This window comes from Brevundimonas abyssalis TAR-001 (assembly GCF_000466985.1).
GTDB classification, from domain to species: Bacteria; Pseudomonadota; Alphaproteobacteria; order Caulobacterales; family Caulobacteraceae; genus Brevundimonas; species Brevundimonas abyssalis.
Genome location: NZ_BATC01000016.1, coordinates 1 through 47,268, shown reverse-complemented (window position 1 = coordinate 47,268; position 47,268 = coordinate 1). Strand labels below are relative to the sequence as shown.

37 protein-coding genes, 1 tRNA gene and 6 pseudogenes are annotated in these 47,268 nt (G+C 67.9%); 22 read left to right on the top strand and 22 right to left on the bottom strand.

Annotated features, from left to right (window positions below):
- The first annotated feature begins 171 nt into the window (after positions 1–171).
- Positions 172–366, top strand: coding sequence for a Trm112 family protein (locus tag MBEBAB_RS06365; protein WP_021697122.1), 195 nt, complete (start codon positions 172–174; stop codon positions 364–366).
- Positions 367–430: 64 nt separating this feature from the next.
- Here MBEBAB_RS06365 and MBEBAB_RS06360 read toward each other — a convergent pair whose 3' ends face one another.
- Positions 431–1,690, bottom strand: coding sequence for a UbiH/UbiF/VisC/COQ6 family ubiquinone biosynthesis hydroxylase (locus tag MBEBAB_RS06360; protein ID WP_021697121.1), 1,260 nt, complete (start codon positions 1,688–1,690; stop codon positions 431–433).
- 128 nt (positions 1,691–1,818) lie between these two features.
- On the opposite strand from MBEBAB_RS06360, the pseudogene MBEBAB_RS06355 reads away from it, so the two are divergent.
- The 4 genes and pseudogenes from MBEBAB_RS06355 to MBEBAB_RS15060 all read left to right on the top strand — a co-directional run bounded on the left by MBEBAB_RS06355 (position 1,819) and on the right by MBEBAB_RS15060 (position 8,586).
- A pseudogene (locus MBEBAB_RS06355) lies at positions 1,819–4,154 on the top strand (FtsK/SpoIIIE family DNA translocase).
- A gap of 639 nt (positions 4,155–4,793) precedes the next feature.
- Positions 4,794–5,438, top strand: coding sequence for a LolA family protein (locus MBEBAB_RS06350; protein ID WP_021697119.1), 645 nt, complete (start codon positions 4,794–4,796; stop codon positions 5,436–5,438).
- Between the two features lie 250 nt (positions 5,439–5,688).
- Positions 5,689–6,485, top strand: a pseudogene (locus MBEBAB_RS06345) (exodeoxyribonuclease III).
- 85 nt (positions 6,486–6,570) lie between these two features.
- Entirely contained in the window at positions 6,571–8,586 is a 2,016-nt protein-coding gene (locus MBEBAB_RS15060; RefSeq protein WP_021697117.1) for a hybrid sensor histidine kinase/response regulator, read from the top strand.
- A gap of 71 nt (positions 8,587–8,657) precedes the next feature.
- On the opposite strand, the gene MBEBAB_RS06335 is transcribed toward MBEBAB_RS15060, so the two are convergent.
- Positions 8,658–8,734, bottom strand: a tRNA-Arg gene (locus MBEBAB_RS06335).
- A 25-nt stretch (positions 8,735–8,759) separates the two neighbouring features.
- Between MBEBAB_RS06335 and MBEBAB_RS06330 the strand changes: the two genes are divergently transcribed.
- Complete coding sequence (locus MBEBAB_RS06330; RefSeq protein WP_081703440.1) at positions 8,760–9,662, top strand: sulfotransferase; 903 nt, start codon at positions 8,760–8,762, stop codon at positions 9,660–9,662.
- Here MBEBAB_RS06330 and MBEBAB_RS06325 read toward each other — a convergent pair.
- The gene (locus tag MBEBAB_RS06325; protein ID WP_021697115.1) at positions 9,639–10,070 is read right to left on the bottom strand and encodes a DUF983 domain-containing protein; all 432 of its coding nucleotides are present in this window, start codon (positions 10,068–10,070) and stop codon (positions 9,639–9,641) included. The genes MBEBAB_RS06330 and MBEBAB_RS06325 overlap by 24 nt on opposite strands.
- 254 nt (positions 10,071–10,324) lie before the next feature.
- Between MBEBAB_RS06325 and MBEBAB_RS06320 the strand changes: the two are divergent.
- Together MBEBAB_RS06320 and MBEBAB_RS06315 are read left to right on the top strand one after the other, a co-directional pair.
- A pseudogene (locus MBEBAB_RS06320) lies at positions 10,325–12,813 on the top strand (helicase-related protein).
- The gene (locus tag MBEBAB_RS06315; RefSeq protein ID WP_045318962.1) at positions 12,810–13,094 is read left to right on the top strand and encodes a S4 domain-containing protein; all 285 of its coding nucleotides are present in this window, start codon (positions 12,810–12,812) and stop codon (positions 13,092–13,094) included. Before MBEBAB_RS06320 ends, MBEBAB_RS06315 begins: the two are co-directional and overlap by 4 nt.
- Here MBEBAB_RS06315 and MBEBAB_RS06310 read toward each other — a convergent pair.
- On the bottom strand, positions 13,078–13,704 hold the full coding sequence (locus MBEBAB_RS06310) for a YceI family protein (RefSeq protein WP_021697112.1): 627 nt from the start codon (positions 13,702–13,704) through the stop codon (positions 13,078–13,080). The two genes, MBEBAB_RS06315 and MBEBAB_RS06310, sit on opposite strands and share 17 nt — an antisense overlap.
- A gap of 167 nt (positions 13,705–13,871) precedes the next feature.
- Between MBEBAB_RS06310 and fdxA the strand changes: the two genes are divergently transcribed.
- The 3 genes from fdxA (at position 13,872) to MBEBAB_RS06295 (ending at position 16,859) form a co-directional block, all read left to right on the top strand.
- Positions 13,872–14,213 carry a ferredoxin FdxA gene (fdxA, locus tag MBEBAB_RS06305; RefSeq protein ID WP_045318964.1) on the top strand — a complete coding sequence of 114 codons (342 nt, stop codon included), beginning with the start codon at positions 13,872–13,874 and terminating at the stop codon, positions 14,211–14,213.
- Between the two features lie 312 nt (positions 14,214–14,525).
- Complete coding sequence (locus MBEBAB_RS06300; protein ID WP_021697110.1) at positions 14,526–15,062, top strand: CarD family transcriptional regulator; 537 nt, start codon at positions 14,526–14,528, stop codon at positions 15,060–15,062.
- Between the two features lie 99 nt (positions 15,063–15,161).
- Positions 15,162–16,859, top strand: a complete 1,698-nt coding sequence (locus tag MBEBAB_RS06295) for a capsular polysaccharide export protein, LipB/KpsS family (RefSeq protein WP_045318961.1) — start codon at positions 15,162–15,164, stop codon at positions 16,857–16,859.
- 19 nt (positions 16,860–16,878) lie between these two features.
- On the opposite strand, the gene MBEBAB_RS06290 is transcribed toward MBEBAB_RS06295, so the two are convergent.
- Complete coding sequence (locus MBEBAB_RS06290; RefSeq protein WP_021697108.1) at positions 16,879–17,343, bottom strand: DUF3617 domain-containing protein; 465 nt, start codon at positions 17,341–17,343, stop codon at positions 16,879–16,881.
- A gap of 228 nt (positions 17,344–17,571) precedes the next feature.
- Here MBEBAB_RS06290 and rpmB point away from each other — a divergent pair, with 228 nt between their 5' ends.
- The 3 genes from rpmB (at position 17,572) to MBEBAB_RS06275 (ending at position 18,990) form a co-directional block, all read left to right on the top strand.
- Positions 17,572–17,868: a 50S ribosomal protein L28 gene (gene rpmB / locus MBEBAB_RS06285; protein ID WP_045318960.1), complete on the top strand. Its 297-nt coding sequence runs from the start codon at positions 17,572–17,574 to the stop codon at positions 17,866–17,868.
- 119 nt (positions 17,869–17,987) lie between these two features.
- The gene (locus MBEBAB_RS06280; protein WP_045318963.1) at positions 17,988–18,476 is read left to right on the top strand and encodes a peroxiredoxin; all 489 of its coding nucleotides are present in this window, start codon (positions 17,988–17,990) and stop codon (positions 18,474–18,476) included.
- A gap of 100 nt (positions 18,477–18,576) precedes the next feature.
- Complete coding sequence (locus MBEBAB_RS06275) at positions 18,577–18,990, top strand: very short patch repair endonuclease (RefSeq protein WP_045318959.1); 414 nt, start codon at positions 18,577–18,579, stop codon at positions 18,988–18,990.
- On the opposite strand, the gene MBEBAB_RS06270 is transcribed toward MBEBAB_RS06275, so the two are convergent.
- A complete protein-coding gene (locus MBEBAB_RS06270; RefSeq protein WP_021697104.1) occupies positions 18,987–20,942 on the bottom strand; it encodes an ATP-binding protein in 1,956 nt (651 codons plus the stop codon). The genes MBEBAB_RS06275 and MBEBAB_RS06270 overlap by 4 nt on opposite strands.
- Positions 20,943–21,045: 103 nt before the next feature.
- Entirely contained in the window at positions 21,046–24,153 is a 3,108-nt protein-coding gene (gene putA, locus MBEBAB_RS06265; RefSeq protein WP_021697103.1) for a bifunctional proline dehydrogenase/L-glutamate gamma-semialdehyde dehydrogenase PutA, read from the bottom strand.
- A gap of 113 nt (positions 24,154–24,266) precedes the next feature.
- Between putA and MBEBAB_RS06260 the strand changes: the two genes are divergently transcribed.
- On the top strand, positions 24,267–24,728 hold the full coding sequence (locus MBEBAB_RS06260) for an Lrp/AsnC ligand binding domain-containing protein (protein ID WP_021697102.1): 462 nt from the start codon (positions 24,267–24,269) through the stop codon (positions 24,726–24,728).
- Between the two features lie 92 nt (positions 24,729–24,820).
- Positions 24,821–25,902 (top strand): annotated as a pseudogene (locus MBEBAB_RS06255) (glycosyltransferase family 4 protein).
- 82 nt (positions 25,903–25,984) lie between these two features.
- Here the strand turns inward: MBEBAB_RS06255 and MBEBAB_RS06250 are convergent.
- From MBEBAB_RS06250 to MBEBAB_RS06210, 10 genes are all read right to left on the bottom strand, one after another.
- Entirely contained in the window at positions 25,985–27,040 is a 1,056-nt protein-coding gene (locus tag MBEBAB_RS06250; protein ID WP_021697100.1) for a substrate-binding domain-containing protein, read from the bottom strand.
- Positions 27,041–27,122: 82 nt separating this feature from the next.
- Complete coding sequence (gene phnE / locus MBEBAB_RS06245; protein WP_045318958.1) at positions 27,123–27,950, bottom strand: phosphonate ABC transporter, permease protein PhnE; 828 nt, start codon at positions 27,948–27,950, stop codon at positions 27,123–27,125.
- Positions 27,947–28,351 carry a PhnD/SsuA/transferrin family substrate-binding protein gene (locus MBEBAB_RS18320; protein ID WP_306302002.1) on the bottom strand — a complete coding sequence of 135 codons (405 nt, stop codon included), beginning with the start codon at positions 28,349–28,351 and terminating at the stop codon, positions 27,947–27,949. The genes phnE and MBEBAB_RS18320 overlap by 4 nt, the downstream gene beginning before the upstream one ends.
- Positions 28,306–28,947, bottom strand: a complete 642-nt coding sequence (gene phnD, locus MBEBAB_RS18315; protein WP_306302001.1) for a phosphate/phosphite/phosphonate ABC transporter substrate-binding protein — start codon at positions 28,945–28,947, stop codon at positions 28,306–28,308. Before phnD ends, MBEBAB_RS18320 begins: the two co-directional genes overlap by 46 nt.
- Complete coding sequence (gene phnC, locus MBEBAB_RS06235; RefSeq protein WP_021697097.1) at positions 28,944–29,741, bottom strand: phosphonate ABC transporter ATP-binding protein; 798 nt, start codon at positions 29,739–29,741, stop codon at positions 28,944–28,946. Before phnC ends, phnD begins: the two co-directional genes overlap by 4 nt.
- A gap of 138 nt (positions 29,742–29,879) precedes the next feature.
- On the bottom strand, positions 29,880–30,644 hold the full coding sequence (locus MBEBAB_RS06230; protein ID WP_021697096.1) for a proteasome-type protease: 765 nt from the start codon (positions 30,642–30,644) through the stop codon (positions 29,880–29,882).
- A gap of 64 nt (positions 30,645–30,708) precedes the next feature.
- Complete coding sequence (locus MBEBAB_RS06225; protein ID WP_021697095.1) at positions 30,709–31,572, bottom strand: transglutaminase family protein; 864 nt, start codon at positions 31,570–31,572, stop codon at positions 30,709–30,711.
- Between the two features lie 2 nt (positions 31,573–31,574).
- Entirely contained in the window at positions 31,575–32,513 is a 939-nt protein-coding gene (locus tag MBEBAB_RS06220) for an alpha-E domain-containing protein (RefSeq protein ID WP_021697094.1), read from the bottom strand.
- A complete protein-coding gene (locus MBEBAB_RS06215; protein ID WP_021697093.1) occupies positions 32,513–33,931 on the bottom strand; it encodes a circularly permuted type 2 ATP-grasp protein in 1,419 nt (472 codons plus the stop codon). Before MBEBAB_RS06215 ends, MBEBAB_RS06220 begins: the two co-directional genes overlap by 1 nt.
- Positions 33,932–34,019: 88 nt before the next feature.
- A complete protein-coding gene (locus MBEBAB_RS06210; RefSeq protein WP_021697092.1) occupies positions 34,020–35,246 on the bottom strand; it encodes a DUF2254 domain-containing protein in 1,227 nt (408 codons plus the stop codon).
- Between the two features lie 195 nt (positions 35,247–35,441).
- Here MBEBAB_RS06210 and MBEBAB_RS06205 point away from each other — a divergent pair, with 195 nt between their 5' ends.
- Positions 35,442–36,707: a type III PLP-dependent enzyme gene (locus tag MBEBAB_RS06205; protein ID WP_045318957.1), complete on the top strand. Its 1,266-nt coding sequence runs from the start codon at positions 35,442–35,444 to the stop codon at positions 36,705–36,707.
- 99 nt (positions 36,708–36,806) lie between these two features.
- Positions 36,807–37,855: pseudogene (locus MBEBAB_RS06200) on the top strand (1,9-bis(guanidino)-5-aza-nonane synthase).
- Positions 37,856–37,910: 55 nt separating this feature from the next.
- Here MBEBAB_RS06200 and MBEBAB_RS16845 read toward each other — a convergent pair.
- Together MBEBAB_RS16845 and MBEBAB_RS06195 are read right to left on the bottom strand one after the other, a co-directional pair.
- A complete protein-coding gene (locus MBEBAB_RS16845; protein WP_200865111.1) occupies positions 37,911–38,606 on the bottom strand; it encodes an LVIVD repeat-containing protein in 696 nt (231 codons plus the stop codon).
- Positions 38,603–40,351 carry a DUF305 domain-containing protein gene (locus MBEBAB_RS06195; RefSeq protein ID WP_200865110.1) on the bottom strand — a complete coding sequence of 583 codons (1,749 nt, stop codon included), beginning with the start codon at positions 40,349–40,351 and terminating at the stop codon, positions 38,603–38,605. Before MBEBAB_RS06195 ends, MBEBAB_RS16845 begins: the two co-directional genes overlap by 4 nt.
- 137 nt (positions 40,352–40,488) lie before the next feature.
- On the opposite strand from MBEBAB_RS06195, the gene MBEBAB_RS06190 reads away from it, so the two are divergent.
- The 4 genes from MBEBAB_RS06190 (at position 40,489) to MBEBAB_RS06175 (ending at position 43,207) form a co-directional block, all read left to right on the top strand.
- A complete protein-coding gene (locus MBEBAB_RS06190) occupies positions 40,489–40,809 on the top strand; it encodes a hypothetical protein (protein ID WP_021697088.1) in 321 nt (106 codons plus the stop codon).
- A gap of 69 nt (positions 40,810–40,878) precedes the next feature.
- The gene (locus MBEBAB_RS06185) at positions 40,879–41,406 is read left to right on the top strand and encodes a hypothetical protein (RefSeq protein ID WP_021697087.1); all 528 of its coding nucleotides are present in this window, start codon (positions 40,879–40,881) and stop codon (positions 41,404–41,406) included.
- A gap of 149 nt (positions 41,407–41,555) precedes the next feature.
- Positions 41,556–42,224: a phosphatase PAP2 family protein gene (locus tag MBEBAB_RS06180; RefSeq protein ID WP_242397109.1), complete on the top strand. Its 669-nt coding sequence runs from the start codon at positions 41,556–41,558 to the stop codon at positions 42,222–42,224.
- A 167-nt stretch (positions 42,225–42,391) separates the two neighbouring features.
- Entirely contained in the window at positions 42,392–43,207 is an 816-nt protein-coding gene (locus MBEBAB_RS06175; RefSeq protein WP_242397108.1) for a right-handed parallel beta-helix repeat-containing protein, read from the top strand.
- Here the strand turns inward: MBEBAB_RS06175 and aguB are convergent.
- From aguB to MBEBAB_RS06160, 3 genes and pseudogenes are all read right to left on the bottom strand, one after another.
- Positions 43,204–44,070, bottom strand: coding sequence for an N-carbamoylputrescine amidase (aguB, locus tag MBEBAB_RS06170; RefSeq protein ID WP_021697084.1), 867 nt, complete (start codon positions 44,068–44,070; stop codon positions 43,204–43,206). The two genes, MBEBAB_RS06175 and aguB, sit on opposite strands and share 4 nt — an antisense overlap.
- Positions 44,070–45,064: pseudogene (locus MBEBAB_RS06165) on the bottom strand (agmatine deiminase family protein). Before MBEBAB_RS06165 ends, aguB begins: the two are co-directional and overlap by 1 nt.
- A 133-nt stretch (positions 45,065–45,197) precedes the next feature.
- A partial coding sequence (locus MBEBAB_RS06160; protein ID WP_045318954.1) for a TonB-dependent receptor occupies positions 45,198–47,268 on the bottom strand: 2,071 nt, incomplete at its 5' end.

Here is a 47,268-nt window from a genome sequence, read left to right as displayed (position 1 = left end):
CGAGGCCCTGACCCTGTACGACCGTCTCGGCACCCTCACCGCCCTTCTGCGCATCGACGCCGCCGAACCCGGTGACGACGAACCCACCACCATGCAATAACCGCCGTCAGCCGAGGGCCCCCACGCCCTCAAGCAGCGAGGCGCCGCGCGCCGAGCGTTAGGGCACAAAGAATGTCAGAGCATTTCAACACCCCGACCACCGTCGACCCCCGCTTGCTGGAGGTGCTGGTGTGTCCCGTCACGCGCGGGCGCCTGACCTGGGACCGCGCCGCCAGTGAACTGATCAGCAAGGGCGCCAAACTGGCCTTCCCTGTCCGCGATGGCGTCCCGATCATGCTGGTCGAGGAAGCCCGCGCGCTGGACTAATCCAATCCGCTCATCCCGGCGAAAGCCGGGACCCCGCGCTTTGGGTGTTGCAGCGGGTCAGTTTTTACACCGCCTCGCCCCGCAGCAGTCGGGGCAGATCCCCGGCCCCGCCGCCGGCCTCGGTCATGAAGGCCCGGCGCAGGGGCGCGATGCGGTTGACCGCCGCCATGCCCACGCCGCGCACGACGCGGGTCAGCGGATCGTCGTTGGAAAACAGCCGCACGAAGCCGTCGAACCCGGCCGCCAGGGCCGCATTGTCGAACCGGCGCCAGCGGGCGTAGCGCTCCAGCACCCCCAGCGACCCGATGTCCTCGCCCAGCCGGGCCGCCTCGACCATCACCTCGACCAGGGCGGCCACGTCCTTCAGCCCCATGTTCAGCCCCTGCCCCGCCACCGGGTGCACCCCGTGGGCCGCATCGCCGATCAGGGCCACGCGCGGCGCGACGATCCGCTCGGCCAGCGACAGCGACAGGGGATAGACGAAGCGCGGCCCCTCCACCGTGACCTCGCCCAGGAATTCGCCGAAGCGCCGGTTCAGATGGCTCAGGAACGCCTCGTCCGAGGCGTCGCGCAGGGCCTCGCCCCGTCGCGTCGTCTCGGTCCACACCAGACTGGCGCGGCTGTCGGTCAGGGGCAGGATGGCGAACGGACCCGAGGGCAGGAAATATTCGTGGGCCACATTGCCATGGTCGCGCTCCATGCGGACGGTGGCCACCACCCCGCTCTGGCCATAGGTCCAGCCGGTGGTCCCGATCCCGGCCGCCTCGCGCACCACCGACCTGCGCCCCTCGGCGCCGACGATCAGGGGCGCGCTCAGGGTCCGGCCGTCCTTCAGCACCGCGTGGGCGGCGAATTCCTCCAGCCGCACCGCCTCCACGGCGGCGGGCGCCAGCACCGGCACCCCGGCCGCCCGCACCGCCCCGGCCAGGGCCGTGCGGATGTGGCGGTTCTCGATCATGTAGCCCAGCGGCTCCCCGCCCGTGCGCTCGCCGATCTCGTCGGCGTCAAAGCGCAGAAAGGCGGGCAGCGCCCGGTGCGAGGCCGCGCCGGGTCGTGTTCCGTCGGTCACCAGGATGCGGTCCATGCGGCAGGCGTGCGGCTCCAGCGCAGCGCCCACCCCCAGCGCCTTCAGCATCCGGAAGCTGGACCAGGCCACGGCCGTCGAGCGCCCGTCGAAGGTGGGCGCCAGCTGCTCGTCGAAGGGAAACGGGTCCACCAGCACCGGCTTCAGCCCGGCCTTCGCGGCGGCCAGGGCGAAGGTCGCCCCCGCCATGCCGGCGCCGGCCACGATGACGTCGAGATCGGTAAGGTCGTCCTGGCTCATGCAGCCCTTGTCGCCGCCCCCCGCGGCCGCGTCCAGAGGCGGCGCCGTCGCAGGGGCTGGTAAACGCGGGCTTAACCCTGAAGGCCGATGATCGGCGCAGTTGTCTTCAGTCCCACCGGAGCCCGCCCATGTCCGCGGCCCTCGCCATCGGAACCCGCGTTTATGACGGCGCCCGCATCCTGTGGGGCGCGCCCATCGCCGTGCGTTTCCGGGGCGGCTTCCTGGCCATCGTGGCGACCCTGCTGCTGGCCTCGCTGGTGTCGTGGAATCCGGCCGATCCCAGCCTGAACGCGGCGGCCTCTGCCGCCCCCACCAACTGGATGGGCGCCAACGGGGCGGTGTTCGCGGACCTGCTCTATCAGTCGCTGGGCATCGCCGCCTGGCCCGCCGTCCTGCTGATGCTGGCCTTCGGCCTGTCTGCGGCCCTGGGCGAGGTGGTGCAGACGCGCCTGCGCCCGACCCCGCTCAAGGCCCTGGCCGCCGTGCTCGGCGTGCTGCTGCTGGCCGGCGCCCTGTCGGCCCTGATCATTCCCGCCATCTGGCCGCTGGCGGCAGGCCTCGGCGGCCTGTGGGGCGACGCCCTGCTGTGGGCGCCGTCCAGCCTGTTCGGCTTCGCGGGCATCCCCTTCGCCGCCCCCTTCGCGGGCGTCCTGCTGGCCATCGCGGCCGTGACGCTTCTGGCCTGGACCCTGGGTCTGCGCTGGCGCGACCTGACCGAGGTCCGCGTCGCTCGCCCCGCGCCGAAGGGGGTCCGCAAGGCCCGCGCGGCGCCCAAGGCAGCCGCCAATGTGCGCCCGCGCGCGGTCGCGCCCGAGCCCGAGATCGACGACGACCCCGCCGAGCCCTCGCCCCCGTGGGAAGAACCCAGGCCCGCCCCGCCCGCGCCCAAGGTGGCGGGCGTCAAGGCGCCGCGTCCCTCGGGCCGAGAGCAGAACGAGATGCAGGGCGCCTTCGAATTCGCCCGCACCGAGGGTTTCGAGCTGCCGCCGCTGGGCTTCCTGTCCAAACCCAAGACCCGCGTCGCCGCCGTGGACGAGGAGTCCCTGAAACAGAACGCCCAGATGCTGGAGAGCGTGCTGGCCGAGTTCGGGGTCAAGGGCGTCATCGACCAGATCCGCCCCGGCCCGGTGGTCACCCTCTATGAACTGGCGCCCGCGCCGGGCGTGAAGCACGCCCGCGTGGTGGGCCTGTCCGACGACATCGCCCGCTCCATGTCCGCCCGCGCCTGCCGCGTCAGCGTGGTTCAGGGCCGCAACGCCATCGGCATCGAACTGCCCAACGCCAAGCGCGAGACCGTCTATCTGCGCGACCTGCTGGCCTCTGCCGAATACGCCAAGCCGGGGCATCTGCTGCCGCTGGCGCTGGGCGAGACCATCGGCGGCGAGCCCTATGTGGCCGACCTGGCGCGCATGCCCCACCTGCTGATCGCGGGCACCACCGGCTCGGGCAAGTCGGTGGGGGTCAACGCCATGATCCTGTCGATCCTGTACCGCCTGTCGCCCGAACAGTGCCGCTTCATCATGATCGACCCCAAGATGCTGGAGCTCAGCGTCTATGACGGCATCCCGCACCTGCTGACCCCGGTGGTCACCGATCCCAAGAAGGCGGTCGTGGCCCTGAAGTGGACCGTGCGCGAGATGGAGGACCGCTATCGCCGCATGTCCAAGCTCGGCGTTCGCAACATCGCCAGCTACAACGAACGGGCCCGCGAGGCCCTGGCCAAGGGCGAGCATTTCGAACGCACGGTCCAGACCGGCTTCGACGATCAGGGCCGCCCCGTCTATGAATCCGAGAAGATCCGTCCCGAACACATGCCCTATCTGGTGGTGGTCATGGACGAGATGGCCGACCTGATGCTGGTGGCGGGCAAGGACGTGGAGGGCGCGGTCCAGCGCCTGGCCCAGATGGCCCGCGCCGCCGGCATCCATCTGATCATGGCCACCCAGCGCCCGTCGGTGGATGTGATCACCGGCACCATCAAGGCCAATTTCCCCACCCGCATCAGCTTCCAGGTCACCTCCAAGATCGACAGCCGCACCATCCTCGGCGAGCAAGGCGGCGAACAGCTGCTGGGCCAGGGCGACATGCTCTACATGGCCGGCGGCGGCCGCATCACCCGCCTGCACGGCCCCTTCGTGACCGATCAGGAAGTGGAGCAGGTGGCCCAGCACCTGCGCGAACAGGCCGAGCCTGAATATCTGGACCTGATCACCGAGGGCGGCGACGAGGACGAGGGCTCGGGCGATTTCGGCGGAAACGGCGGCTCCGGCGACGACCTCTACGACCGCGCCGTGGCTGTGGTCACCCGCGACCGCAAGGCCTCGACCAGCTACGTGCAGCGCCGCCTGCAGATCGGCTACAACCGCGCCGCCACCCTGATCGAGCGCATGGAGCAGGAAGCGTCGTCAGCCCCGCCAACCACGCCGGCAAGCGCGACGTCCTGGCCGGCCCGCCGCCATCCTAGGGCGCTAACGCTCGCGTCGCGGACGCTCGCTGCTTGAGCGCGTCTTTGGGCGCTACCGTTCGACTCGCGGGGCCTCGCTGCTTGAGCGCATTATTGGGCGCTAACGTTCGGCCCGCGGGGCCTCGCTGCTTGAGCGCATTATTGGGCGCTACCGTTCGACTCGCGGGGCCTCGCTGCTTGAGCGCATTATTGGGCGCTACCGCTCGCGTCGCGGACGCTTGCTGCTTGAGCGCGCGTGCCACGCGTCTCCTCCCCATTCATGGGGAGGGGGACCGCGCCCGACAGGGCATGGTGGAGGGGGCGGCCGGGTGTTTGCCGCGATGGCGAAGAAATATTTCGTCCCCCACCTTCCAGCGTCCCTTACAATGGCCGCTCCAGCCACCGACCCCGGAGCCGATTTCGGACTATTCGGACAATTCGCACCCTGTTTTTTGAGCCCGGAGTCCGAAATCCGCCGCGCGGCGCGGCGGGAACGCCCCGCCGTCTCATGCGCTGTTATCCGCCGGATGAACCGATCCTGACCGTTTCGCTGAACGACGCTTCATCGGAGCGCCGGAATATGGTCAGGCTGGCGTCACACCCTTGCCGCGCCGCCGCGTCACAAGGATCATCTCAACAATCCCGAACGGGAGTCTGACTATGAATCTTTCACGCCGCGCCTTCGCCACCGGCTCGCTCACCCTGGGCGCCGCCGTCATGGCCGGACTGCCCGCCTTCGCACAGAGCACCCTGACCGCCGCCGACCGCGAGACGGTCGGGCGCGTGTCGTCCTGGTTCCAGGGCGTGCGCGCCGCGCGGGGCAATTTCGTCGAGACCGGCCCCGGCGGCCGTCGCGCCGAGGGCCGCTATTTCATCCAGCGCCCCGGCAAGATGCGCTTCGAGTACAGTAATCCTGAGGGCCTGCTGGTGGTGGCCGACGGCAACAATCTGATGCGCTACGACCCGCGCCTCGAGGTGTTCCGCCAGGCCCCCCTGTCCGCCACCCCCCTGTCGGTGTTTCTGGGCCGCGACGTCCGCATCGAGGAGGGCGTGCGCATCGACCGCGTCACCCGCATGGACTCCGGGGCCTTCGCCGTGGTCGCCCGCGACGCCCGCCGTCCCAACGAGGGTCAGGTGATCCTGGCCTTCGCCGGCAGCCCTGTCCGCCTGATGGAATGGACGGTGATCGATCCCCAGGGCCAGCGCACCCGCACCCAGCTGTCGTCCTTCGAGGCCGTCAACAGCCTGCCCAACAACCTGTTCACCCTGCGCGACCCCACCCGTCGCCGCCCGGGCCGCAACTAGAACCTGGCCGGCTGAGGCGGTCCGTGCTTTCCGGGTCACGCCGAAGCGGGTTCGCTTTACGGTTGACTTTTTTCCTGAGGAGTGGTTTTTGAGACACAGGACGGCGGCGGCTGTCCTGACCGTCCCGGACACCATCCCCTCCCGGTGGCGGCGTGAGAGAGACAAAACTGATTTGCGCCCGGTCTGAAAAGGCCGGGCGTATTTTTGAGCCCTCATGGACGCAGGCCCGCCCCATGCTCTAGGTGAGCCCATGTCCCTTCGCATCGTCACCTGGAACGTCAACTCCGTCCGCCTGCGCGCCGAACAGGTCGCCCGCTTCGTGGCCGAACAGGCCCCGGATGTGCTGTGCCTGCAGGAGATCAAATGCCTCCCGGACCAGTTTCCGGAGGCCGCCTTCAGGGACATGGGCCTGCCGCACCTGAAGGTCGCGGGCCAGAAGGGCTGGCACGGGGTGGCCATCGCCTCCCGCCACCCGATCGCCGAAGCCCCCGACCTGGCCGCCTGCCGCGAAGGCCACGCCCGCTGCGTCTCCGGCGTCATCCAGGGCGTGGAGATCCAGAACTTCTACATCCCGGCCGGCGGCGACATCCCGGACCGGGTCCTGAACCCCAAATTCGATCACAAGCTGGACTTCTACGCCCGTCTGACCCGCCAGTTCGCCGCCCGCGATCCCAGGGCGCCCCTGCTGGTGGCCGGGGACCTGAACATCGCCCCGGGCGAGAACGACGTGTGGAACCACCGCTACATGTCGAAGATCGTCAGCCACACCCCGATCGAGGTGGAGGCCATGCGCGCCTTGCAGGCGTCCCTGGCTTCGCCGACGTGGTCCGCGACGCCCATCCCGAAGACCAGAAGCTGGCCAGCTGGTGGAGCTACCGCGCCGCTGACTTCCGCCAGTCCAACCGCGGCCTGCGGCTGGATCACCTGTGGACCTCGCCCGGCCTGACCCCCGCTGTCGTACCCGGCTCGGCCCGCATCCACGAGGACGTCCGCGCCTGGGAGCGGCCCAGCGACCATGCCCCCGTGGCGCTCGACCTGGCGGTCTGACCCCGACGTCCCGGACATTAACGCGGCCGCAACCGTCGGTGGCGTTTAATCTATCTGAACAAGATCAGCTGGTCCGAGGGGGGCTATGCCGGGGCATGGAGACGCACACGGGCTGACAGCCGCCCTGAGCCGGGGCGCGGGCCTGTGGCATCTGCGCATCCCCCTGAAGATGGTCGTGGTCTTCTCCGTCGTCCTGGCCGCCATCGTCGTGATGGGCGGGGTGCTGTTCGCACACATGCAGACGGTCAAGCGGTCCGAGGCCGCCGTCGCCGTCGCCCTTGAAACCCTGAGCACATCCGCCGCCGCGCGCTTCGACCTGGCTCGGCAGGAAAACTCGCTGCGCGGCTACATGCTGACGGGCGAGTCCTACTATCTGCGCCGTATCGAGACCCTGCACCGCCCCAGCTACATGGAGCACGCCGCCGAACTGGCTCGCCTGGCGGCCGATGATCCCGTCATGGCGGAACGGGTCGCGATGATGAATGCGGCCCATGCCCGCTGGGAAGTCGAGGCCTTCGCCCCCGCCGTGGCCCTGGCCGCCGACCCCGCCCGCCGGGCCGAGGCCGCCGCCATGGTGGGCGAGGCCGGGCTGGCAGATCGCCTGATCACGCCGGCCGAAGACGCCCTGGACGCCATTCGCGACGACGCCCGACTCGCCCTGACAGAACACAGCGGCGCCAGCGGCCAGGCGCTTCTGGTCATGGAGCTCGCGCTGGTCATCGGCATCATCATCGCAACGCTGATCGCGGCGCTGATGGGCGCCGTTCTGGTGCGGGACATGGGCTCGCCCGTCTCGGCCCTGACGGGACTCATGCGGCGCCTCGCCAAGGGAGAGACCGACTTTGTCGCGCCCGGCGTGGGCCGCCGCGACGAGATCGGCGACATGGCCCGGGCGGTCGACACCTTCCGCCGCGCCGCCGTGATCAAGGCGCGCCTCGAAGCCGAAGCCGAGGAGCATTGCCGCCACACCGAAGCCCTGATGATCGAGGCCCAGGCCGCCAACCGCGCCAAGTCCGAGTTCCTGGCCACCATGACCCATGAACTGCGCACGCCCCTGAACGGCGTGCTGGGCATGGCCCAGATCATGGCCCACGACGAGCTGTCGCCCGCCCAGCGCCAGAGGCTCGGCACCATCAACGAATCCGGCGCCGCCCTGCTGCGCATCATCAACGACATCCTGGACATCTCCCGAATCGAGGCCGGACGGCTGTCGCTGGAGCCCGCGCCGTTCAACATGAAGACCCTGGCCGACGACCTTGCGGCGCTCTATGCGCCCCTCGCAGCGGACAAGGGGCTGGCTTTCGCCATGACGGTGGCGCCCGGGGCCGAGGGCTGGTTCATGGGCGACGCCGTGCGTCTTCGTCAGGTCATGGGGAACCTGTTCTCCAACGCCCTGAAGTTCACCGAGACCGGACGGATCGAAGGCCGCATCGACCGCGCGGACGACGTCCTGCGCCTCAGCGTCACCGACACCGGCCCCGGCATCGCCCCCCAGGATCGCGCCCGCCTGTTCGACCGCTTCGTTCAGGGCGACGGCTCCAGCACCCGCCGCCACGGCGGCGCCGGGCTGGGCCTGGCCATCTGCCGCGATCTGGCCGCCCTCATGGGCGGGACCGTGACGGTGGAAAGCACGCCTGGCGAGGGCTCCACCTTCGCCCTCGAGATCGCCTTGCCTGCCAGCGAGCCCGCGCCCCGCGAGGAGGCCGGCAATCCGGCGCCGGACCGGCCGGTGCGGGTCCTGATCGCCGAGGACAACCCCGCCAATCGCCTTGTCCTGACGACCCTGCTCAGCCAGTTCGCCATCCAGAGCGAGGCGGTGGAGGATGGCGAGGCGGCGGTCGAGGCCTGGGCGTCAGGCGACTGGGACGCCATCCTCATGGATATTCACATGCCCAGGATGGACGGCATGGAAGCCACGGCGGGTATCCGCGAACGGGAACAGGCTGAAGATCGGCCGCGCACCCCCATCATCGCCGTGACCGCCAGCACCCTGGCCCACGAAACCGACGGCTATCTGGCCGCCGGCATGGACGGCTGGGTGCCCAAGCCGGTCGACGCCAGGCGGATGCTGGAGACCCTGAAGAACGCCCTCGGGGTCTGACGCCTGTTCCGCACAAGGCTCAGGGCGCGTATCGACATGAACGGCCTTCATGTGGTCTGAGAGAAAGACCATGGCGACCCCGGGAGGACTCCAACCTCCGACCTCGGCTTTAGGAAAGCCTTGCTCTATGCAGCTGAGCTACGGGGCCTTAGAGGGCGTTCCTAGCGACAACCATGGCGGCTGAAAAGCGAACGGAGTTTGAAAGCGTGAAAAGCGTGCAGAAGGATGGGTCTCGCATTACGGACGCAAGCGTTCAGAAACCCGCCGCTCTGGCCAAGCCTCTGATTGTGTTCGGCATGGGTCGTTCCGGCACCCGCATGTGCGCGAACATCCTGAACAACTCGAGGGATGTTGAACTGCAGGGCGAGATCGGCGGCGCCGTCGGCTCCAAGATGATGGCGTGGCTGGTGAGTGTCGCGACGCAGAAGCAGGCGCCGGAGCCGAACCGGATGTATGGCCTGGCGCGATCGGCCTTTCGAGACAGCACGCCATCGAGACCCATGGTTCGTCCTCGGGCGCGGTGGTTCGGCCACAAGACGCCGCGACATGAGAGACACTTCGCCCGGTACGAGGCGATCTTCAACGACCCGGCGCTCGAGCCGCATTACGTGTACTGCCTGCGGAACCCGTTCCACGTCTGGCGATCCTATCGGATCATGCCCTGGAACAAGTTCAAGACCGTAGGCGCGTTCCTGGAGGCGTGGATCAGGTCAGTCAAAACCTACGAACGCATGATCAAGGAAGCCCCCGGCCGGGTTCATCTCTTCAACCTGGATGAGATGGTCCGGGCTCCTGACTTGCTGGGCTGGGTCGAACCCAACCTGCTCGCTCCCCTGGGCCTGAGCCCTGAAGGTTTCCGGCGCGACATCGACAAGCTGGAGAACTCCAATTCCGCCTCCAACAAGCTGGGCGTGAAGCCGTCGCCGCCGCCCATTTCGGAGATGGTGGAAATCGCCACCGACCGCGAGGCGGCGCGGATCGTGCGGACCTATTTCCCGTGGATGGAGGAAGAGTTGGCGCGTTACGAGGCCCAGGCCCCGCTGCACAAGCGCCTATTCCGCTTTCGGGCCGCCTGACCGTCCCAGAAACGAGAATCGGGCTTCGGACGCCTTGCGGACGAACTGCTCATTGATCAGCCAGGCCTTCACCGGCCTGAGCGTGGCCAGACAGCCGACCACGAACAACGGCAGGGTGAAGACCACGTGCAGCCACATGGGCGGCCGGAAAGCGATCTCCATCCACAGGAACAGCAGGGTGACCGCGATGCCGACGCCCGACATGACGAAGAAGGCGGGGCCGTCGGCCGGGTCGGCGAAGCCGTAGTCCAGACCGCAGTTGGAGCAAGACGGCCGCAGGTTCAGATAGCCCTGGAACAGCGCCCCCTCGCCGCAACGCGGACAGCGGCAGGCGATGCCCGTCCTGAGCGGCGACAGCGCGGGCCATTCGTCAAGAACAGCTTCTGAAGACGGAGGTGTTTGGGCCATGTGATTAATATAGGCCTCTGCCCGGCTTCTGACAGGACCCTGGGCCGCGCCACAACGCCGCGCCGCCCCAGAACTCTCTAGTGGTTAAACCCCATTAAGATACAATATCTTGTAGGGAACAAATCCTGAATCGGGGGAAGTCGGTGATTCGGTCCTGATTCGTTTCGCCCCTGTTCCCTGAATCCCCGCGCGCCGTTTACCTGCGCGCCGCCGCGCTTGAGTCCTGGCCCGGACGTCGCCACCTTGGAGCCGTCATGAACGACCGCCCCACCGGCCTGGCCCCGTCCCGCGTCACCGCGGTGCTGGGCCCCACCAACACCGGCAAGACCCATCTGGCGGTCGAGCGGATGCTTGGCCACGCCTCGGGGATGATCGGCCTGCCGCTGCGGTTGCTGGCGCGCGAGATCTACGACCGCATCGTCGCGCGCATGGGGGCCCGGTCGGTGGCGCTGGTCACCGGCGAGGAGAAGATCATCCCGCCCCGGCCTCACTGGTGGGTGTGCACGGTCGAGGCCATGCCGCTGGAGAAGACGGTCGAGTTCCTGGCCGTGGACGAGATCCAGCTGTGCGCCGATCCCGAGCGCGGCCACCTGTTCACCCAGCGACTTCTGCATGCGCGCGGCCAGCTGGAGACCATGTTCCTGGGCGCGGGGACCATGGCGCCGCTGGTGCGGCGGCTGGTCCCGGACGCGGAGATCGTGTCGCGCGACCGGCTGTCGACCCTGAGCTATGCCGGGTCCAAAAAGCTGACCCGCCTGCCGCCGCGCTCGGCCATCGTCGCCTTCTCGGCGGATCAGGTCTACGCCATCGCCGAGCTGATCCGCCGTCAGAGGGGCGGGGCGGCGGTGGTCATGGGCGCCCTGAGCCCCCGCACCCGCAACGCCCAGGTCGAACTGTTCCAGTCGGGCGAGGTGGACTTTCTGGTGGCCACCGACGCCATCGGCATGGGCCTGAACATGGACGTGGACCATGTGGCCTTCGCGGGCCTGAGGAAATTCGACGGGCGGCGCACCCGCTGGCTGCACGCCCACGAGATCGGCCAGATCGCCGGGCGCGCGGGGCGGCACCTGCGCGACGGCACCTTCGGAGTCACGGGCGAGTGCGACGAGATCGACGAGGACATCGTCGAACAGGTGGTGGAGCACCATTTCGACCCCGTGCTGGCTGCGGAGTGGCGCAACGCCCGGCTGGACTTCGACACCCTGCCGGACCTGTTGCGCTCGCTGACGGTGGCGCCCGGGCGCGACGGCCTGACCCTGTCCGGCGAGTCGCTGGACGAGACCGTGCTGCGCCGGCTGATGCAGGACGAAGCGATCACCCGGGTGGCGGGATCGCGCGGGGCGGTGATGCGCCTGTGGGAGGCGTGCCAGCTGCCCGACTTCCAGAAGACCACCCTGGACGAGCACGCGCGGCTGTCACTGACGGTGTTCAAGGCGCTGACTGGAAAGGGCGGACGCCTGACGGAGGACTGGTTCGCCGCGCGCTTCGACCAAGCGGACCGGGACGACGGCCAGATCGACCAACTGTCGGCGCGTCTGGCGGCGGTGCGGACCCTGACCTACATCGCCAATCGTCCCGACTGGCTGCACAATCCCAAGCACTGGCGCGAGCGGGCGCGGGTGCTCGAGGAACGGCTGTCCGATGTGCTGCACGAGCGGCTGACCGCCCGCTTCGTGGACCGGCGGACCACCGCCCTGATGCGGGCGCTGAACGTGCGCGAGGACATGGCCACCGAGATCGAGGGGGACGGACAGGTCGTGGTCGAGGGCCAGGCCGTGGGCCGTCTGACCGGGGTGGCCTTTGCGCCGGAGCGGGGCGCCACCGGCCTTGAGGACCGCGCCCTGCGCGCTGCGGCGCGGCACGCGGTCGGCCCTGAGATCGCGCGGCGGCTGGGGCGGCTGGCCGCGGACGAGGACACGGTCTTTTCGGTTTTGCCCGACGGGGCGGTGCTGTGGCGCGGTGAGATCGCGGCGCGCATCACGGGCGGAGATCCGTTCAATCCGCGCGTGAGCCTGCTCGGCGACCTCGGCCCCGCGCCCGCCCGCGAGCGCGGGGTGCGGCGCATCGAGGCCTGGCTGGCGGCCGAGGCGGGTCGGGCCCTGCGGCCGTTGAAGCGGCTACGCGACCTGACGGCCAGCGGCAGCCTGAAAGGCCTGCCGCAGGGACTGGCCTTCCGCCTGATCGAGGCCGGAGGCTGATCGACAGGCACATGGTGCAGGCCGATCTGGCGGCCTTGAGCCAGGTGGAGCGGCGGACCCTGAAGGCCATGGCCGTGCGCGTGGGCGCCCATTCGGTGTGGATGCCGGCCCTGTTGAAGCCACGCGCCCAAGGCTTGATGCAGGCCCATGTGGCGGACCAGCCGTTCCGCCCCATACCGGGCGCGCTCGTCGCCGCCCCGGATCCCCTGCCCGGGCCCCGCGCGCTGTCAGCATTCGGCCTGCGCGCCGTCGGGCCGTGGCTGGTCCCGGTGGAGGCGCTGGAGCGCATGGCGGAGCTGGCGAGGGCCGAAAAAGCTGACAGGGGGCGGCCCGTCCTGTCCGACGCAGCCCTGACCGAACTGGGCTGGAGCGCGGATCAGGGCCGCGCGATCCTGAACGCCCTGAGGCGCGCGCCGGACCGCAAGCCCGCGAAGACCGGGCCGGTCAAGGATTCGCCCTTTGCGGCCCTCGCGGTTCTGAACGCACCCGCGCTGGCGCCCGTCCGGCGGCGGCGGCGTCGCAAGGGCGCGGGCCGCCCTGAATGAGCGACGAGGCCTGCCGGTTGGACGTGTGGCTGCACCGGGCGCGGTTCATGCGGACCCGGGCGCTTGCGGCGGCTTTTGTGGAGGCGGGCCGGGTGCGCGTCACCCGTGGGGGCGTTCAGCAGCGCGTGGACCGGCCCGGCCGCACGGTGCGGATCGGCGACGAACTGGTTTTCGCCATCGGCGGCCGCGTGACTGCGGTGCGCATCACCGCCCTGGGCGTGCGGCGCGGACCGCCCGAGGAGGCCCGCGCCCTGTACTCCACCCCTAGTCCCGAAGGATGAACTCGCCTTCGATGTGCAGCTCGACCTCGTCGCCCAGCAGGGGCAGGCCGTAGGCGATGCCGAATTCCGAACGCTGAATGGTGGCCTCGCCGTCGAAGCCGACGGTGTAGCGCTGGTTCACGGGGTTCACGCCCGCCTGGTTGAACTCAACCTCCATGACCACCGGGCGTGTGACGCCGCGAAGGGTCAGGTCGCCGGTGACGGTGGCCTCGTCCGCATCGTCGTCATCCACCACGATGGAGGTGGCGACGAAGGTCGCCGTCGGATGGTTTTCAACGTCGAAGAAGTCAGCCGTGCGCAGGTGGCCGTCCAGGGCGTCGTCATTGGAGGCCACATCGGCCAGCGGGATGGTGGCGCTGAGGGCGCTGTTGACCGGATTGGCGGGGTCCAGGGTCAGTTCGCCCGAGACGTTCACGAACTGGCCCACATAGGTGGAGAAGCCCAGGTGGCTGACCGACCAGGTGATCTTGCCGTGGCTCGCGTCCAGATCATAGACGCCGGCGCGCACCTGGGCCGGGTCGGTGACGAACGGATCCTGGGCGGTGACGGCGCCCGCAGTCGCGGCGGCGGCGAGGATGGCGGCGAAGGCGGCGGGTCTGAATGACGGCATGGAACGGGTCCTCCTTGTGAGCATGCGGCGCGCCGGATTGGCAATCGCCAGAGTTACAGATAGGGGCTCTCTCGCTCCGCGCCAGAGGAACTGCGGTTGACTTGATCGCGCGCGAGGGCCATTTCCGCGACCCGTTCCTGAAACCGCGCCCGGACCCGCGACCCTCGATGACCTACATCGTCACCGACGCCTGTGTGAGATGCAAGTTCATGGACTGCGTGGAGGTCTGTCCGGTGGACTGCTTCTACGAGGGTGAGAACTTCCTGGTCATCAGCCCGGACGAGTGCATCGACTGCGGCGTGTGCGAGCCGGAGTGCCCGGTGGACGCCATCAAGCCCGACACCGAGGACGAGCCGGACGGCAAGTGGCTGCAGATCAATGCCGAGTACGCCAAGGTCTGGCCCAACATCACCGTCAAGGGCGAACCCCCGGCCGACAAGGAACAGTTCGAGCGCGAGACGGGCAAGTTCGAGAAGTATTTCTCCACGGCCCCCGGCAAGGGTTCCTGAGCGGGCTTTTTGCGCCTCAATTCCGCCACGGTCGCCTCCGGCGGCGAATGCCCGACCGCGCAACGCGGACATTTTGAAATTGTGCGGTTTTGTGATAGATTATCGCTCATTGGGTCGGGCGGTCGCCGCTTTACAGCGCGCCGCCCGCGTTCGTTAAAGAATCCCGCCCTGGAAGGCGGGATCGGCCAGAGGTTGGGTGTCCCGTTCTCGTTTCTAGTTTTTGCATGCTGATTGTCGGCGACCCCGCATCGCCGTCGATGACCTTGCATGCCCTGAACGAGCGCCCCGTCTTCGCCGCTGAAAGGATTTGATATGACGAGCAAGAGCGGTCTTGAATTCAAGGTGGGCGACAGCGTGGTCTATCCGGCGCACGGCGTCGGCAAGGTGGCGGCCGTGGAGACCCAGGAGGTCGCAGGCATGTCGCTGGAGGTCTATGTGGTGACCTTCGACCACGAGAAGATGACCCTGCGCGTCCCCACCGCCAAGGCCAAGACCGCCGGCCTGCGTTCGCTGGCCGCCGAGGACGTGGTGACCAAGGCGCTGACGACCCTCAAGGGCCGCGCCCGCGTCAAGCGCACCATGTGGTCGCGCCGGGCCCAGGAATACGAAGCCAAGATCAACTCGGGCGATCTGATCTCCATCGCCGAGGTGGTTCGCGACCTGCACCGCGCCGACAGCCAGCCGGAACAGTCCTATTCGGAGCGTCAGCTCTATGAATCGGCGCTGGACCGCATGGCCCGCGAGGTGGCGGCCGCCAACCGCATCGAGAAGGATGAAGCCGTGGCCCTGCTGGCCAAGTCGCTGAGCGCCAAGAAGGCCATCACGCCGCCCGCAGCCGAAGCAGCCTGATCCGTCGCTTCCTGATTGATTTCAGAACGCCCGGCCGTAAAGGTCGGCGTTCCTGTTTGTGGCCGCCGGGTCCACTTTGGATGGCCAGGCCGGGTGTCGATGGATCGGCCTGCAGGGGAGACGGGGGACGCGGTGAAGGTCTTTGTCGACATTCCGAATTATTTCTGGAAGTCGGATGATCCGGACCGGGCCGACGTGCGGACGACCTATGTCAGCCTGTTCGCCGCCCTGTCGCGTCTGGGCTGCGAGATCGTCGCGCGGCCGTTCCGGCCCTATTCGGACACCCTGCACCGGCCGGACCCCGCCGAGGGTCTGCATTACGCCTACCATGCCCGGGAACCCGGGCCGGGCGCCTATTGCATCAAGGGCGCGGCCCTGCCGGACCTCTGGTACCTGGACCCACGGGGCTATAGCGGCTGGTGCGCCCTGGCCCAGGATCCGGCGCTGCAGGCCCGGAGCGCGCAATACGATCTGGCGGCGGCGGACGCGGTGATCGCCAGCTACCAGCACCGCTTTCGAACCGAGAATCTGTCTCGTTACGCCCAGCCCGGTCGTCGCGCGGCGACGTCCGGGGAACGGTTCGCGGTCTTCTACCCCTTGCAGGTCAATAATGACGAAGTGCTCAAACTGAGCCGTTTCGCCCAGTTCGAGGTGCTGGAGGCCCTGGTGCAGACGGCTGAACGGCTGCGACGGCCCGTCGTGGTGAAGCGACATCCGTTGTGTGGATCAGACCATATCGTCCAGGCGCTGGAAGCGGCCGCCCGCTCGGAGTTCGTAACGGTGTCGGACGCCTCCATTCACGATCTGATCGCATCAAGCGCGGCGGTCCTGGCGGCCAACTCGGGCGTCGGCGTTCAGGCGCTGGTGCACGGCAAGCCGGTTTTCACCCTGGCGGCGAGCGAGTATGCGCACATGACCACGCCGCTCTCGACGCTGGATGAGCTCGACGCGGCGTTCGATGTGTCAGCAGGCCCCCCGCCAGAACGCATCCGTCGCCAGCTGGGCTTCCTGCTCAACGAATACTGGGTGAATACCAGCGACGAAGAGGCCGTGTTCCATCGCGTGCGTAGCCACGTGGAAGCATGGCGGGCGGATCAGGGGCTGGAGATTGCGGGCCGCCAGGACGAGGATCGAAAACGCTCCGGCCTGCTGGCCATGGAGAGACGCGCCCACGACATGGTCGATCACATGCTGCGGCTGCATGACATGGCGACCGAGGCAGACCGAAGCGAGATCGAGATCTTGCTGCTGCGATCCTATCGGCTGGATGTGCGGCCCGACCTGATCATCCGGCGGATGTCGGATCGGTCGTTCCTGACGCGCTGTCTGTCGCACCGCTTAAAGGCCAGAGATGAAGTCGGCGCCGGAGTGGTTACCGGCCGCCTGGCCGAACTGCCTGACGCAGGACCCAACGACCTGTTCGCCCATGCCCGCCAGCTGTATCGGCTGGGCCGTAACGAGGACGGCCTGAAGGTCCTGCGCCGGATGTCCGAAATGGATGGCGTTCCGGCGGCCGCGCTGACGTTTCTTGGGCGCAAGCTGCTGACCCAGGAACGGGCCTCAGGTGCGGAGGCCGCGTTGGCTGTCGCCGAGCGGGCGATCGCTGTCCAGCCTGACCTGGGCCAGGCACACTGGCTGAAGGCGCGCGCCCTGTTCCTGCTGGAGCGGCTGGATCAGGCCCACGACGCAGCCGTGGCGGCCGTGAACCTGATCCCGACGGACGAGACGTTCATACAACTGCTGCGGCGGATCGAGGCGGCCAGATCGGCGGCAGGGGCCGCCGAAGGTCAGTCCTGACCTCCAGCGGCCTGCACGCTCAGAAGTACTCGGCGTCCGCAGGGCACTGGGCCGAGATGCGGCGCGCAGTGATGCTGGCGGGGATGTAGGGCGTGCCGCGGGCCAACTGAGCGCCGCCGTTAAAGCGGAAGCTCTCGCTGGCGTACGGGCCGTTCAGGCGCACATTGACGGTCCGACCGCGTCTGTCCTGACAAGTGCCCTCGAAACGGGAGTTGCCTCCGCCGACTTCGCGCACCGGATATGTGCACTGCCAGCGGCGCGTGGACAGCCCGTTGAAGAAGCGGTGGATCTCGCTGGGGCGAACGCATTTCTGTTCAGTGTCACGGACGCCCATGACGCTGGTGGTGTATTCCCAGTAGCCGGGCTGGGGCTGATCGGGCGCGGGAGTCTGGGCGTGCGGGCCCGTCGCGACCGACAGGGCGGCCACGGCGGCGAGGCCGGAGCCGAGCGTCAGGACGCGTCGCTTGGGAGTCATGGTCTTCATGGTCGCTCTTTCATGCGGCGATGTTGACAGTCGATCCTACAGATGGCGCTTGAACGGGGGCTGAACAATGGCTGTTCCCTCACTGGGCGAAAGAGTCCGAAGGCCTTGACGCAAAGGGGCCTGTGCGCCTATACGGCCCCCTCTCGCGCGGGAGCCCCTGCCCCCGCGCGCAACTGTTTCATGCGCCGCGCGGCCGTTTGGTCCGCCCGCCTGCCAAGGATTTTGACGATGTCGCGTCGTTGCGAACTCACCGGGATCGGCCCGATGGTCGGCCACAGCGTCAGCCACTCCAATGTCAAGACCAAGCGCCGGTTCCTGCCGTCGCTGAAGACGGTCAAGCTGGCTTCGGAATCGCTGGGCCAGACCTTCTCCCTGCGCATCTCCAACGCTGCGCTGCGCACCCTGGACTACAAGGGCGGCCTGGACGTGTTCATCGTCAAGGCCCGTGACGAGCAGCTGTCGGTCAAGGCCCAACGCATCAAGCGTCAGGTCCGCGCCAAGCTGGCGGAACAAGCCGCCGCCTGATCGGGCGACGAACGAGCATTCTGAAGGGCCGGCGGAAACGCCGGCCCTTTTGCTTTGCGGCGCTTGGAATGGCCATCGCGGGTCTCTATCTGTCGCAGACAACCCCGAAGGAGCCATCCATGACCATCAAGCCCGGCGACCGCCTGCCCGACGCCACCCTCGCCACCATGACGCCCGAGGGGCCCAAACCTCTGTCCACCGGCGAACTGTTCGGCAAGGGAACCACGGCCCTTTTCGCGGTGCCCGGCGCCTTCACCCCCACCTGCTCGGCCCGCCACCTGCCGGGCTTCAAGGACAAGCACGACGAACTGAAGGCCAAGGGCGTGGACCGGATCGTGGGCGTGTCGGTCAACGACCCCTTCGTCATGGGCGCCTGGGCCGAGCAGCAGGGCCTGACCGGCGAAGACGTCCTGCTGGTGGCCGACGGCAACGGCGACTTCACCAAGAAGCTGGGCCTGGAGCTGGACGCCACGGGCTTCGGCATGGGCCACCGGTCGCAGCGCTACTCCATGCTGATCAAGGACGGCGTAGTGACCGAGCTGAACGTGGAGCAGGGCGGCGAGTTCAAGGTGTCCTCAGCCGAGCATCTCCTGACGCAGCTTTCTTAAGCGCCCTATCGCTCGCCGCACGGAGGCTCGCTGCTTGAAGGGCATGGCTGGCCCTCTGGTGGGATCCAGAGACCGCAGGAAGGCCCCGGCGTCGCAGTTCATGACCACAGACGTCTTCACGCCCGAAAAACGCAGCGCCGTGATGCGGCTGATAAAGGGGCGCGACACCGGTCCGGAGATGACCGTGCGGCGGGCGCTGAAGGCGCTGGGCGTCGGGTATCGTCTTGGGGGTGCGGACCTGCCGGGGCGGCCGGACGTGGTGATGAAGGGACGACGGGCCGTGATCTTCGTCCATGGCTGCTTCTGGCATGGCCATGACTGCGCGCGAGGCGCCCGGGAGCCCAAGGCCAACGGCGACTACTGGCGCGCCAAAATCGGGCGCAACCGGGAGCGCGACCGGGCGTCAGAACAGGCGCTGATCGCCGATGGCTGGCGGGTGCTCACGGTGTGGGAATGCGACCTGAAGAACCCAGACGCGCTGAATGCGCACCTGCGGTCCTTCCTCGGCCTTTAGGCGGCCTCGGTTTCGCGCGTCGCCGCTTCGGCCAGGACGTGGTTGAGGGCGCCCAGCAGAGCCGCCGGGGTGAGGGGCTTCGACACGAAATAGTCCATGCCAGCCGCCATGCAGGCGTCGATGTCGTCCTGGGCCGTGTCGGCGGTCACGGCGATCACCGGCGTGGCGCGGTTCGGGCCGTCGCCCGCGCGCAGCCGCCGCGTGGTCTCTCGGCCATCCAGTTCGGGCATGCGGACGTCCATGAAGATCACGTCGTAGGTCTGGACCTCCGCGGCGGTCAGGGCGGCCAGGCCGTCCACCGCCGTAGCGATCTCGACGCCCAGCGGCGTCAGGATCAGCTGGACGGCGCGGCGATTGATCTCGTGGTCATCCACCACCAGCACACGCAGGGGCCGCTCTGCGGACTCCTCCGCCGCCGTTTCAGGTTCGTCGTCAATGCACGGGGCTTCGTCGGCGGCGGTCGTCCCAGCCGTGACTGGAGGCTCCACGGTCTGCGGGGTGGTGACGGGGAGGGGCTCGGGTCTGGACGGCGTGGGCGCGGGCTCAAGGGATCGCGCGCTCGACAATGGACGGCTGTGGGCGCTGCGGTCGCGGGATTCGGGGGCCTCCACGGGCGGCGCGTCCGGCGCTGGGGCCCTCGGCAGGGTGAGGGCCAGGGTGAACGTCGCCCCCTCCCCCTTGGTGCTGCGCGCGGTCAGCCAGCCGCCCATCAACTGGGCCAGCTCCCGGCTGATGCTCAGGCCCAGGCCCGTGCCGCCATGGCGGGCGCTGACGCCGCTTTCAGTCTGGTCGAAGGGCGTGAACAGGCGTGACAGCTGTTGGGCGTTCATGCCGGGCCCGGTGTCGATCACCTCGATGATCAGGGCCGTCGCGTCCGGGTCCTGGTCCCAGGCGCGGATGCGGATGGTCACCGCGCCGTCCTGGGTGAATTTGAGGGCGTTGGAGATCAGGTTGTTCAGCACCTGACGGATGCGGGTGGCGTCACCCACGACCCAGGCCGGCGCATGGGCCGCCCCCTCCAGACGCAGGCGCAGGCCCTGGTCCACGGCCTCGCGCTGCCACAGGCGCAGGGTGCGGGCCAGCACCTGGCGCAGGTTGAAGGTCTCAGTCTCCACCTCCATGCGCCCCGCCTCGAGCTTGGCGTGGTCCAGCAGATGATCCAGCAGGGTCTTCATCATCCGGCCCGCTTCTCCGATCAGGGCCGCGTTCTCCCGGGAGGCGGCGTCCTGGGCGCGGACCTCCAGTTCATGGGCGCCCGTCAGGATAGCCGACAGGGGTGTTCTGAGATCGTGGCTGACGGTGGCGACGAAGGCGGACTTGCCCGCGACAGCGCTCTCCGCCTCACGACGGCGGCGGTCCGAATCGCGTTGGGCCTGCCGTTCGGATTCGGCCAGGCGCGCGTTGCTGGCGTAGGCGGCCAAGGTAAAGGCGAGGATGGTCACGCAAATGACAGCCGCCGCCGTGGCTGCGGCCCGTCCGGCGCCTTCGGCCATCATCAGCAGGGGGGTGGCCGCCAGATACAAGACCAGCGGGGTCAGATTCAGGCCCAGCATGAAGGTCGACCGGCCCGACACCACCAGGGCGTTCATCATGCCGCCGGTCAGGATCAGAACCGCGCAGATGCCGCCCGCCAGACCCCCCAGTTGCCACAGCGGCAAAGCGAAAAAGCCATAGACCGCCGTGCTGGCGGCGATGGCGATTCCCGCGATCAGTTTGCGCCACGGCGGCAGGGTTTCCGCCTTGCCCGAGGAAATGGGCGAACAGGCCAGAGCGTCCACCAGTTGGACCAGGAAATAGGTCGCGATCCACGCCAGGGCTATCTGGGGGCCAATCACAGGCGAGAAGACCAGCACGCCGACGACGCCCACCCCCATGCGGATGAGCAAATTCTTGCGCCGACGCCGCACGGCGTCGGCGAAGGCCTCGTCATGAATGGCGGCGTCGTGAGCCATGGATGCGCCCGTCTGCGCGCCTTTCGGCGGCGGTTGGCGCGTATCCTGCCCCAGCTTGCCCTAACGCAGAGTCAACGCCAGCCGGATGTGCCGTGAATCAGGTCTAGAGATTGAGCAGGGCCGGGTCGCCGCCCTGGGCCGCGATATTGACGCTGATGGCCTTTTCCGAGGCATAGCGGATCAGACTGTTGGGGCCGCCCGCCTTGGGGCCAGTGCCGGACAGCCCCTCGCCGCCGAAGGGCTGGACGCCCACCACAGCCCCGGTGATGGAGCGGTTGACATAGACGTTTCCGGCAGGGACCAGGGCCATGACGTCGGCGGCGAAGGCGTCGATGCGGCTGTGCACGCCCAAGGTCAGCCCGTAGCCGCGCGCGGCCAGCTTGCGGGCGACCTCCTCCAGGTTGTCAGGGTCGTAGCGGTAGATGTGCAGGATCGGGCCGAAGACCTCCTTTTCAAGGAAGTCGGGCGTGGGGATCTCGGCGATGACCGGCGCGAACAGGTCGCCCCGCTCGGCGCCCTCGGGCAGGTCGGCGCGTGCGACGACCTTCGCCTCCTTTTCCAGCCGCTGGACATGTTTTTCGAGAATCTCGCGGGATTCTGCGTCGATCACGGGGCCGATGTCCGTGGAGGGATCAGCGGGGTCGCCGATCACGCGCGTCTTCAGCGCCCCGGCCAGACGCTGGATGAAGTCATCGGCGTTGGCCTTGGGAATGAACAGGATGCGCAGGGCCGAGCAGCGCTGACCGGCCGAACCGAAGGCCGAGGTGATCACGTCGTCGATGACCTGTTCGCGCAGGGCCGTGGTGTCCACGAACATGCCGTTCAGCCCGCCCGTTTCGGCGATGAAGGGAATGATCGCCCCTTCGCGGGCGGCGATGGAGCGGTTGATGGCGAAGGCGGTTTCAGTGCCGCCGGTGAAGGCCACGCCGTCGATGCCCGGATGATTGACCAGAGCCGCGCCGACAGTCTCGCCCCGGCCCGGGACCAGCGCCAGAAGATCGGGGTCCAGACCTGCCTTGTGGAACTGGCGCACCGCTTCGCAGGCCACCAGCGGCGTCTGTTCAGCGGGCTTGGCCAGCACGGCGTTTCCGGCGGCCAGGGCCGCGGCCACCTGACCGGTGAAGATGGCCAACGGGAAGTTCCACGGGCTGATGCAGGCGAACACGCCGCGACCGTGCAGGACCAGACGGTTGGTCTCTCCAGCCGGACCGATCAGATCCTCGGGCCCGCCGAACTGCTGTTCGGCCAGCATGGCGTAGTAGCGGCAGAAGTCGGCGGCCTCGCGCACCTCGGCCACGCCGTCGTCCAGGGTCTTGCCCGCCTCGCGGCACAGCAGGGCGATCAGGCGGTCCATGTCCGCCTCCAGCGCGTCGCCCATGGCGCGCAGCACTACCGCGCGGGCGGCGCCGCCGGCGCGGTCCCACGCCACCTGGGCGTTGGCCGCGCGCTGGATGGCCTCGTCCACGTCCTCGGCGGTGGCCTCCGAGGCGTGCCCGAGGATGCGCGCGCGGTCACAGGGGCTGGTCACATCCCGGGGGCTTTCGCCGGCCTTCAGGGCGCCGCCGATGAAGGGGCCCGCGTTCAGCTTCTCACGGTCCAGCGCCTCCAGCGCCTGGGCGTGGATTTCGCGGTCTTCCGCCTGGGAATAATCGCGGCCGAGGGAGTTCAGACGATTTCCGTACATGTCTCTGGGCACCGGGAGCTTGGGGTGACGGTCGGGCTGGGCCTCGACGGCGGAGATGGGGTCGGCGGCCACGTCGCCGGCGGGAACCCGTTCGTCCAGCAGAGCGTGGACGAAGGAGGAGTTGGCGCCGTTCTCCAGCAGACGGCGCACCAGATAGGGCAGCAGTTCTTCATGGCCGCCGACGGGGGCGTAGGCGCGCACCACCGGCTCGGCGCCCTCGTTCCAGGTGTGGCGGGCGGCGTCGTAGAGCGCCTCGCCCATGCCGTGCAGGCGCTGGAACTCGATACGCACCTCCCGTTCCCGCGCCATGCGGTTCACGGCCGCCAGGGTGTGGGCGTTGTGGGTGGCGAACTGGGAATAGATGTGGGGCGCCGCCTCGACCATGGCCTCGGCGCAGACAAGGAAGTTCAGGTCCGTGGCCTGTTTGGTGGTGAAGACCGGATAGTCCACGCGGCCCGCGATCTGGGCGCGCTTGATCTCGGTGTCCCAGTAGGCGCCTTTGACCAGACGCACCATCAGGCGACGGCCCGATCGCTGGGCCAGGTCGGCGATCAGGGCGATGACCTGCGGGGCGCGCTTCTGATAGGCCTGCACCGCCAGACCCAGGCCGGTCCAGTCGCCCAGTTCGGGTTCATGGGCCAGCCGGTCCAGCAGCTTGAGCGACAGGACCAGCCGGTCGGCTTCCTCGGCGTCGATGGTGAAGTTCAGATTGTACTTTGCCCCCAGTTTCGCCAGGCGCAGCACGCGGGGATAGAGCTCGTCCCACACCCGCTCCTCCTGAATGGCCTCGTAGCGGGGCGACAGGGCCGACAGCTTGACCGAGACGCCGTGGCCGTCTTCGGGTCCCTGCCCCTTGGGGCGGGCCTTGCCGACCGCCTCGATGGCGCCGGCGTAGATGCGCTCGTAGTTCTCGGCGTCGGCGGCGGTGCGGGCGCCCTCCCCCAGCATGTCGAAGCTGCACAGCCAGTCATGGCGATCCGCACGCTTCAAGGCGGCGCCGATGTTGCGGCCCAGCACGAACTGCTCGCCCATGATCTTGACCGCCGTGACCACCGCCTGGCGGATCACCGGCTCGCCGATGCGGCCGGCCACGCGGGCCAGGAAGCCGGGCAGGTCGCGGCGGGCGTCATCGTCCACGTCCACCAGCTTGCCGGTCAGCATGAGGCCCCAGGTGGAGGCGTTGACGAACAGGCTGTCGGACTGGCCCAGGTGCGAGGCCCAGTCGGCCGAGCTGATCTTTTCGGCGATCAGGCGGTCTCGCGTCTCGTCGTCAGGGGTGCGCAGCACCGCCTCGGCCAGGCACATGAGGGCCAGACCCTCGCGGGTGCCCAGGCTGTATTCCTGCAAGAAGCCCTCGACCACGCCCTGACGGTTGGCGGCGGCTCGGGCGCGCTCGACCAGGGCGATGGCCTCGGCCACCACCGCGCCCCGTTCGACCGGGTCCAGCGGCATGCGCGCCAGCAGATCGGCCACGGCCTCGCGCTCGTCTCGGAACTTCAATTGATCCAGGGCGTCCCAGTTCGTCACGCGTCTCGACTCCGGCCGGTGTTCGGCTCCCCATACGCTGGCCAGAGGGAAATATCCTCTGTATCTTAGCCACCTCAACCGAACATAATTTGGTTTGGAAGCGAGAACGCCGAATGCATGATTTGGATGCGACCGATCTCAGAATCCTGAAGACACTTCAACTGGATGGGCGGATCACCAACGCCGAGCTGGCCAAGCGCTGCAATTTGTCCCCGGCCGCCTGTCTGGAGCGGGTGAAGCGGCTGCGGCAACGCAAGGTGATCCTGGGCTATTCCACCCTGATCGATCCGGCGGCAGTCAACCGTGGCCTGCTGATCTTCATCGAGGTGGTTCTGGACCGCACCACCGGCGACCTGTTCGACGCCTTCGCCGCCCAAGCCCGCAAGACCCCCGAGATCATGGAGTGCCATATGGTAGCGGGCGGCTTCGATTATCTGATCAAGGCGCGGCTGGCGGACATGAACGCCTATCGCGCCTTTCTGGGCGACGTGCTGGTGCACATGCCGGGGGTGCGCGAGACCCGGACCTATGCGGTGATGGAGGAGATCAAGAGCATCCCGATCCTGCCCATCTGAAACGGCTTTTCCGGGCGCGGATCATGTCTCGCGTTTGTCGCGGTTAGGGGTTAAGCCTGTCGCCCTTCGGAAACGGGGAGCTGAAGCCCTTAATGCGCATCGTACTGGCCACCGACGCCTGGGAACCCCAGATGAACGGCGTCGTCCGCACCCTGACCCGCACGGTCGCCGAATGTCGCGCCATGGGCCACGAAGTGGAGGTCATCGAGCCGGGGCAATTCAAGACCATCCCCTGCCCCACCTATCCGGAAATCCGGCTGGCCCTGGGCGCCGAGGAGGAGATCCGCGAGCGCCTGCGCGCCTTCGAGCCGGAGGCCGTGCACATCTCCACCGAAGGCCCCATCGGCATCGCCACGCGTCGCATCTGCGTGGAATGGAAACTGCCGTTCACCACCAGCTATCACACCAAATTCCCCGAGTACGTCTCGGCTCGGTTCCCGATCCCGGTTCAGGTGGGCTACGCCTACATGAAGTGGTTCCACAAGCCGTCGGGCCGTCTGATGGTGGCCACGCCGACCCTGCGCGACGAGCTGACCGAGCATGGGTTCAGGAACGTTTCGCCCTGGTCGCGGGGCGTGGACACGACCTGTTCCGGCCCGATCGCGAACCCATCTACGAGGAACTCGGCGGAAAGGACTGGCCGCGCCCGTTCTGGCTGAATGTGGGCCGGGTGGCGGTGGAGAAGAATATCGAGTCCTTCCTTGAGCTGGACCTGCCCGGCACCAAGATCATCGTTGGGGACGGTCCGGCCAAGGCCGATCTGGAGTCCCGGTACCCCGAGGCGAAATTTCTGGGCGCGCGGTTCGGCGAGGAGCTGGCCCGCTGTTTCGCCGATGCGGACGTGTTCGTGTTCCCCTCATGGACCGACACCTTCGGCCTGGTGATCCTGGAGGCCATGGCCGCCGGCACGCCGGTGGCGGCCTATCCGGCGCATGGGCCCATCGACATCATTCCCGGCTCCGGCGCCGGCGCCATCGACGACGACCTGAAGACCGCCTGTCTCGAAGCGCTGAAGATGGATCCCGAGACCGTGCGCGCCTATGCGGAGAAGTTCAGCTGGCGCGCCTCGGCCGAGCAGTTCGTCGAGAACCTGCAGCCCTATCCGGAGCCCCAGAAGACGCGGCTTTGGCGGCGTCTTCGCCGCTTGGCCCGGGTGCGCGGCAAGGCGGCCTGAGCCACATCTTCGAAGACGGACAAAGAAAAACGCCGCGAACCGAAAGGCTCGCGGCGTTCGTCATTTCAGATGATGAGTCCGATCACTCTTCCGGACGGGCCATGCTGGTCTGGCTGGCTACAGCCTCACGCTGGGCCGCGAACTGTTCCGGCATCAGCGGGATCAGGCCGCGGTCCTGAAGATAGCCGCCGCGTCCCATGCTGTTCTCGGAGACGTACTCGGCCACGAACGCGTCGAGGCCGGGCACCACGCCGAGGTGAGCCTTCTTGACGTAGATGAACATGGAGCGGCTGATCGGGTACTCACCAGAGGCGATGGTGTCGACCGTGGGGGCCACGCCGTTGACGGTGGCGGCCTTCACCTGGTCCATGTTCTGCTCGAGGAACGAGAACCCGAAAACACCAACCGCGCCAGGCGTGCGGGTCAGGGTCTGGACGATGGCGTTGTCATTCTCGCCGGCGTCGATCCAGGCGCCGTCCTCGCGCAGGGTGTGGGCCAGGGTCTCGAAGCGATCCTCGTCGCTTTCGGCAAGGGCGGCCAGTTGCGGCACGGCCTCGGCCGACGGGGCCATGCCCAGCTCCAGCCAAGAATCGCGGGTGCCCGAGGTGGGCGGCGGGCCGTAGACCTGGATGCGCTGGGCCGGCAGGCCGGCGCGCACCTGATCCCACGACGCATGCGGGTTGGCGACGTAGTCCGCGCCTTCGCCCGGAACCTGGGCGGCCAGGGCCAGGTAGAGGTCGCCGCCCTCGAAGGCGAAATCGGCGCCGTTACGGGCCGTGGCGATGACGATGCCGTCATAGCCAATCTGGATCTCGATGATGTCGGTGACGCCATTGGCCACGCACTGGTCGAACTCGGACGCCTTCATGCGGCGCGAGGCGTTGGCGATGTCGGGCGTCTGGGTGCCGACGCCGGCGCAGAAGGCGGCGATGCCGCCGCCGGTGCCGAGCGACTCCACGCGCGGGGCGACGCCGCCGCTGCGCTGGGCGTAGTTCTCGGCCACGCGGGTGGTGAAGGGGAAGACGGTCGAAGAGCCCGCCGCCCAGACCGTGTCACGCTGGGCCCCGGCGCCGCCGGAGCCGTCACCGCATGCGGCGACGAGGGCGGCCGCAGCCACCGCGATCAGATAGGGTCTCATGTCCTGAATTCTCCCATGAAGTCTCGACATTGTCCTTACCCGGAGCATGTGACAGGTCGTCTGCGCACGGGTGACGGTTCCGTTACAGAAGCCGCTTGCGCATCGCCTGTGACAGCATGTCGATCAGGCTGACGGCGACGACGATGACGATTGCGATGGCCGAGACCGTCGCATAGTTGAACGACTGGATATTCTCGAACAGCAGCTGGCCGATGCCGCCGGCGCCGATCAGGCCCAGCACCGTGGCCGCACGGCTGTTGGACTCGAAGCGGTACAGGGCGAACGAGGTCCACAAGGGCGCCACCTGGGGTATCACGCCCCAGACGATTTCATGCAAACGGCCCGCGCCGGTGGCACGCACGCCCTCGACCGGCCCGTGGTCGATGGACTCCACCGCCTCGGAGAACAGCTTGGCCAGCACACCTGCGGTGTTCAGGGCGATGGCCAGCACACCGGCCAGGGGCCCAAGGCCCACGGCTACGATGAACAGGGTGCCCATGACCAGATCCGGGATGGAGCGCAGGATGTCCATGACCCGGCGCATGGGCCAGACGATCCAGTTCGGCGCGATATTCCGCGCCGCAGCCAGCCCCATGGGGATGGCCAGGAACACCGCGATGAAGGTGCCCCACAGAGCGATCTGGATGGTCAGCCACATCTGGCCGACCAGCCGCGCCCACAGCTCGGGATTGTCCCACGGCATGGGCGGGTTCAACAATTCGCGCCCATAGAGTCGAATGTTGTCCGTGTTGGTGAACAGCAGCGGCAGGCGGCTCATGTCCACCGGGCCGAAGCTGATCAGCAGAAGCAGCAGCAGACCGCCCCACAGCATGATGTCGAGCGCCCACGCCCCCGCCGATCGGGCAGGCGGCTCGGGGATAACGCCAGGCTGAAGCGGCGTCGCGGTCAAGGCGTCACCTCACGATTCACGCGCAGCTCGGCAAGCCGGGCCTGGGCTGCGGCGACAGCGGCCTGGTCGCCGGAAGCGCGGGCCTCACGCAGGGCCTGGTCGGCCTGCATCTCGCGGATGGGGTCCAGATAACTTCCGTCAGCGGCGCGGAACTGGGAGTAGTTCAGGGCGGCCAGAACCTGACGCTGCCGCTCGGCCTCGGGGCCTTCGCCCTGGCCGTAGGTCAGGAAGAAGCTGCGGATGCGCTCCTTCAGGGCCGGGTCCAGATCGGACCGCAGAACGATGCCTGACTCCGGGATCGGCGGCGATTCCCAGATGGTCTCCAGCTGCGCGATGATCTGAGGGTTGTTCCGGGTCAGGAATACCGTGTTGACCGAATTGGAGGTCGAGACATCCAGCACGCCGTGGCCACCGAGAAGGAATTGGCCTGGTGATTGGCCGAGCGCACGGTTCGGAAGCAGTCGCTTGGCTCGATGTTGCGGGGGCTGAACAGGAAGGTCATGGGCGCAAGCGTGCCCGAGGTGGACTGGGCGTCGCCGAGGCCGAAGGTCAGGCTCCGATCACAGGCCAGCACCTGATCCAGGGTGATGCCCGAGCCGCGCCGCACGATCAGGGTGGAGGTGTAGCTGTCCTTGCCATCCACATCGACGGTTCGGGCGATGACCTCGCCCTGCGACCGGTCGATGGCCTGAAGCGCCGGCAGGGCCGAGAACCAGCCGACCTGCACCTGATCGAAGCGCATGGCCTCGATCAGAGCATTGTAGTTGCTGGCGAAGAAGGGGCGGACCTCGACACCGATCTCTTCCTCCATGTCGTTCAGCAACGGCTCCCACAGGGGGCCGGAGGCAGTCTGGCTCTCGGCCGACAGGATGGAGAAGGTGATCTCGGTCGGGGGGCCGTCGGCCTCGCCCCCACCCTGTCCGCACGAGGCGGTGAAGGCGGCCAGGGCGAGGGTCGAAGCGGCGACAGCGAGGCGGCGGGTGATGGCGCGGCTCATGCTTGAGTCTCCCAGAACGCGTCCTCGAACTCGGGACCGTAGATGTCGATAAGGGTGGGGCGGTCCAGGCCGGCCGAGGGGCCGTCATAGACAACCTTGCCCGCCTTGAGTGCGATCACGCGCTCACAATAGCGAATGGCGTAGTCCACCTGATGCAGGGTGACGATCACGCCCAGGCCGTCGCGGCGGTTCAGCTCGACCAACAGCTCCATGACCTTGCGGGCAGAGACCGGGTCCAGCGAAGCCACCGGCTCATCGGCCAGGATGGCTTGGGCGCCCTGGACGATGGCGCGGGCGATGGCGCCCCGCTGTTGCTGTCCGCCGGACAGGGTGTTGGCGCGCTGGGCCGCGTAGTCGGCCACGCCCACCCGGTGCAGGGCGGCCATGGCCTTTTCCTTGTCCTCGGGCGGCCACAGGCCGAACACGCCGCGCCAGGCGGGCAGACGCCCCAGGGCGCCGAGCATGACGTTGGAAAACAGGCTGAGGCGGCCGACCAGATTGAACTGCTGGAAGATGAAACCCAGCTTGCCGCGCGTGCGGCGCACGGAAGACACTTGACGCCCGTTCTGCTGCACCGTCTCGCCGAAGACGATGATCTTGCCCTTGCCGCCGTCGATGGGAATCAGGCCGGTGATGGAGCGCAGCAGTGTGGACTTGCCCGAGCCGGACGGGCCGATCAGGGCCACCATCTCGCCGGGCGCGACGGACACGGTGACGCCGTCCAGCGCCTTACGCGCGCCATAGGTCTTGGACACGTCGCGCACATCTGCGACGGCGGCGATCTGGGAGCTCATGAACGCGTCAGGGGGCTGCTGGAACGGGTGTGTTCTAAAGGGCAAGCGCCCCTTCTGCCGGGCGCGGATGACTCGTTAATGACACGCCGGGCCGGTTTGCGTCCAGTGCGGCGGATGCGACGGATTACGCCCGCGCCATCAGACGGCCTTGAGACCCGGCGGACGGTCGGTCATCCAGGGCGGCGTGGGCATGACCCGGTGGGCTTCGGCCAGGGCCTGGGACCAGCGCGCGCCCAGTTCGCGGAAATAGGGATCCTCCGCCTCGATACGGCGCTGATCGCCCTTGAGGGCGTTACGCTCCAGGGTGATCAGATCGAACGGCGGCCCTACGGCGACATTGGAGCGAACCGTGGAGTCGAACGAGATCAAGCCCAGCTTCACCGCATCGTCCAGCGGCGTGTCGGTGGTGAGGGCGCGGTCCAGAATCGGCTTGCCGTACTTGAATTCGCCGATCTGCATGTAGGGCGTGTCGGCCCCGCACTCGATGAAATTGCCCTGGCTGTAGATCAGGTAGAGCCCCAGGGCCCCGCCCGCGACCTGACCGCCCATCAGCACGGTGGCGCTGACGTCCACGGCCTCGGCTTCCAGAGAGGGGGCGATGTTCTCGCGCACGCTCTTGACCGCATGGCCCACCAGCTGGGCGGCGCGGAACAGGGTCGGCGCGGTGTGAAGGGTCTCGACTTCATCCGAGTCGGCCATGCGGATGCCTTCGCGCACCATGGCGAGGGCGGTCTGGGTCACCGACAAATTGCCCGCCGTGGCCAAGGCGATGACCCGTTCGCCGGGCGTCTCGATCACATGCAGCTTCTTGTAGGATGAGATGTTGTCGACCCCCGCGTTGGTGCGGGTGTCGGCCATCATGGCCAGGCCTTCGTTCACCAGCATGCCGACGCAATAGGTCATGAATAGTCGCCTGACTCGAAGCCCCAGCCAGCCATAACCGATTCGAGGGCGATGCGACCCACGTTCATCGCGGCCCTCCCGTCTGGCGGCCGCCGGACTGCTGGGCCTGCTGCTGGCCCTGGGACTGACGGACATCGCGCACGTCCAGCTTCACGCTCAGGCGCTCGCCGCCCCCGCCATAGCTGGTTCCGCGCACCGGGGCAGCGCCGAGATAGTCGGGGCCGGAGGCGACCCGCACATAGGACTCGGAGGGGCTGACGCCGTTGGCGGGATCGAACCCCACCCAGCCCAGTCCGTCCACATGGGCCTCGGCCCAGGCGTGGGCGGCCTCCTGATCGGTTTCGCCGTCCATGCGCACCATGTGACCCGAGACATAGCGGGCCGGCACGCCGAGGCGACGGGCCACAGCGATGAAGATATTGGCGTGATCCTGACAGACCCCACGACCCTCGGCGAAGGCCTGGGCGGCGGTGTGGGTGGCCGAGGTGACTCCGACCTCGAAGGTGATCCGCTCGTGCAGGGCGGCCGTGAGAGCGTGCAACTGCTCCAGCCCGGATTTGTCGCGGAAGGTCTCGGAGAAATCGATCAGGGCGGCGTCGCAGGTGGTCAGGGGAGTGTCGCGCAGGAACACTAGCGGAGACAGGCGTTCGGGCCAGCCGCTCATCACCCCGCCGGTGTCGGTCGTGGTGACCTCTCCGGCCACGCGCACGGTCAGGCTGTCGGCGGGCTGTTCGGTGTAGAGGGTGTGGACGATGTTGCCGAAGGCGTCCTCGGACTGGCGCAGGCGGGCGTCCACGTCGGTCTCGATGCGCCAGCGGTCCACCTGTTGGCTGTCGCAGGAGCGAGGCGTCAGGCGCAGCACCTGAATGATGAAGCGCGCGGCCTGATCGTAGCTGTAGGTGGTGGCGTGATCGATCCGGATGCGCATGGTCAGCTCAGATACTGTTCGCTGATGGCCTGACCAAGGCGGTTGTTCTGGTCCAGGAAGGCCTGGATGTATTCGTGCAGGCCGGACTGGAAGATGCGTTCGATGGTGGCCTCCTCGAACTGCATCAGCCGGGTGTTGGCGATGCGCTGGGACAGGCCGCGGCGGCCGTAGTCGGCGGCCAGAAGCTCCAGGCAGCTGACGATCTCGGACTGGCAGCTGGCCAGGGAGCGGGGCATCTGGCGGTTCAGCACCAGCAGGTCCGCCACCAGCCACGGCTTGACGTTGTCGCGGTAGACCCAGCGGTAGGCCGTCAGGGCCGAAACCTCGCGCAGCAGGGTGGTCCACTGGAAATAGTCCAGCTGCCCGCCGACCCGTTCGCCCTCGGGCAGCAGCAGGTGGTATTTCACGTCCAGCAGCCGGGCGGTGTTGTCCGCCCGCTCCACCGCCGCGCCCAGCTTCAGGAACCAGTAGGCGTCGTTCCTAAGCATGGTTCGCGACGAGGCGCCCTCAACCGAGAGGGTGACGGTCTTGACCCACTCCAGGAAGTTGACGAACTCGTCGCGCCGCGTCGGACGCCCCTGTTCCGCCAGGCCGTTCCAGGCGCCGTTGATGGCCTCCCACAGCTCCACTGTCAGAGCGGTGCGCACCGAGCGCGCATTGGTGCGGGCCCGGGTGATGCAGGCGGTGATGGAGGAGTCATTGTCAGGGGCGAAGGCGAGGAACTCACGCACGGACCGTTCGTTCGGCGTCGCGCCCAGGGCGGCAAAGGCGTCGGCCATGCCGGCCGAGCCCACGGCGCCGGCCCAGACGCCCTGGCTGGCGCCTTCTCGGGTGGGGATGGCGGCCAGGCGCAGGGTGGCCTCCAGAATGCGCGCGAGATAGTCGGCCCGCTCGATGTAGCGGCCGGTCCAGAACAGGCTGTCGGCGGTCCGTGAAAGCATCAGTCCTCCAACACCCAGGTGTCCTTGGTGCCGCCGCCCTGGCTGGAGTTCACCACCAGGGAGCCGGCCTTGAGCGCCACCCGGGTCAGGCCGCCAGGCGCCACCTTGATCCCCTGCGGCGACGACAGCACGAAGGGGCGCAGGTCCACATGGCGGCTGGCCAGTTCACCCTTGTCGAGGGTCGGCGCCGTGGACAGGGACAGGGTCGGCTGGGCGATGAAGTCGTCCGGGTCGGCGATCAGCTTCTTGCGGAAATCCTCGATCTCGGCCTTCGTCGCGGCTGGTCCCACCAGCATGCCGTAGCCGCCGGAACCGCCCACCTCCTTGACCACCAGCTCGTCCATCCGGCCCAGCACTTCCTTCAAGGCCTCGGGTTCGCGGCAGCGCCAAGTGGGGACGTTCTTAAGGATCGGCTCCTCGCCGGTGAAGAAGCGGATGATCTCGGGCATGTAGGTGTAGACCGCCTTGTCGTCGGCCACGCCCGTGCCCACCGCATTGGCCAGGGTCACCGTGCCCGCCTGATAGGCGGTCATCAGACCCGGCACGCCCAGGGCGGATTCCGGCTGGAAAGTCAGGGGGTCCAGCCAGGCGTCATCCACCCGGCGATAGATCACGTCCACGCGCTTGGCTCCCTGGGTGGTGCGCATGAAGACAAAGCCGTCGTCCACGAACAAGTCGGCGCCTTCGCACAGCTCCACGCCCAGCTTGTCGGCCAGGAACGAGTGTTCGTAATAGGCTGAATTATACTGGCCCGGCGTCAGCACCACGATGCATGGATCAGCCCCCGCCCCCGACGGTGCGCAGGCGCGCAGGCTGTCCAGCAGCATGTCAGCGTAGGTCTCCACCGGCCTCACCGGATATTCGGCGAACAGGTCCGGGAACAGCCGCATCATCATCTCGCGGTTCTCCAGCATGTAGGAGACCCCGGAGGGCGTGCGGACATTGTCCTCCAGCACGTGGAAGCCGTCCTCGTCGGTGCGGACCAGATCCACCCCGGCGATATGGACCCAGATATCGCCCGGCGGACGGCGGCCCTGCATCTCGGGCCGGTAGCAGGGATTGGTCAGAACCAACTCCGGCGGAATAATGCCGGCCTTCAGACACTCCTGGGGGCCGTAGATGTCCTTTAGAAAGGCGTTCAGCGCGCCCACGCGCTGGACCAGGCCGGCTTCCAGCCCTGCCCACTCCGCCGCGCCGATAATGCGCGGCACCACATCGAAGGGGATCAGACGTTCGCTGGACGCCGCCTCGCCATAGACGGCGAAGGTGATGCCCATGCGGCGAAAGAACAGCTCAGCCTGACGCGAACGGGCCTGCAGCAGGTCAGGCGGCGCCTCGGCCAGCCAGCGGGCCAGCGCCTGGTAGCTCTCCCGGATCTCGGGCGGTCCATTATGACCTGTCATCTCGTCGAAAGGCATGACGCCTCCGTGCGGCTTGCACAACAGACTGGACCGGACGGACCCTGGGCGGCAACCCAATTGTGCATTGCAGCATTATCGGATTTGGTCAGGGGACGGCCTCTTCGATGGTGTTGAAGTCCGGCTTGTAGGCGGTCGCCTGGCGGCACCGGCTCAGCACATGCTGGTCCATGCGCCTCACGGCGGGCTCGAAGACGGCGGCGCCTTTGGCCAAAGACCACAGCCCCTTTCGCAGCCGGATCATCACGGCCGGGTCGGTCACGCCGTGGCGAGCGATCGGGTCCATCACGTCGCTGAGCAGGTCGTGCGCCGCGATATCGGGCGCAAGAATGCGGGAACAGACCTGATCCTCGGCCTCGTCAGGAGGCGTCCGCGCCCAGTCGTCCAGAAGCCGGACGCCGACGCCGATGACCTGCATGGCCGTGCCGGGATCATTGACGCCGGGCGACAAGGCCCGGGTCGCGATCTCCCCCAGCACAATCAGGCCGAAGCGGGGATCCTGATCAAACGAACGCGTTGGGCCGAGCGCAAAGGCCGAAACGAACTGCCTGCGGATGTCATCTTCGCACGTCTTGAGACTGATGCGTGCAAGCGGCTCCCCGCGTCGGACGAAAGCGCCTGGAGGGGCGATGACCTGGACCTCACAGTCCAGCGCCTCTGCCACCTCCTGGAGCCGCTGAGGATCGACATTTCGCACATAGCCGGTGCTCCCGGCCGCCACCAGGGCGCCTTGTTTCAGCACGCCTTCCCGCCCGCTTATGAACGGGCGCCGCCGTCGATCGTGCAGGGCCTCATGTGTGCGCGCCTCCACCACCGACACGATGTGGCCGACACGCGCCAGGCTGGACAGTCGGTCAATCCACGCCAGCAGGCGGAACGCCACGAGAGCCACAACGCACAGGCTGACGAGGAAGATGATCGCGCGGCCCTCGGCGCCATAATAGTTGGCGTTGATCGCTGTGACTCCGACGATGGCGTAAAGGAATGCGCCCACGAAAGTGGCCAGGGACTTCTGCGTGCCTTCGTCGGAGGTGACCAGCGACGCGGCGCGGGGTGTGGCGGCGGAGGACACCGCCGTGTAGGCCGTCACCATTGCGCCCAGCGAGAAGGTGGCCACGGCCAGCAGGCTTGAGGCCAGAATGGTCAATATCTGTTCGACGGACTCCCCGCCCAACCGGTCGGCCACGTCCTCGGGCACCCAAGGGGCGCCCACCACAGCCAGCAGCGCCGCCGCCACACCCACCAGGGCGTAGAGCGCAGCGCGGAACCAGAGACGGCCTTTAAGCCGCCGCCAGGCGAATAACCATCGGTCCATGAACCAGCCTCCCTCGCCTCTGCAACGCCCCGGCGAGGGGGCGGCTCCCGAAAAACATGGGAACCCGCCCTGAAATTGTCACTTTACATGACAGCCCACGAACCCTATGTCGCGCATTCCGGCGGACCCCGTAGGTCCTTATGCTTGCGCCGCTAACGCCGGTCTGGGTTAACAATCATCAGGGGGTTACGTGAATTGCGCACGTACCATATGCCCCTGGACCTGGTCCGTGAGCGGTCCCCCGAGCGTCCCGTCGCACTTGTGCGGCCGCGCTCTGTTTCCGTAGCGGCACGCTGGTTCCAGGACAATCTGAAGGCCGAAGTCTTTTACGCGGTAAAGGCGAACCCCTCGTCGTGGGTCATCGAGACCCTGATCGAGGCGGGCGTCACCGCGTTCGACGTGGCTTCCCTTTCCGAGATCGAACTGGTGCGTTCGGTCAGCGCCACCGCGCGCCTGGCCTTCATGCACCCGGTCAAGGGCCGGTCGGCCATCACCAAGGCCTATTTCGACCACGGCGTCCGCACCTTCGCGCTGGACAGCCATGACGAGCTGCAGAAAATTCTCGACGCCACAGGCGGCGCGAAGGATCTGAACCTGATGGTGCGCATGGCGGTCTCCGCCGACGGCGCGGCCTATACCCTGTCGGGCAAGTTCGGCGTGGCGACGCACGATGCGCCGTCGCTGCTGCTGGCCGTGCGCCAGGCGACGGTGGACGGCCTGATGGGCGTCTCGTTCCACGTGGGTTCGCAGTGCATGCGTCCCTCGGCCTACGAGGCGGCCATGGCCCAGGTTGGCCGCGCCATCAGCCGCGCCGGCGTGTTCGTGGACATCGTCGACGTGGGCGGCGGCTTCCCGTCGGTCTATCCGGGCATGGTCCCGCCGGACATGCAGGAATACGCCGACGCCATCCATCGCGGCTTCAACGAGATGCCGGTTTCGGAAACCACCGAGCTGTGGTGCGAGCCGGGCCGCGCGCTGGTGGCGGAATCGTCCTCGATCCTGTGTCAGGTCGAGCTGAGAAAGGGCGACGCCCTTTATCTGAACGACGGCTCCTACGGCTCGCTGTTCGACGCGACGCACTCGCGCTGGCCCTTCCCGGTCAAGCTGGTGCGGGACGGCGACAGCGCGGGTGAACTGAAGCCCTTCCGCTTCTACGGCCCGACCTGCGATTCCATCGACCACATGCCTGGGCCGTTCTATCTGCCCGCCGATGTACGCGAAGGCGACTACATCGAGATCGGCATGCTGGGCGCTTACGGCGTGGCCATGTCCACGGGCTTCAACGGCTACGGCGTGCACGACATCGCCGCGGTCGAGGACGCCCCCATGGCCTCGCTGTATGGTCTGGCCCCGCGCTCCATCCCCACCGTGCGCACCACGGCGGAAGAGACCGCCCGCAAGGTGGTTCGCTTCAGCCGGCCCAAGGGCAAGGCGGGTCAACGCAAGAAGTCGCGGCGCTAAACCGTCACTTATGCATTCTATTGAGCAGCGGCCCGTCGCTCCGTCCGGGCCGCTGCTTCTCTTGACGACGGGCGCTCAAACCAAAGGGAAACCCTTGCTATGAACGCTCCTGTTCAGTCGAACCAGAAAGCCCAACTGCTCCAGAACACCGTCGAGCACGTGGACATCACGTCCTTCGACGCGCGGCCGATCATCGATTCCATGCGCAAGATGTCGTTCTCCAGCCGAGACACGGCCCGGGCCGCCGACATCTTCAACATGGCCATCGAGGACAAGGACTGCTCGCCGTGGCTGATCCTCGCGGGCTCCACCTCGGCCGGCGGCTGCATGCACGTGTACCGCGACATGGTGAAGTTCGGCATGGTCGACGCCGTGGTCGCCACCGGCGCCTCCATCGTCGACATGGATTTCTTCGAGGCGCTGGGCTTCAAGCACTACCAGGCCGCCGGCGAGGTGGACGACAACGTGCTGCGCGAGAACTACATCGACCGCATCTACGACACCTACATCGACGAAGAAGAGCTTCAGGCCTGCGATCACACCATCCTGGAGATCGCCAACCGCTGGAGCCGCGCGGCTATTCCAGCCGTGAGTTCATCTGGGAGATGGGCAAGTGGCTGTCGGAGGGCAACGCCAAGAAGGAAGGCAGCCTGATCCAGACCGCCTACGAAGAAGGCGTGCCGATCTTCTGCCCGGCGTTCGTGGATTCCTCGGCCGGCTTCGGTCTGGTCAAGCACCAGAAGGAGCGCGCGGCCGCCGGCCAGCCCTACATGATGCTGGACGCCATCGCCGACTTCCGCGAACTGACCGACATCAAGATCGCCGCCGGCGTGACCGGCCTGTTCATGGTCGGCGGCGGGGTGCCCAAGAACTTCGCCCAGGACACCGTGGTCTGCGCCGAGATCCTCGGCGTCGAGGCCGAGATGCACAAATACGCCGTGCAGATCACCGTGGCCGACGTTCGCGACGGCGCCTGTTCGTCCTCCACGCTCAAGGAGGCCGCCTCGTGGGGCAAGGTCCAGACCACCCACGAGCAGATGGTGTTCGCCGAGGCCACAACGGTGGTGCCGCTGATCGGCTCAGACGCCTATCATCGGGGCGCCTGGAAGAACCGCGAGAAGCGACGCTGGAACAAGCTGTTCGCTTAAGAAGCAAAAAGGCCCCGGTTCGCGCCGGGGCCTTTTCTCTTTCCGGAGCGCGCCTCTAGCGAAGGCGGCCGGCCACGCCATCCAGGGTTTCGCGCAGCGCCGCCGCACGCTCGGCTTCGCCGTTGACGCTGAGTCCCGCCGCAAGCTGCTGGAGCGTTCCGGCCAGAGCCGCGTCCGAGCCGCCGGCATCGATGCGCGCCGTGGCCTGGGTCAGGGCCTCCGTCAGCCGGGCGGCCTGATCGGCCGACATGGCCTCGGCGCGGGCCAGTTGATCCACATAGGCCTGGGCGACGACCGGATGGTCAGGCCAGCTCACCGGAAACTGCTGCTGCGGATTGAAGGTCCCGCCCTGGTCGGCAAGACCGGCCGCCGCGATTTCCGCCTCGGACAGATGCTCGCTGGGCTGCAGGGTCAGCACGTCCAGACCGCGCACGATCTCGGTGCCGTAGATGCGGCCATCGTACCAGTAGGTGGACCAGTAGCCGCCCAGGATGGAGTGTTCGCCGTCCACTGGACCGCGGTCGAACCAGGCGATCTCGACCGGATTGGCGGAATCTGTGAAGTCGATCACCGAGATGCCGCCCTGGTACCAAGCCTGAACGAAGATATCGCGGCCCGGCACCGGCACAATGGAGCCGTTGTGGGCGACGCAGTTCTCCTGCTCCGTCTGGGGCGCGGGCAGCTTGAAGTAGCCGCGCTGTTCCAGCTGACCGTCAACGATATCGTAGAAGGCGTTGGCGCCCCACGTCACGGGATCCTGAACGCGGCAGCGCGGCCGCGAACCGCCGCCCCACTCGTCGGTGAACAGCACCTTGGTGCCGTCGTTGTTGAAGGTGGCCGAGTGCCAGTAGGCGAAGCCGGGTCATTGACCGCATCGATCCGGCGCGGCGCGCGCGGGTCGCTGATGTCCAGCAGGATGCCGTTGCCCGAACAGGCGCCCGCCGCCAGGTTCGCGGACGGGAAGACGGTGATGTCATGGCACTGGTCGGTGCGGCTGGTGCGCTGGGTGCCCTCGCCGTGATCGCCGCCCTGCCACAGGCCGGCCACCACGCCCGTCTCGTCGTCGGCGAAGACGCGGGGGCTGTCGACGATGCGGGACCGCGACGGATCCGCCACCGGGATCTCGATCACGTCGATGCTGAACAGGGCCGTGCGCGGATCGCCGGGCAGGCCGACGACGCAGCCGGCCAGCTCCTCATCATCGCGCACCGACGATGTGCCCGAGTTGTAGACGATGATCGACCGCTCGTCGGACGACACCACCGAATGGGTGTGAGAACCGCGGCAGGTCTGGACCTGGCCCACCTGAACGGGGCGCACCGGGTTGCTGATGTCGAAGATGCGCAGACCGCGGAAGCGGTCGGGGCTGACGTCCTCGCTGATGCCCTCGCGACCGCAGTCGACGCGGGCGGTGGACTGCTCCACCGACATGAGGAGGAGATCGCCGACGATGGAGACGTCGCCCTGCCCGCCGGGGCAAACCAGCGAACTGATCAGCTGGGGCTCGGCCTCGCCGATCCGGTAAAGGTTGATGCCGTGGTAGTTGCCCACGGCCATCAGGTCGCCCGAGAAGGCCAGGTCGGTGTTGGCGAAGCTGAGGAAAGGCCCACGCCGGCCGAAGCGGCCCGGGGTCTCCTCGCCGCGCTCGCCTTCGGCGGCCTCATCCTCGGACGGGATCGGGGGCGGCAGGCCGGCGGGGTTGGAGGGGTCATAGAAGCCGGCGGGCTTGGGCAGGCTGGCGACCAGCGTCATATTGCTGGCGGCCTCGCCCGCATCGCGGAAGCCAGGCGTCAGGCTTGAGCGCGGATCATCGGTCAGGCCGCGCGCCAGGGCCGTCATGCGGGTGATCTCGGCCTGCTGTTCGTTTGTGACGTCGCTCACGAACTCGAACAGCACCGGGTCATAGGCCGAACCCGACCGGCCCAGCAGGTCGCCCACCATCTCCACCGCGCCCGCATGGTGGGCGATCATCAGGTCCAGGAACAGGCGGTCAAAGGCCGGGCCGCTGGCGGCGGCCAGTTCGGCCATCTGCTCGGGGGTGGCCATGCCCGCCATGGTCATGTGCGCGTGGGCCGCTCCATGTCCGCCGTGCTGGCCGTGACCGGCCATGGTGTGAGCAGACGGGTCGGGCGCGTCCTGCCCCCTGTCCATCAGCCAGTCACGCATGAAGGCGATCTCGTCGGCCTGTGACGCGGTGATGCGTCCGGCCACCTCGATGATTGCTGGAGTGTTGGTGCGGTCCGCCACCAGAGTCGCCATCTCTGTCGCCTGATGATGGTGGTGGATCATGTCCTGCATGAAGCGCACATCGTCGGCTGAAAAGCGGTTGTCGGCGATGCGGGTCGCCTCCTCAGCGGTCAGGGCGCGCGGCGCCTGGCCGGGCGCGCCGGGCTGCACGATCGGGGCGTCCTGAGCGACCGCAGCCCCGGCGGCCATGAGGCTGAGAACCGAACAGCCGACGAGCAGACGAACAGATGAAGCGGATTTGGCGATCACGAAAAACCCCACGCAGAATGAACCCTGGGTCGAGCCTAGCATGACATTTTCAGGGGACGGCGTGAAAAGGACGCAACCTTGCGCCCACGCGGAACCGTCGCGGCGACCGCGCTTTGAGTCGTTACAGGAGAATTCTCATGAACGATGAGACGACAAAACAGCCCTCTGATCACGGCGAGAAACCCGACCTGGGCCGTACTCCGGACCATCTGACGGAAACCCTGGATAAAGCCCTGACAGGAACCAACGGCGGGTCGGACACCCGAGCGGGGTCGCTGCGGGGCGGCTCGGCGTCCGGTTCCGACATCGATCCTGATCAGGAAACCATCGATCGTGTCCTGACCACGGAAGGCATGGCCGCCGCTGAGGACGAGGGTGACCAGGACGCCGCCGGTGCTGTGCGGAACACCGGCCGCAGGGGCGGGCCCGGAGATGATGCGGACGCCGCCACCGGTTGATCATGATCCGCTTGCCCGGCTCACGACGATGCGCCACGGTAGCCCCCGTATTGATAGAGGACGGTCTTCATGAGGCGTCTGAGCCTGGGCCTTGCCGCCCTTGTCCTGTTCGGCGCGAGCGCCTGCGGCGGCGGTGATCCTGAATCACCCGAGGCGGAGCCCGAGGCGAGCGCTGAGGGTGAAACCGCCGCCGGAAGCGAGGCGACAGCCGCCGAAGATACGGCGACACCGGCAGCCTCCGCAGAGGCGGCGATCCTGGCCGATGCCGACGCGCGTCTGGCGGCTCCCGACGCCCCGGCCTTCGCGGTCATCTATCCCGGCGGCGTGATTGACGAGGATGCGGCCCCGGCCGAAAACGAGGCTGGAGCGGGCGGCATCGTGACCTATGTCACCACCGCGTCGCCCGATGAAGTGATCGCTTTCCATCGGAACCGCGCCGAGGCCGAGGGCCTGGCGTCGGTCATGGCCATGAACCAGGGCGACGCACGCGCTTATGGCGCCCATTCCACCGCCGACGGGGGCAATCTGTCGGTCTTCGCGACGCCTGCCGAGGATGGCGGAACGTCGGTACAGCTGGTCTGGAGCGCCGGGGGATGAGGCGAGGTCGCCTGCTCGCTGGGGCGATCACCGCTGCGTTGCTGGCGGGCGGTTGTTCCGTCAATGCGTCCTTTCCTGCGCCTTCCCGTGTCGAAGCGCCCGCGCAGACGCCGCAGCCGTACCTGGCCCCCGATACGCTGGCGTCACTGGTGTCGGCGGTTCCCCCGCCCGTAACGGCCGGGTCGTCCGAAGCGACGGCGGATCAACGGGAGTCCTTGCGCTGGACGGGGTTGGAGGACAGCGACCGCTGGCGTCTGGCTCAGACCCATGCGGAGGTGCGCCCCGCGCTGGCGGTCCAGCATTTCGACTGTCCGCTGAACACCCGGCTTGCCGACGATCCGCCCCCGGCGCTGGTGCGCCTGCTGGGCCGGTCGCTGCGGGATGCATCGGTCGCCTCCAACGCCGCCAAGGCGGTGGGTTTTCGCGCCCGCCCGATCGCCGATGATCCCGCGCGCCGCGCCTGCATCCGGGTGGATGGCGATCTCAGGACCAGCGCCTCGCACCCGTCCGGCCACGCCACGGTCGGCGCCCTGTGGGGCCGCATCATGGCCGAGGTCGCGCCCGATCAGGCCGAGGCCCTGATCCGCATCGGCGACGAGATCGGCGTCAGCCGCGTGGTCTGCGCCCTGCACTATCCGTCCGACGTGGCGGCGGGGCAGGCGCTGGGCGAGGCGCTGTTCGCGGCCGTGCGGGCGACGCCGGACTATCAGGCCGATCTGGCCGCCGCCCGCGTTGAGGTGGCCCAGGCGCGCACCTTCGGGCGGCTCAACCCCGGCTGCGCGGCGGAGCGCATCGCCCTCGGGCAGACCCCATCCTGACCCTGCTCGTCGCCCTGATCTCCCTGCAGCTCGCGGCCGAGCCGCCGGCGCGATCCTGTTCGACTGAGGAGACGACGGCCCTTCTGGCGCCCGGAACCCATGACGATCCGCCGGTGCGCCTGACGTGCCGGGCGCGGCTTGGCCCGGGCGATCAGGTTACGCGGCGCGTGCTGATCGAGGGGGCGGAGGCGTCGGGCGCGGGGCTGATCTGTGACGGGGCGGTGATCGGGCGCGCGGGTCAGGCGACCACCACCCGCACCCCAACCATCGCCATCTGGTCGCGGCGCGACGGACACTGGAGCCGCCCGCGCAACATCCTGATCCAGGGCTGTCATGTGCACGGCGCGATCCGGGTCTGGGGCGTCGGCGCGGGCCAGCGGATGGACGAGTTGCGCCGGTCCTCATACCGTGCCGACCACACCCACCGCCTGCAGGCCGCCGCGCCGACGAGCGTGCGTCTGGAGGATGTGAGAATTACCGGCACGGGCTCCATCCCGCTCTATGTGGGCCCCGGCGTCACCGGCCTGAGCCTGACCGGGTCGCGGCTGGAAGGGCGTTCGGTGTCCACGGCCATCTATCTGGACGCCGAGAGCGGCCTGAACGTGCTGAGCGACAACATCATCGCCGTTCGCACGGACCGGGAGGTCATCGCGGTCGACGGCTCGGCGGGCAATGTCATCACGGGCAACACCATCGCCCTCAGCGAGGGCGGCCTGACCAACCGGGGCGGAGTGTTCCTGTATCGCAACTGCGGCGAGGACGGGATCGTCCGGCATCAGACGCCGTCGAACAACCGCATCACCGGCAACACCTTCCACGCCTCATGGTTCGGCCCGGCGCGCGCCGTGGTGGTCGGGTCGCGCGAGGGAGACCGTCGCTACTGCGACGCCGACGCCGGTCATCCCTTCGGCAGCAGTCAGGATGATGGCGACGGCGCCACCGGCAATCTGGTCCGCGACAACCGGGTCGAGCGCGGCTTCTAGGCCGGCTTGCCGGTCAGGGCGCCGTAGAGATCCGTGCGGCGGTCGCGGAAGAAGCCCCAGGCGGCGCGGTGCCGGTCCAGGAAATCCAGATCGAATTCGTGCACCAGCACGCCCTCGTCATGACGGCCCAGGGTCTCCACCAGATCGCCCCGGTGGTCGGCGATGAAGGACGAACCATAGAAGGTCTGCCCCGCCTCGGTGACCTGCTCGTGGCCGGTGCGGTTGGCGCCCACCACCGGTACGACGTTGGACACGGCGTGGCCCTGCATGGCGCGGCGCCACGGCTCGGCGGTGTCCAGCGAGGGGTCGTGGGGCTCGGACCCGATGGCGGTGGGATACATCAGCACCTCGGCCCCCATCAGCATCATGGCCCGCGCCGTTTCCGGGTACCACTGGTCCCAGCAGATGCCGACGCCCACCTTGCCGAAGCGGGTGTTCCAGACGCGGAACCCGGTGTCTCCGGGGCGGAAATAGTACTTCTCCTGATAGCCGGGCCCGTCGGGGATATGGCTCTTGCGATAAAGCCCCAGCGCCTCGCCGTCGGCGTCCAGCATGACCAGCGAGTTGTAATAGTGCGGCCCGTCGCGCTCGAAGATGGAGACGGGGATGGCCACGCCCAGATCCTTGGCCACCGGGGCCAGGGCAGTCACGCACGGATGCTCGCGCCAGGGATAGGCGGTGGCGAACCAGTCCTCCTCCTGGGTGACGCAGAAATAGGGGCCCTGGAACAGCTCGGACGGCAGGATCACCTGCGCGCCTTTGGACGCCGCCTCGCGCACGAACGCCACGGTCTTCTTGATGTTCGCATCCATGTCCGTTCCGTAGGACGTCTGGATGGCGGCGACACTGATCGTGCGGGGCATCAGGCGGGCTCCTGCTGGGTGATGCAGTGGAAGGATCCGCCGCCGGACAGGATGGCGAGGGACGGCAGGGGAATGATCTCGCGGTCGGGGAACACCTCGGCCAGGGCCTTGCAGGCCAGGCCGGCGGCGGTGTCGTCGCCATAGGTGGGCACGATCACCGCGCCGTTGGCGATCAGGAAGTTCATGTGGCTGGCGGGGACGACCTTCTCGTCCTCGTCCACGACCAGGCCGGGCGACGGGATGCGCAGGACGCGGATGGCGTTTCCGTCAGCGTCGGTCATGGCGGCCAGATCGCGGGCGGCGGCGTCATAGACGTCGGCGTTGGGGTCCTTCGTCCCCCAGGCCACGGGGCAGGCGACCACGCCGGGCGCCACGAAGCGCGCCAGATTGTCCACGTGGCCGTCCGTGTGGTCGTTGAACAAGCCGTCGCCCAGCCACAGCACCTTGCGGGCGCCCAGCGCCCCGGCCAGCGCGGTCCCGGCCGTCGCCTCGTCCCAGTCGGCGTTGCGGTTGGGGTTCAGCACGCACTGGCGGGTGGTCAGGATCGTACCGGCGCGTCGTGATCCACGGCGCCGCCCTCGAGGATGAAGGCGTGGGGCGTCAGGGCCGCGCGGGCGTGGGCGGCGATCTGAACCGCCACGGTGTCGTCGTGCTCCAGTTCGTACTTGCCGCCCCAGCCGTTGAACTCGAAGGCGTTGGCGACGCCGTCCGCGTTGAAGATCGGTCCCGTGTCGCGCAGCCAGATGTCGCCGAAGCGGCCGTCCACCACCTCGACGTTCGCCACGTCGGCGAAGCGGGCGCGGGCGTCATCCAGCGCCCCGGCCTTGCCCACCAGCAGCCGCACCTGCTCGCGGCCCGGGCCGGCCAGGGCGCGGACCAGAGCCTCGACCTCGGCCTGGGCCGGTTCGAGGTTGTCCTCCCACAGCTCGCCGTGGCTGGGCCAGCCGACCCACATGGCGCGGTGCGGGCTCCACTCGGCGGGAATGACGGTCATGGCGAGGTCCTGAAACGCGAAAAGGGCGGCGCGCGCAGATAGCCACGCCCGACGCCTCATTCAACCTGCACCGCGCCCAAAGAAAAAGGGCGGACCCGAAGGCCCGCCCTTATCCTCAGTGCTGTCTGCGGCCTTAGAAGGCGGCGCGCAGGGTCAGCATGGCGGTGCGCGGAGCGCCGACCTGATACTGGGCCGTGCCCGACGTCGACGTGGAGATATCGGCCAGATATTCCTCATCGAGCAGGTTGATCACGTTCAGTTGCAGCCAGGAGTTGGTTCCCAGGCCGTTCAGGCGGTAGCGGACATCCATGTCCCAGACGGTGTAGTCGGGGGCCACTTCGGTGTTGATGTCGTTGGAGTAACGCTCACCGACGTACTTGCCTTGCAGGCCCAGGTTCCAGTCGCCGATTTCATAGTCAGCGCGGAAGCCGAACTGCCAGTCAGGGGTCTCGACCAGTTGGTTGCCCGCGGTCGGGATGAAGACGCCGCCGCTGCTGGGCAGGTCGTTCTGAACTTCGCTGTCGGTGTAGGTGAAGGAGCCGTACAGGGTCAGGGCGTCGATCGGGGAGAAGCCGATCTGACCGTCGACACCTTGCAGGGTCACGTCGCCGACGTTGCGGGTCAGGAACAGGTCAGCCGCTTCGTCGTAGGTGCGGACGATGCGGTTGGCGTAGTCCGTGCGCCAGATGGCCACCGAGGCGATCAGCGAACCCGACTGGTAGCGATAGCCCAGGTCGTAGGAGTCGGTGGTTTCCGGCTCCGGGTTCGGGATGACGCGGTCGTACAGGTCATCGGTGCGCGGGGCAGAGAAGCCTTCGGCGTAGCTGCCGTAGAGGGTGTGGTTCGGAGCGAAGCGCCAGTTCACGCCAAGGTTCGGCAGAACGGCTTCGTACGACTTCTCGAACGAGCGCGGCACACCGTACCAGGCGTTTCCGCCGGGGTTCAGCGCCGAGGCGGGGAAGCGGACTTCACCGTCAGCGTTGGTCTCCGTCGGGGTCTGGGTGGTGCAGTACGCGTTGAACGTGTCCCGCTGGTAGCAGTAGTTGTTCAGTTCGCGGTCGAAGAACGGAGCGCGGACACCCAGCAGCAGGTCGACGGTGTCGTTCAGGAACGTTCCCCGGTACTCCAGCGCGATCTGGTTCAGGATCGCGTAGGACTGACGGTCACGGCGACGCAGGATGGTGCCGTCCGGCAGCTCCACCCGCGGGCCCTTGCGGCCGGCGAACACGTTAACCGGGCGGCCCGAGTCGTCCAGGAAGCCCATCTCACCGGTCTGGCGGTGATCGCCACGGTCGTAGGTGTAAGCAGCGCGCACCTGATTGTTTTCGTTGGGCTGCCAGATCAGCGAGCTGGTCACGCCATAACGGTGGGTCTGGGTGTTGTTCGGGCGGTGCAGAACCACCGTATCGCCGATCACGCCGTTGCCGTTAAGGTCAACGCCCGCAGCGCCGCTGTTACCGCGGATCTGGGGGTCGGTTTCGTTGATCGTCTGGGTGCCGCCGCCGTTGGCCAGGACGTACTGGAACGAGGGGTCGACCGTCAGGGTCAGGCTGTCGCCCAGGGTGAAGCGCGACTGACCACGGATGTTGCCGGTGTTCGACGGATTGATAGCCGTGAAGGACGCCTGCAGGGTATTGGACTGATCGTAGGCGATGCCCTGTTCGAACTGCGCCAGGGTCACGCGGCGCGTGAAGCTGTTGCGGTTCTCGTTGTAGTGGCCGACCAGCGAGACGAAGTCGCCGTTATCGCCCAGCGGCTGGTAGATGCGGCCGTTGTACTGGGTCTTCTCGATGCCGCCCGGATCCTTGAAGTGATCATACTCGGTGCGCGAGACGGACGCCCAGGCGCGGGTGCCCCAGGGGCCGAATTCGCCGGTTTCGACCAGCGCGAAGATGCGGCCGTAGTTTTCGCCGCCAACCGACGGCTGAACGATCAGGCCGGGGTCGCGCGACGGACGGCGCGTGACGTAGTTGATCGTGCCGCCGGTGGCCGAGGCCGTCGGGCTGTCCACGTCAGTGGTGCCCAGGTTCACGCCGGCGCGCTCGATCAGTTCGGGATCAAGCTGCTGGTTGGAGTAGATGGCGTAGTTGCCGGTGTCGTTCAGCGGGATGCCGTCAGCGGTCAGCGAGATGCGGGCGGCGTCAAAGCCGCGCATGGTGATGTCGCCGCCCGAGGAGCCGTAAGCATCGTTATTGGTGAAGTTG

Coding starts and splice junctions, on each gene's coding strand:
- MBEBAB_RS06365 (WP_021697122.1), top strand. CDS start 172: ATGTCAGAGCATTTCAACACCCCGACCACCGTCGACCCCCGCTTGCTG.
- MBEBAB_RS06360 (WP_021697121.1), bottom strand. CDS start 1,690: ATGAGCCAGGACGACCTTACCGATCTCGACGTCATCGTGGCCGGCGCC.
- MBEBAB_RS06350 (WP_021697119.1), top strand. CDS start 4,794: ATGAATCTTTCACGCCGCGCCTTCGCCACCGGCTCGCTCACCCTGGGC.
- MBEBAB_RS15060 (WP_021697117.1), top strand. CDS start 6,571: ATGCCGGGGCATGGAGACGCACACGGGCTGACAGCCGCCCTGAGCCGG.
- MBEBAB_RS06330 (WP_081703440.1), top strand. CDS start 8,760: ATGGCGGCTGAAAAGCGAACGGAGTTTGAAAGCGTGAAAAGCGTGCAG.
- MBEBAB_RS06325 (WP_021697115.1), bottom strand. CDS start 10,070: ATGGCCCAAACACCTCCGTCTTCAGAAGCTGTTCTTGACGAATGGCCC.
- MBEBAB_RS06315 (WP_045318962.1), top strand. CDS start 12,810: ATGAGCGACGAGGCCTGCCGGTTGGACGTGTGGCTGCACCGGGCGCGG.
- MBEBAB_RS06310 (WP_021697112.1), bottom strand. CDS start 13,704: ATGCCGTCATTCAGACCCGCCGCCTTCGCCGCCATCCTCGCCGCCGCC.
- fdxA (WP_045318964.1), top strand. CDS start 13,872: ATGACCTACATCGTCACCGACGCCTGTGTGAGATGCAAGTTCATGGAC.
- MBEBAB_RS06300 (WP_021697110.1), top strand. CDS start 14,526: ATGACGAGCAAGAGCGGTCTTGAATTCAAGGTGGGCGACAGCGTGGTC.
- MBEBAB_RS06295 (WP_045318961.1), top strand. CDS start 15,162: ATGGATCGGCCTGCAGGGGAGACGGGGGACGCGGTGAAGGTCTTTGTC.
- MBEBAB_RS06290 (WP_021697108.1), bottom strand. CDS start 17,343: ATGAAGACCATGACTCCCAAGCGACGCGTCCTGACGCTCGGCTCCGGC.
- rpmB (WP_045318960.1), top strand. CDS start 17,572: ATGTCGCGTCGTTGCGAACTCACCGGGATCGGCCCGATGGTCGGCCAC.
- MBEBAB_RS06280 (WP_045318963.1), top strand. CDS start 17,988: ATGACCATCAAGCCCGGCGACCGCCTGCCCGACGCCACCCTCGCCACC.
- MBEBAB_RS06275 (WP_045318959.1), top strand. CDS start 18,577: ATGACCACAGACGTCTTCACGCCCGAAAAACGCAGCGCCGTGATGCGG.
- MBEBAB_RS06270 (WP_021697104.1), bottom strand. CDS start 20,942: ATGGCTCACGACGCCGCCATTCATGACGAGGCCTTCGCCGACGCCGTG.
- MBEBAB_RS06260 (WP_021697102.1), top strand. CDS start 24,267: ATGCATGATTTGGATGCGACCGATCTCAGAATCCTGAAGACACTTCAA.
- MBEBAB_RS06250 (WP_021697100.1), bottom strand. CDS start 27,040: ATGAGACCCTATCTGATCGCGGTGGCTGCGGCCGCCCTCGTCGCCGCA.
- phnD (WP_306302001.1), bottom strand. CDS start 28,947: ATGAGCCGCGCCATCACCCGCCGCCTCGCTGTCGCCGCTTCGACCCTC.
- phnC (WP_021697097.1), bottom strand. CDS start 29,741: ATGAGCTCCCAGATCGCCGCCGTCGCAGATGTGCGCGACGTGTCCAAG.
- MBEBAB_RS06230 (WP_021697096.1), bottom strand. CDS start 30,644: ATGACCTATTGCGTCGGCATGCTGGTGAACGAAGGCCTGGCCATGATG.
- MBEBAB_RS06225 (WP_021697095.1), bottom strand. CDS start 31,572: ATGCGCATCCGGATCGATCACGCCACCACCTACAGCTACGATCAGGCC.
- MBEBAB_RS06220 (WP_021697094.1), bottom strand. CDS start 32,513: ATGCTTTCACGGACCGCCGACAGCCTGTTCTGGACCGGCCGCTACATC.
- MBEBAB_RS06215 (WP_021697093.1), bottom strand. CDS start 33,931: ATGCCTTTCGACGAGATGACAGGTCATAATGGACCGCCCGAGATCCGG.
- MBEBAB_RS06210 (WP_021697092.1), bottom strand. CDS start 35,246: ATGGACCGATGGTTATTCGCCTGGCGGCGGCTTAAAGGCCGTCTCTGG.
- MBEBAB_RS06190 (WP_021697088.1), top strand. CDS start 40,489: ATGAACGATGAGACGACAAAACAGCCCTCTGATCACGGCGAGAAACCC.
- MBEBAB_RS06185 (WP_021697087.1), top strand. CDS start 40,879: ATGAGGCGTCTGAGCCTGGGCCTTGCCGCCCTTGTCCTGTTCGGCGCG.
- aguB (WP_021697084.1), bottom strand. CDS start 44,070: ATGCCCCGCACGATCAGTGTCGCCGCCATCCAGACGTCCTACGGAACG.